Source organism: Streptomyces sp. AC555_RSS877 (assembly GCF_019049245.1).
Classification (GTDB): Bacteria; Actinomycetota; Actinomycetes; order Streptomycetales; family Streptomycetaceae; genus Streptomyces.
Genome location: NZ_JAGMUK010000022.1, coordinates 57655 through 112892, shown reverse-complemented (window position 1 = coordinate 112892; position 55238 = coordinate 57655). Strand labels below are relative to the sequence as shown.

Sequence of the window (55238 nt, the reverse complement as noted above, 5' to 3'; positions counted from 1 at the left end):
GTGTCCACCGCCGCGACCCTCCGGCCGGGACGGCTGATACGTGCCGCACGGGCGTCGAAGACGTGGGCGCCGGCCGCGCCGTCGGTGACCACGACGAGGAGCGCCTGAGTTCCAGCCACTGGGCGGCGATCCGCTCGATCGTGGTATCCGGGCAGAGCCACTCGACGCCCTCGCTGCTGGCCTTGACGACGTGGGCGACGCCGCTCCTTCCAGCGTGCCCCGGGCCGGTCCGCTGGGCGAGTCGGCCCGGGGGCGGCAGGGAGAGCCGCCGGACCAGTCCCTGAGGCTCCGCTCGCCGAGACGAGGGCCGTACAGGGCCCGACCGCCGCCGCCGAGCTGCCCGAGCTCGGTCATCAGCGCAACGCCGGTCTGGATCTCGTCCGCTGTCCAGCAGGTGAATCCTTGATCATCGGTAGTCGGCTGCGCGCTACGCCCGACGTCCTTTCGCACGCCAGGCGCCTGGGGGGTGTCGGATTCAGGAGGGCCCGGGCGGCGCGGGCCTGCTGCGGTTGGCAGTGGAAGAACGGTGCCGCCGCTGTGCAGTGGCCGATGTCGAGAGCCGGCCGGCGGATGGCCTCCTCGTACAGAGCGAGAGTGCGGCGCAGGTCGGTGTTCTCCTTCCGTGGCCGGCTCAGGTTGGCTTCCGTACGTACGTCGGATCCGGAGGGTTCCGTCGGCGTCGCAGGCCGGGCCGGCGCCGGGATGCGGGGCCGGAAGCGCACGTCGACCAGGGCGGCGTAGTGCCGCGGCTGGCACTTGCCGCACCATCGTGCCGCCAGCCCCGTCCCGCCACGGCGACCACACCGAAGCCCGCGCGCTGACGGATGGGATCGGCCCTGACGACGTCCTGCCCACAGGTAGAAGTCGTTGACCGTGGACACCTCCCGGCCCCAACTCGCCTCTTCCGAACGAGGGCCACGCTCATCACGACGCCGCCGCCACTCGAACGCCGCTCGGTGGTCCATGGACGCATCACGCCGGTCCCGCCTGCGTCGCGTGAACCACAGGAAGGCCACGTATGTGCGCAGGTCCCGGGCATGAGCGTGTCGGCGAACGTTCAGACTGTCGCGCGCAGCAGATCGGGACTCGGCGCGGCGAGGTTGTCCTCGGCGAGGGCGTGCGGGGGCACTGGCAGGTGCGGTCATCGTGCTGACGTCCTTCGGGCTTCGACACCTCGAAGATCAGCCGATGGCCGTTCATCTATGCGGGCACCGACCCGATGCCGGAGCAAACCCCGGATCAGGTCGAACCCGTACACCACTTCCCTGGATGCAATCCAAGGCACGCGGGGCACGGGGCTCCGCAGACTGCCGCGGCCGCCGGCAGCCCTCGGATTCAGGGTCGGAGCAGAGGGCGCCGTTGGACAAATCCCCTGTCCGTCATGAGCGTCGAGACACGCGAGCCGTCGATGTTGTTCCGCCCGACGCGGCGAGCGTCTCTCGCCCCTGCCGTCGCGTCGTCGTGCCCCGCGTGATCATGCCAGGAGGATGCCGTGTGGCCGGCCTGATCTCAGTTGCTGTCGGGCGTCATCGAGACCACGACCTTGCCGGCCTTGGTGCGACCTTGCTCGACGTACGCCATCGCCTCGAGCGTCCGATCGAACGGGAAGGTGCTGTCGATGACCGGGCGGAGCTTCCCGCTGTCGTAGAGGGCGCCGAGCTCGCGCAACTGGTAGCCATTGGCCTGCATGAAGAAGAACTGGTAGCGAACGCCCAGGGCCTTCGCCCGCTTGCGGATCTTGCGGCTGAGCACGTTCATGACCAGCCCCATGAAGGAGGGGGCGCCGAGCTGCCTGGCGAACCCGGCGTCCGGCGGGCCCACGACGCTGACAGCCAGGCCGCCGGGCTTCAGCACGGTCAGCGACTTCTCCAGGTTCGCCCCGCCCACGGCGTCCAGCACCAGGTCGTAGCCGGACAGCTCCTTGGAGAAGTCCTCCTTGGTGTAGTCGACGACGACGTCGGCACCGAGGCTTCGGACCAGTTTCTCGGAATCAGTGCTCGCGGTCGTCGCCACGGTGGCACCGAGGTGTTTGGCGAGCTGGATGACCGTCGATCCGAGACCGCCGGCACCGGCGTGGACGAGCACCTTCTGACCCGGCTTCACATGGGCCTGGTCTACGAGGATCTGCCAGGCGGCCAGGGCCACCAGCGGCACCGCGGCCGCCTCCTGCGGGGTGAGCGACGCCGGCTTGGGCGCGACGTCGTCCATGTCGATCGCGATGTACTCCGCGAAGCCTCCGATCCGCAGGTCGCGCGGACGGGCGTAGACCTCGTCGCCGACCTCGAGGCCGCGCACGGCGGAACCGACCCGCGTCACGACGCCGGCCACGTCATGACCGAGTACGAACGGAGGCTTGTACTTCAACAGCTGCTTGAACTCCCCGTTACGGACCATCTTGTCCAGCGGGTTGATGCTCGCGGCGCTCACCCTGACCAGAACATCGCGGTCACCGACGCTGGGCTCGGGTACCTCGGCGGCGCGCACGCCGTCCTTGCCGTACTTCTCGACGACGAATGCCTTCATGCCGGCCGCCTTTCCACGTGATCTTCTCGGTCGCCTGCGTGTGGTCATGACGCTACTCGCTGAGTATAGAAAAGTAAACTCACGTCGGGTTAGAATCACCCCATGGATGCGAGGATCGAAGCTCTTCAGGACGCCGGCATGGATACCCGACTCGACCGGGACATGTCGAACTGCTCGATCGCCCGGACCCTTGAGGTCGTGGGTGAGAAGTGGACGATCCTCATCCTGCGCGAGGTCTGGTACGGCTCGTCCCGCTTCAGCGACTTCGAACGCGTCCTCGGCTGTCCCCGGAACCTTCTCGCGGCACGGCTTCGGATGCTTGTCGAGGAAGGGATCCTGGCCACCGAGACCTACAAGGAACCGGGCTCGCGGAGCCGGCCGAAGTACGTGATCACACCGAAGGGCGTGGATCTGGTCCCGGCCGTGATGGGGCTCCTGCAGTGGGGCGACCGCTACCGCGCCGACCCGGAGGGCCCGGCCGTACTGACGCGACACCGAGGATGCGGTGCGCACGTCGATGCCCAGATCCGCTGCGAACGCGGCCACGCCGTGCAGGCGGAGGACATCGAGAGTGTCCCCGGCCCCGCATTTCGTCTGAGGCCCGCGGAGTGAGCTGAGTGCGGTGGCGGCAGGAGTCCGGGTGGGCTCAGTCCGCCGGGGTGCGCTCACTCCGTCTGGCTCGGGCCTGGTGGAGGCGGACTTTGGTGCGGTTGCCGCAGCGGGACATCGAGCACCAGCGGCGGTTGTGGGCGGGGGAGCGGTCCAGGAAGCGCAGGGCGCATGTGTCCGCGCCGCACACGGGATCCGGGATGCCCGGTGCGAGCAGTCCGGCCCGCTGAAGCCAGAGGGTGAGATCGCCCGGGTTCCGGAGCGTCTCCCCCGGCGTGGGTCGCCACCGGTGGCGGAGGGTGTTGGTGAAGTCCAGACAGACCCGCCCGCCGTCCCAGATCCACGTGTCGTCCGTTGCCACGCCTTCATTCTGCACGTTAGGTTTAACCCCCTAAGAACTCCTAACAAAAAGTCGCAACTTGCCTTGGAATGGTGGCGTCTGATGGGTTGTTAGCCTGCACATGAGAAGGGGTGAAGAGCCGCCGTGGATCGTGGCGGATGAGCTGTGGGCGCGGATCGAGCCGTTGCTGCCGGTTGTGCCGCGTCGCACACATCACCCGGGGCGCAAGCGTCTGGACGACCGGAAGGTGCTGTCGGGCATCCTGTTCGTGCTGTACACGGGTATTCCGTGGGAGTTCTTGCCCCAGGAGCTGGGCTTCGGCTCCGGCATGACCTGCTGGCGGCGCCTGCGCGACTGGAACGACGCGGGAGTCTGGCAGCGTCTGCACGAGTCGCTCCTGGCCGAGCTGAACGCCGCCGGCGCGCTGGACTGGTCGAGGGCGGTGATCGACGGCTCGCACGTCAGGGCGCTCAAAGGAGGCCCAAAACAGGACCGAGCCCGGTCGACCGTGCCCGAACAGGCTCCAAGCACCATCTGATCACCGAAGGGCACGGCATCCCGCTGGCGGTATCGCTGACCGGCGGGAACCGCAACGACGTCACCCAGCTCATCCCCCTGATCCAGGCCGTCCCGCCCGTACGTGGCCGACGCGGGCGGCCCCGACAACGACCGGTCGCGCTCTACGCCGACCGCGGCTACGACCACGACAAGTACCGCAAGCAGGTGCGGGCCCTGGGAATCACCCCGGTCATCGCGCGGCGCGGCGTCGAGCACGGTTCCGGACTGGGTGTGCACCGCTGGGTGGTCGAGCAGAGCTTTGCACTGCTGCACTGGTTCCGCCGACTGCGCATCCGCTGGGAGATCCGCGACGACATCCACGAAGCTTTCCTCAGCCTGGCCTGCGGCATCATCTGCTGGCGCCGACTGGTCAACCTCTCACTTTGTTAGGAGTTCTAAGAGGGTTAGTTCGTGCCGGGGAGGCGCAGCCATGGGACAGCCCACCGCGACCACGGGCGTGACGCAGGTGGACGGGGTTCGCCTGCACTACCTCCGAGCGGGATCCGGTCCTCTGCTCGTCCTGCTCCACGGCTGGCCGCAGACCTCCGACTGCTGGCAGCCGGTGCTGGCGGATCTTGCCGCCGACCACACCGTTGTGGCACCCGACCTGCGTGGCTACGGCCTGAGCGACAAGCCCTCGACCGGATACGACAAGCGGCGGATGGCCGCCGACATGGCGGGCCTCGTCGAAGCACTCGGCTTCGAGACGACCGCCGTCGTGGGTCACGACCGGGGCGCCCGCGTGGGGCACCGCTGGGCGCTGGACCGCCCCGACCAGGTGGAACGGCTGGCTGTGCTCGACATCGTGCCGACCCGGGAGATGTTCCGCCGACTGGACGCCTCGCTCGCCTCCGGGTACTGGCACTGGCTGTTCCAGATGCAGCCCGACCTTCCCGAGCGGCTCGTGGGGCACGACATACGCGGGTATCTCGAGTACTTCTTCGAGCGGTGGACCTATAACCGCCACGGGCTGACACCCGAAGCGGTCGACGGATATGTCCGAGCCTTCTCCCGCCCGGGTGCCATGCGCGCGAGTTTCGACGACTACCGCGCCATGGAGCAGGACGTCGCCCTCGACGACATCGACGCCGCCGAGGACCGCCGCCTCACCATGCCGGTACTGGCGCTCTGGGGTTCCGCAGGGCTGCCCTCCCGCCTGCCGACGCTGGAGATCTGGCGCGCCTACGCGGACGACGTCACCGGAGCAGAAATCCCGGAGTGCGGCCACTTCATCCCCGAAGAGCAACCGGAGGCGCTGCTGGGCCATTTGCGGTCGTTCCTGGCCGTCGAGGCGAGTCGGTGACCCTGCCACCGTGACGAGAGCGGCGCCCCTGCGGGTCCACAGTCTCACTGGCCGGCCGGGGCAAGTCGTCCGAGCAGCCTCCCGGACCGAGGGGCGGCCCAGTTGCTTCCGGTTGGGCCGCCCCTCAGTCAGATCCTGGCCGAGACCGGGACACCCGCCGAAGCGTCCCCGCGGCCGCGCTGTCGGATAGGCGCTGCCTGGGCATCCAGGCTCGGCGCGTGGTGAATCTCAGGAAACCGCGACGTGGGCAGCGCGCAAGGAGGCTTTGTCGATCTTCCCGACCGCGTTCTTCGCTATGGCCTCCACCACGAAGAAGTCGGTCGGACGCTTGAAGCCGGTGAGGCTGCGCGCACAGAGCTCCCGCAGCGCCGTCAGATCGACGGCCACGCCTGGTCGCGGCTGTATGTAGGCCACGACCACCTCTCCCCACTTCTCGTCGGGTACGCCGATCACGGCGGCTTCGAGCACCGACGGGTCGCCTGTGAGGACGTCCTCGATCTCCTTGGGGTAGATGTTCTCCCCACCACGGATGATCATGTCCTTCGAGCGCCCGACCAGGGTCAGATAGCCCTCGGCGTCGAGGTGACCCACATCGCCCGTGTGCAACCAGCCGTCGACGATGACTCTGGCCGTTTCCTCGGGGCGGCCGAGATAGCCACGCATGACGTTGGGGCCCTTCACGAGGACCTCACCGTCCGTGCCCGGCCCCACCTCGGTACCTTCGGCGTCGACGATCCGAATCTCCTGGCCGGGGAAGGGAAGTCCCACGGTGCCGGCACGTCGCGGGCCCGCGACGGGGTTGACGGTGGACCCGCAGGTTCCTTCGGACAAGCCGTACCCCTCGACAAGAGGGAACCCGTACCGGGCTTCGAACCGGTTCAGCAGCTCGGCGGAGGCAGGTGCGGCGCCACAGACTCCGAACCTCAGCGACGATGTGTCGGGCCGCACGTCGTCCGGGAGCGCAGCGAGCATGCTGTAGATCGTCGGCACGGCGCTGAAGAAGGTGGGGCGCTCCTGCTCGACGAGGTCGAAGAAGCTGTGCGGGTCGAACCGGCGGCCCGCGATGACGACGCTCGCCCCCGCGAGAAGAGGCGTGAGAATGCTGACCACGATGCCGTTGACGTGGAAGAGCGGCAGGATCAGCAGGCACCGGTCGGCGGGCCCGATGTCCAGGGACAGGCGGCCCATCTCCGTCATGGCGTCGATGTTGGCGTGGTCCAGCATCACGCCCTTGGGCGTCCCGGTGGTGCCGCTGGTGTATATGAGAAGAGCCAGCACGGACGAGTCCACATGCGGTGTGTGATCCGAACTCGCCCCTTCCGTGTGCAGTGCGCCGACGGCGAGTACGGCAGTACCGTCCGTGACGGGCGCCTCGCGGTCTTCGACCACCAGCAGACGCGCACCGGAGTCCTTGACCTGCCGGTCCACCTCGACGTCGGTCATGCTCGGGTTGACCGGCGTGATGGTAGCGCCGATCCGCCAGGCGGCGAACAACAGCAGCACGAACTCGATGCGGTTCGTCAGCTTGAGGGCCACCACATCGCCGTGACCGATGCCGAGGTCCTGGAGCTGACGCGCTGCCGCACGGACGCGGTCCAGCAACTGAGCGTTGGTGAGTGACTGGCGCCCGTCCGAGACCGCTGCCCCATCGGGGTCGAGAGCGGCGCGACGGTCGGGCAGTGAAGCGAAGTTCATGGCGGGCGTACCTGTCTCGGTGTTGTGCGATCCGGTCAAGGAGTCGATACCGGCGCGGGGTGCAACTGCCGGGTGAGGAACTCGATCTGGTCGCGAACCAGGGCCTCGAAGGTCTCGCCGGTGTAGAAGTCGAAGTGGCCGGCGTCGTACCTCTTGATCTCTCCCCGGGGTGCGGTGCGCGCGTACCGGAGGGTCTGGGCGGGAGGTGTGACGGAGTCGGTGTTGCTGACGCAGAAGAGGATCGGCATGGCGACCTTCTTCGCGGCACGCCCAGGCCGGTAGGTAGCGATGGTCGGAATGACCCGTGCCGCCACCTCGTTGCGGAATGTCGTGCCGGGCGGCTGGAGCGCCTGGTAGCCGGGCAGGGCGTCAGGGGCGTTCATGAGGGCCGGCGAACCGGGGGCGGAGGCGATGGGAACCATCGCGGGTGCCTTGCCGCGCACTCTGGCCGCCATGTCCCGAGCGAGCACGGGGGTCATTTTGAGCGAGGCGACCGGGCCGAGCGCGAGCGCGGAGGCGAGACCATCGGTGAACGGGCACTGGGACACGGCCGCGCGCAGTTCGGGATGCCGAGAGGCGACGGTGATGGCGTGGCCTCCGCCGAAGGAGCTGCCCCACACCGCGATGCGGGAGCGGTCGACGTCAGGGCGGGCCTTGACGTAGGCGATGGCGGCGTCCCAGTCGGCGAGCTGACGCTTGATCGACAGGAGCTGGCGCGGGTGGCCGCCGCTGTCGCCGAAGTGCCGGTAGGTGAAGGCCACGGCGGCGATGCCGGCCTGAGCGAAACGCTCGGCGAAGGCGTCCAGGCGCATCTCGCGGGTGGCGCCGAGGCCGTGCCCGAGGATGACGACGGGCGGGGAGGTGACGCCGGTCGGGAGGTAGAGCCATCCGGCACAGGTGCTGTCGCCGGAGGGGAAGGTGATGTCGTGGCGGGTGAAGGAGTGCGCAGTGGTCATCGTCTGCTCACCGCCGCGTCGTCTTCGTCGAGCGGTGCCCGGGCACGCTGCCCGAGGCGAGCGCCTGGGCGTAGGTGTCCGGGTTGTAGAGCGGGAGCTCGCCGGTGACGTCCGTCGTCTTCATGTAGTCGAGCATCAGTTCCTGGCCGTCCTTCGACATGACTCGGGTGAAGAACTCGGCGCGTTCGACGTGGAGTCCGTCCTCCAGGGGCATCGAGCCGCCGAGGTATATCGACCTCTTGGCGGCCGCGACCGACCCCTTCGACCGCCGGCCGAAGTGCTCTGCGAGCTCGACCGCCTGCGCGACGACCTTGTCCTGGGGTACGACCTTGTCGACCGCCCCGTTGGCGAGCGCTTCCGCGGGCGTGAACGGCTTGCCTTCGAGGATCGCGGCCAGGGACCGGTGGGTGCCGATCAGGCGGGTCAGCCGCTGGGTGCCGCCTCCGCCCGGGATGATGCCGAGGAGGATTTCGGGCTGGCCGATGAAGAAGTCCCCGTCGGCCATGACCCGCAGATCGCAGGCCCAGGCGAACTCGGCGCCGAGGCCGAGAGCCGAACCGTTGAGCGCGGCGACGAAGAGGACACCGCTGGCGTTCATCCGGAGGAAGGTCGTGTGCAGACGCTCCAGCTGGAGGGCACCCCGCATCGGGGTCCTGCGCATGAGTGCCCCGAGGACCCGGGACCGGTCCACGTGCTTCGCCATGCGTACGACGGCGGCGGCACCGCGTCGGCCGACCGTCGGGCTCGCGGCGCCCTCTTCCTGCAGCCACCGGACCGCGGCATGGCTGACGAACCGCTCGGGGTGTGCCCCGGTGAAGACGACGGCACGGATGCTCGGATCGCGGTCGACCCGGGTCACCAGCTTGTCCAGCTGATGGGCGATGTCGAGGCCGAACAACTGGTGCGGGCCGCCGTCGACCCGGACGACAAGGACGGCTCCGCGGTCCTCGATCTCCAGATGACCCTTGTCTTTGTATGGCATGGATTCTGCTCCCGTGCTGGGTTCATGGGGGAGTGCAAAGCGAGTGAGGGAGGGGCTGCCGGCGCCAGGAATCTGGGACAGTGCGTGAAAGCCCGTCCGGGGAGGCGCGCCCGTGTCCGAAACGGCACGTCGCTCGAGATGTGTACTATTGCCGTGACGAGTTACATAACCAAGTTATTTCAAGAGTGTCAATGGTGGAGGCGCGAGAGGCATGGCAGGGCGGCCGAGGCTCGATGACGCACCGGAGCGGCTTGTGCGAGCCGCTGTCGGCCTGCTGGCCGAACAGGGGCCGTCGGCCATCAAGGCGCGTACGGTGGCGTCCGCGAGCGGGCTGTCGACGATGGTCGTCTACGGCCACTTCGGTGGGATCCCCGAACTGATGCGCGCCGTCGCCGACCACGGCTTCAGGGAGCTCGGCGCGGCGTTCGCCCAGGTGCCGGTGACGGATGATCCGATCGCGGATCTCTTCGCCATGGCTTTGACCTGCCGCCGAGTGGCCCACGAGAACCCTCACCTGTACGACCTGATGTTCGGCCTGCCCACTCGTGCGACGTACCGGCCGCTGTCGGACGCGGACCTTCGCTTGAGCGGACATTCGCCGGCCTTCCGGGATGCCCACGTCCATATCACCGCGGCATGTCGACGGCTCGTGGACTCGGGCAGGGCCGAGCGGCAGGAACCTGAAGTCATAGCCGCCCAGTTGTGGAGTCTGGTCCACGGGTACGTCACCCTTGAGCTGGCCGAGCACTTCGGCGAGTTCGAGGATCCCGTGGTGCAGGTGATGCGGCCGATGGGCGTGAACTTCTCTGTCGGTCTGGGCGACAAGCGGGAACGGGCCGAAGCCTTGCACGAGGCGGGCGCGCGCCTTTACGACTCGATCGTTCAAGGTCGGTGAAAGTCGGTAGGGCAGGACGCTGTCCCGCGCGGGACCACCCATGTGCGGCTAGGGCGACTTGGTCTCCGCGGCAGAGGCACCGGTGCCCGGCGTGAGCTGGTCATGCCTCCCCAGCGCCGCGACCTCCCGTTCGAGGGACGGAACGGCACGGGCCGCGAAGCGCCTCGCCCATGGCCAGGCCAGTGGCGAATTCAGCGCCGCCTTGGCCCAGTTGGCCACGAGGACGGCGCGCGGGACGTACACACGGCTGCGCCGGCGCACGAGCCCGTCGACGATCGCGGCCGCCGCCCGGTCGGCACTCGTGGTGACATTGCCCGGGTAGGGAAGCCGGTTGCGCAGGCCCTGGAACGAGGGAAGGTCCGCCTCGGCGCCCCGGACGAGATCCGTGTCGATCCAGGAGGGGTGCACCAGGCCGACCGTGATGCCGAGATGCGCCACCTCCTGGCGATAGGTCAGGGCGAGCAGCTCGGCCGCGGCCTTGCTGGCGCCGTAGGAGGCCATCGCCGCCAGCGGCATGAAGGACAGCGCGGAGGCCACAACCAGCACGTGTCCCCGGCTGCGCTCCAGATGGGGCGTCACGTACTTGAGGGTCCGGAAGACACCGTTCAGATTGATGTCCAGGACCCGCTCGAACGACGCCTCGTCCGTCTGTCGCACGGTCCCGTACGCCACGACGCCGGCATTGGCGACGACGAGATCGATGCCGCCCATGACCCCCGCAGCCTCGTCGATCGCTGACCGCAGGACGGTGCCGTCGCGCACATCGGCCTCACGCCAGGAAGCGGCGGGGCCCAGCTCGCGGGCGAGGTCACGGAGCCGATCGGGTTCCAGTCCGATCAAGGTCACCTGAGCGCCTCGGGCGATGGCCAGGCGGGCCACCTTCTCGCCGATGCCGCGCGCCGCTCCGGTGACAACCAGCTTTCTGCCCAGCAAGTCACGTTTCATGACGGCAACATAACTTCGTTATTTAATGAGCGCAAGATGTCGCGTGTATGAACTGTCGTCGCTCCACCTGCTGGGTCTCACGACTGGACGAACCTATGCTGACGGTCATGAGGCGGACATCCTTTGCGCACTGGCCCTGTTCGATCGCGCGCACCATGGACTTGCTCGGGGACTGGTGGACGCCGTTGGTGCTGCGTGAGGCGTTCTACGGGATCCGACGGTTCGACGCGTTCCAGGTGTCACTGGGGATCGCGCGCAACACATTGACGGACCGGTTGCGCCGGTTGGTGGATGAGGGGCTGCTGGAGAAACGGCCGTACCAGACGGAGCCAGTTCGGTACGACTACGTGCTCACGGAGAAGGGGCGCGACTTCTACGGTGTGCTGCTGGTGATGAACCGGTGGGGGGACCGCTGGCTGTCCGGTGAAGAGGGCCCGCCGGTAGTCATGCATCACGACGTCTGCGGACAGGAAGCCCATACCGAGGTGGTGTGTTCTTCCTGCGGGGAGCAGATGACCGCGGAGAACACCAGTCCTCGGATGGGCCCCGGCTATCCGCCACATCTGGCCGAACGGCCGGATGTCCGAGAGCGTTTCGCCGGCTGACTTCGCGGCTCTGCCGGGGCGGCGTTTCCCTTGACATGTGAGTCTATCTACGCAACTTTACTGGTCACGTCTGGTCATGGAAGTTCTCGGATCGGCATGGAGGCTGCAGGAACATGGATTGGACAGGCGCGCGCTATGCGGACAAGCCGACGGTGGAGGTTCGCACCTGGATCGCTGCTCCGCCCGAACAGGTGTGGCCGCTCGTGTCCGACATCGAGCTGATGCCGCGTATGAGCTCCGAGCTGCAGCATGTCGAATGGCTGGATGGCAGGACCGCCCCTGCTCTGGGAGCCCGGTTCATCGGCAGGAGCAAGCACGAGGCACTCGGGGAGTGGACCACCGCCTCCCACATCGTCGAGTACGAGCCGCCGAGGCTGCTTGCCTGGAGCGTCGAGAACCCGCAGGACCCAACCGCGATCTGGCGGTTCACGTTGGAGCCGCAGGGCGGTGGCACTCTGCTGAGCGAATGGATGCAGATGGGGCCGGCCCCTTCGGGCCTCTCCTTCGCCATCGATCGCATGCCGGAGAAGGAGCAGAAGATCGTCTTCGTGCGCATGCGGGAGTTCGAGGCCAACATGACCATCACCCTCGAAGAGATCAAGAAGCTGGCCGAGAGGGCCCGGCCCGCGGGCGAGGCGAGGCTCTGATGCGTACCTCCACCACGATCGAAGCTTCCGGGGGCGACTGGCGGGAGATCGTCGCCTATGTCACCGAGGCGGAGAAGCTCGGTCTCGACATCTGCTGGGTGGCGGAGGCGTGGGGCTCCGAGGCTCCCTCGCCGTTGGGCTACCTCGCGGCGAAGACCGAGCGCATGCTCCTCGGATCCGGAATCATCCAACTCGGCACCCGCACGCCGATGGCCATCGCCCGGGCCGCGATCACACTGTCGCAGATCTCCCAGGGGCGCTTCCTTCTCGGACTGGGCCCCTCCGGGCCGCAGGTGATCGAGGGGCTGCACGGCGTGCCCTTCGCCCGGCCGCTGGTGCGGATGCGGGAGACCGTCGAGATCGTGCGGGAGGCCGCCGCGGGCGGCAAAGTCTCCTACTCGGGACAGGAGTTCCGGATTCCACTGCCGGGCGCGGAGGCGAAACCCATGCGTCTGTCGATGCGTGCCGAGCATGACATTCCGGTCTACCTCGCCACCCTCTCGCCGAAGATGCTGCACCTGACCGGTGAGATCGCCGATGGGTGGCTGGGCACCAGTTTCGTGCCCGAGGGCGCCAAGGAGGCGTACTTCGACCACCTGGACCAGGGCCTGGCCACCGCCGGTCGCGCCCGTGCCGACCTCGACATCTGCCAAGGTGCCGAGGTCGCCTTCGCGGACGACGAGGACGCGCTGAGCGCGATGGTGGCCGGACGCAAGAAGGAACTGGCCTTCAGCCTCGGCGGCATGGGTTCCGCGACCACGAACTTCTACAACAATGCCTACAGCCGCCAGGGTTGGGCCGAGGTGGCGGCCGAAGTCCGGACACGTTGGCAGGCCGGGGACCGGGACGGCGCGGCCGGCTTGGTCACCGACGAAATGGTGCTGGCGACCACTCTGATCGGAACCGAGGCCATGGTGCGTCAGCGGCTGCGTGTGTGGCGCGACGCCGGTGTGGACACCGTACGTTTTTATCCGGCCGGAGAGACCCTCGACGCTCGGCTCACCACTCTCGGTCGGGCCATCGACCTGGTCCGTGACATTGAGGACGAGGCGGCACGGTAGCGGCACGGCCGGGTGCAGTCGAGGAGTGCTGTTGCACGCGTTGCTCGACGTCAACCGTGCGCGCTGACGCCGTCCGCCGCCAGGCCCGACACCAGCAGGGTGATCGTGTGGAACGTCCTGGCCAGGGCGTCCTCCCGGTCCGCCGCGGCGGCGATGATCTGGTTGCCCTCGCACAGGACGGCCAACAGCAGCCGGGCGACGGTGGCGACCGGAACGTTCGGTTCCACGTCACCGCGCTCGGCCAGGACGGTCAATAGCCGTTCGATCGGCGGCTGGGCCACCGTGTCGTTGATGTGCCGGTACTGCGCCACCAGCACCGAGGGCGCCTGGGCCATCAGCTCTCGATGCAGGGGATCGTCGATGGTCCGCCGCAAGAAGGCGTGCGTGAGGTTCGACACGGCGGTCCAGGCAGGCTCGCCCGGTGTCGCACGGATCGCCTCGGACGCCGCGTCGGCGAGCGCTCCGACCCGCTGGAGCAGCTCCGTGTAGAGCTCGGCGAACATCGCCTTCTTGTCCGGGAAGTGGTGGTAGAAGGTGCCCTTGCTCACGTGCGCCGCCGCGGTGATGGCCTCGACCGACGTGTCCGCGAACCCGTTGTCGACGAAGAGTTTGCGCGCGGCCGCCACCAGGTCCGCCCGGGTCTGCTCCGCATACAGCTGTCGTCGGTTTGGCCCTCTCATGTTGACCATCGTATATTCAATGACCTGAAGTCAGTGAATGACTCGTGGTCGGTCAGTGGTCGTCGTGACAGTGCCCTCCGGAAGGCAGACGTAGCCGTGGAAAAGCGCAGAATTTTGTTGCTGGGTGCGACGGGGTACACGGGGCGGCGAGTTCTCAGGGAACTGCTCGCACGAGGTGAGAAGCCGACCTTGGTCGGGCGAAGCCGAACGAAGATGCTGACCCTGGCCGACCGCTTCGAGGCGGAACTGCCGGTGGCGGAAGTGGACGTCACCTCTTCCGCCCACCTCACGCGCCTTCTGGGCCCCAGCGATGTGGTCGTCTCCACGGTCGGGCCGTTCATGCAACTGGGCATGGCCACGGTCACGGCTGCCGCGCGGGCGGGAGCGCGCTACTTCGACTCCACGGGGGAGGGCCCCTTCGCCCGCCGGGTCCTCCTGGAGCTGGACTCCGTCGCGGCCGCCCGGGGAGCGACTCTCGTGCCCGCGTTCGGCTACGACTACGTGCCCGGCAATCTCGCCGGCGCCCTGGCCCTGGAACAGGCGGGCGAGCGCGCATGCCATGTCGAGATCGGCTACTTCATCACCCGTTCGGGGCGCGGGAGTGAGCTGCGTTACCGGACCACCCTGCGCGACTCCTGGGACCTGACCACGGGTGGCACGCGCCAGACGCTGGTCGCCGCGGTGGCCGAGGACGGGTTCGCCTACCGCTCTCCACGCCCTGGAGCCTCTTCCCGACTGGTCGACGAGCGGGCCGCCAAGCGTGTCCTCACCTTCCGCTACGCCGGTGTGCGACGCCCGGCCATGACCGTCCCGGGCACGGAGCATCTCGGCCTGCCTGAGGTCTTCCCTCAGTTGGAGAGCGTCGAGGTGGGGATGGGCTGGCTCGGGCGGTGGACGCGTCCGGTGCAGATCGCCGCCATGCTCCAGGCGCCCTTGCTGAGGTCGGCGAAGGTGCGGGCTGCTCTGACGCGGTGGTCCGGGCGGCTCCCGGGAGCACATCGTGAACCGGACACCGACGGCCGTTCCCTGGTGATCGCGGTTGCCCGCGACGGCCAGGGTCGTCCCCTGGCCGCGACGGCCCTCACCGGACCCGATCCCTACGAGATGACGGGCTCCCTCCTGGCGTGGGGCGCAGTCCGTGCGGCGGCGCCGGATGCCGTCCTCAAGCCCGGTGTGCACGGTCCGGTCGCGGCCTTCGGGCTCGACACCCTCAGGCTCGGTGCCGCCGAGGCGGGAGTACACGAAGTCGACGGGGCGTTGGCCCGTCGGTGATCGCTGCGTGGGTATGGATCACGGCACCGGGGCGTTGAACCAGCGACTGAGTTGATGAACAGGTTGTGCGATCGGGAGCGAGTCGGCCACTGACGTGGAGTCGACCGTCCCAGTGGAAAGGAAAGGTCCATGGACGAGCAGAGTGAGCACTTCGACGTCGTCGTACTCGGCGCGGGCCCCGGCGGATACGTAGCCGCCATCCGGGCCGCCCAACTGGGCAAGCGCGTAGCGGTCGTCGAGGAGAAGTACTGGGGCGGCGTCTGCCTGAACGTGGGCTGCATCCCCACCAAGGCCCTGCTGCGCAACGCCGAACTTGCACACATCTTCACGCGCGAGGCGAAGACCTTCGGCATCAAGGTCGACGGACAGGTCTCCTTCGACTACGGGGAGGCCTTCCGCCGCAGCCGGAAGGTCGCGGACGGCCGGGTCAAGGGCGTCCACTACCTGATGAAGAAGAACACGATCACCGAAATCAGCGGACGCGGCACGTTCCTCGACCCGCACACACTCCAGGTGGCCGACTACGACGGCAACACCCGCACCATCGGCTTCGAGAACTGCATCATCGCTGCCGGGGCGACCCCCAAGCTGCTGCCCGGCACCAAGCGCAGCGCGCGCGTAGTGACGTACGAGGAGCAGATCCTGGCCGAGGACCTGCCGCAGTCGATCGTGATCGCCGGCGGCGGGGCCATCGGCGTCGAGTTCGCCTATGTGCTGCACAACTACGGCGTCAAGGTCACCGTCGTCGAGTTCCTGGACCGGATCGCCCCGCTGGAGGACGCCGAGGTCTCCGCCGAACTGGCCAAGCAGTACCGGAAGTTGGGCATCGACGTGCTCACCTCGACCCGCGTCGAGTCGATCGACGAGTCCGGCCCGCAGGTGCGGGTCACCGTCACCGGCAAGGACGGCACCCAGCAGGTGCTGGAGGCCGACAAGGTCCTGCAGGCGATCGGCTTCGCCCCGAACGTCACCGGCTACGGCCTGGAGAACACCGGCGTGCGCGTCACCGAGCGCGGCGCGATCGACGTCGACGGCCGCTGCCGCACCTCCGTCCCGCACATCTACGCCATCGGTGACGTCACCGCGAAGCTGATGCTGGCGCACGCCGCTGAGGCGATGGGTGTGGTCGCCGCCGAGACGATCGCGGACGCGGAGACCATGGAGCTGGACTATGTGATGATCCCGCGGTCCACGTTCTGCCAGCCGCAGATCGCCAGCTTCGGCTACACCGAGGCACAGGCGAGGGAGAAGGGATACGACGTCCAGGTCGCCAAGTTCCCGTTCACCGCGAACGCCAAGGCCCACGGCCTGGGCGACGCGAGCGGCTTCGTGAAGCTGATCAGCGACGCCAAGTACGGCGAACTCCTCGGCGGACACCTCATCGGCCCCGACGTCACCGAACTCCTTCCCGAGCTGACCCTGGCCCAGCAGTGGGACCTCACCGTCCATGAGGTCGCCCGCAACGTCCACGCCCACCCCACCCTGGGCGAGGCGGTCAAGGAAGCCGTCCACGGCCTCGCGGGCCACATGATCAACATGTAGCAGGGCGCTGCCCCCTCGAAACGAACAGGTCGATGCCGGCGAGCGCGTTGTCATACACGTTGCGGTGACGCAGCTCCGCGCCCTTGGGGTGGCCGGTGGTGCCGGACGTGTAGGGGACCACCGCTGTGTCGTCTTCGTCGCGTTCGACCGTCCGGAACGTCACGGGCTGCTCGGCTACGACCGAGGTGTAGGACTCCGGCGTCTCGTCCCCGGACTACGGCGCGCCGCCGCTCTCGATCAGGAAGAACTCGGTGCAGTCCGCGCTCTCGCGGAATCCCTTCCAGGCGGCCTTCCCGATCGGCAGCTCCGGGGTGCCCTCGAAGGCGAAGTACGCCCTTCGCGTCGGAGTCGGTGAGGTGGTAGGCGACCTCGCGGCCCTGCAACAGCACGTTCAGCGGCACGATCGCGGCGCCGGCCTTGAGGATGCCGAAGTAGATGCTGGAGAATCGGGGCAGGACAGCGCGACCTTGTCCCCGGGCTGGATCCCGCGCGAGACGAGCAGGTTCGCCCCCCGGTTGGCCGCGGCGTCGAGGGCCTCGTACGTGATGCGGTCGTCGCCGAAGACGATCGCGGTGCGTTCCGGGGAGCGGGACGCGGAATCCGTCCGCAGTCGTGACGCGTTGCGGCTCAAGCTGTGCATCGTCGTTCTTCGGGGTTTTCGGGCGGGTGGTCAGGGTCCAGTGGTGGGGGTCTGGACGAAGGCCGGAGGCGGCACGAAGCCGTCAACTTCCCGGCCCAGCAGGGCGGCGAACTCGATGGTGGTGAGATCGCCTCCGGTCGGGCCCATGGCCTGCAGACCGATGGGCAGTCCGCTCCTGCCTCGGCGCACCGGGATGGTCGTCGCCGGCCCCCCGGAGACGTTGGCGACGGCGCTCCACTTGACCTGGTCCCAGTAAGGGCGTCGCACACCTTCGACTTCGAATGGCCGCCCGAACCAGTCGATCAGCTTGTTGTGGTGGGCGGGGGCGGCCGTCGGGGTGACCGGCATGAGCACGATGTCGAAGCCCTGGAAGAACTCGAACCATCGCTGCCGGATCTCATTGCGCACCATGTGGGCCTGCAGCCAGTGATAGTGGGACTGGAAGGTTCCGAGCAGGGCGGGACCGGCGTCACCCCGCGGGTGCTGGACGAACCGGGCCAGCACTGCGGCGCTGGAGGCAGGAGCGAGGCCGGTGCGGTCGCCCGCGCCGAAGAGCAGGGGCTGGAAGGCCTTCTCGTGATTCGTCGCGATGTCGACAGGGAGGCCGGCGGGCTGCACCGTGATCTTCGCGCCGGCCGTCCGCAGCACAGCGACCGCGTCGTCAACGGCAGCCGCGACGTCGCTGTCGACCGGACACGAGGGATCCTCGCTCCAGACGGCGACCCGGAAGTCGGCGAGCTTGGTCGCGCGCGGCGGTGCGAGTGTGTAGCTGAAACCGCCGTCGTAGTCGGCGGGCCCGACCGTTGCCCGCAGGATCGGGACGAGGTCACGGGCGTCGCGGACCTGCGCGCCGCCGCAGCCCATGTCGGCCTCGGTCCATCGTCCCGGGCCCGGGCCGTAGGGCACATGCCCGATGAGGGGTATGGACCGCCAGGTCGACTTGTGCCCGTACAGGCCGTTGAAGTGGGACGGGATCCTGGTCGATCCGCCGATCTCCGAGCCGAAGTCGAACGCCGTGAGGCCCGCGGCGGTGGCGACGGCGCCGCCCCCGGCGGATCCGCCCGAGGTACGGGTCGTGTCCCACGGGTTCGATGAAGGACCGAACACCGGGTTGTCGGCCTGGACGTCCTGGTTGCCCGGAGGCATGTTGCTCTTCCCCATGATCACGGCACCGGCCGAACGCAGCCGCTTGACCGCCTCGGCGTCGTGGTCGGGCACGTAGTCCTTGAGGTCTGTTCGCCCGCAGACGGTGCGCATCCCGGCTGTCTCGAAGCTGTCCTTGACCGTGATCGGCACACCGTGCAGAGGACCGAGGTCTCGCCCGGCTGCCCGCGCGGCGTCCGCTTCCCCGGCCTCGCGACGGGCCCGCTCGGGGTCAAGGGTCACTACCGCGTTCAACGCGGTGTTATGGGTGGCGATCCGCTCAAGATAGAGCTCGACGAGTTCCCGGCTCGAGATCTCACCCGCGGCCAGCGCGCGTGACTGCTCCACTGCGGGCTGGAAGGGGACGTCACTCACGGCGTGCCTCATCTCTGACTCTGACGCATCATCAAATGTGAGTCATAACATTACATTCGACAGACCATAGGCTCGGGATGACGTGCAAGGCAATGGCCCTGCGCATTGAACGGAGGATCCTGTGGCGTCAGGGAGGAGCTACGCGCGCAGGCGGCGCGGTACGGCACTCTGCGGCCCGGTTGCCCGGTTGCCCGGTTGCCCGGTTGCCCGGTTGCCCGGTTGCCCGGGACTCGAGGATCTCGTTCGCGGCTATCTGTCGCCCGAGCACCGGGACCAGCGCGGCGTCGGATGTCCCTCCGCCGCCCTGCTCGACTAGATCGGCCGCTGCGCGGACGCGCAAGCAGGCCTGGGGCGCGGCAGCTGTCCCGCGCCGCCTTCGAGTCGAAGCTCGCCGATGAGGTCCTCAAGAAGGGCATCGAGAACGCCCTCGCGTTCATCTAGTGAGCTGTGTGGGATCAGGCCGGATCGACGAATATGTCGAGCGCGAGATCACCTTCGAAGTCGGCAGGGCTGTAGACGGACAGGTCGGTGACGCCCTCGTCCAACAGGACCTCGTCGTCGATGAACAGGTTGGCGGTGCACTTCCGCGCATCACGCGTGAGGATGGCGTACGCGGCGTCAGCCATGATCCGCGGACTACGGGCTTGTCCGGCGCCGCCGACCACGTTGCGCACGGCGGCTGTGTCGATCAGGGTCCTCGGCCACAACGAGTTGGCGGCGATACCGTCGGCGGCGAGCTCCTCGGCGAGCCCGATGGTGCACAGACTCATGCCGTACTTCGACAGCGTGTAACCGAGGTGCTTCCCCACCCAGTGCGGCGCGAGGTTCAACGGCGGGGAGAGCGTGAGGATGTGCGGGTTGCCCGCCTTGCGCAGGTGCGGGATAGCGGCCTTGCTCAGCAGGAACGTGCCACGCGTGTTGATGTCCTGCATCAGGTCGTACCGCTTCATCTCCAGCTGCTCCGACGACGACAGGTCGATCGCGCTGGCGTTGTTCACCACGATGTCGATGCCACCGAAGGCGCTGACCGCCGCGTCGACAGCGGTGCGCACATCGTCCTCGTCGCGGACGTCACCGACGACGGCCAGCCCCTTGCCGCCCGCGCGCTCAATCTCGTCAACGGCGGTGTGGACCGTGCCTTCGAGCTTCGGATGCGGCACGGCGGTCTTGGCGAGCATCACCACGTTCGCACCGTCGCGGGCCGCGCGCAGAGCGATGGCGAGTCCGATGCCGCGGCTGCCTCCCGACATCAGGATGGTCTTGTCGGCCAGCGTCTGTGTCATGGTCGAACCTCCAAAATAGATTGCCGAGCTAATCGTACGCGATGCTAATGGTATCTTCCGCGTATGACTTCCACTCCCACACGCCAGATCGACCGGCTCTACCACGAGCTCCTGGCCCCCAAAGAGACACAGTCCGTTCGCGCTGCCGTGCGCCGGATCGCAGAGCACGAAGTGGCTCCGCACGCCGTGGCGATCGCGGGCGGCGACGAGCGCACGGACGGCTTCCCCCGGCAGGTGTTTGACGGGCTTGCGTCGGCGGGGGTCTTCCGGATCCCCTTCCCCAGCGAGGTCGGCGGCGACGGTCTGACCCACCCGGCGAGCGCCACCGCCGCGGCGATCGAGGAACTGGCCTACTACTCCAGCAGCGTCGCGGCCGTCTTCGATGTGCACTGCATCCTGGCGGGCAACGCCCTGCGGCAGGGCACCGAGGAGCAGCAGCAGCGATGGCTGCGAAAGGTCGCGGAGGGCTCAGTGGTCGGCGCGTTCGCCACCACCGAGCCGGATGCCTCAAGTGACCTGTCCCCGCAGGCGGTTCAGACCGAGGCGATACGCACCGAGGCCGGCTGGGTGCTGAACGGCCACAAGCGGTGGATCTCCAACTCGCCCGTCGCCGGGTTCGTGGTGGTTCTCGCCCGCACCGGCATCCGGCTGAGCATGTTCATCGTCGACACGGCGCTTCCCGGAGTGGAGGTCGGCCTTCCCGACCGCAAGATGGGCAACCGCGGCCAGCTCACCGCGGACGTCCGCTTCACGGATGTGCACCTGACCGACGACGATCTCCTCGGTGGCGCCGAGGGACACGGACTGCGCCATGCACTGTCCAGTCTGACCTACGGCCGGATCGGCATCGCGGCTGCCGGGGTCGGCATGGCGCAGGCCGCCTTCGACCACACCGTGGCCCACCTGTCGACGCGACACGCCTTCGGCAAGCCGGTGGCCGCCAACCAGCACTGGCAGTTCCTGCTCGCCGAACGGGCCACCGAGATCGAGAACGCCCGCACCCTCTATACCAAGGCCGCCCTGCGCCTGGACGCGGGCAACCCGTCCCCGGAGCCCGAGGCCGCGATGGCGAAGTACTACGCCACCAAGCTGTCGGTGGACATGGCGCGCGACGCCGTCCAGGCCTTCGGAGGCCTCGGCTTCGCGCGCGAACTGGGTGCCGACGGCAGCCCCGGCCCCGTCGAGGCGATCTACCGGGACAGCAAGATCGGCGAGATCTATGAGGGCACCAACGAGATCCAGAAGTGGGTCATAGCCCGGCAGATCTTCGGTCGGGCCATCGTCGGCTGAGCACCCAGGACGCACCGGCCGTAAGCCGGCGGAAGGTGGGGAATCCCGCCCGCCTGTAGCGGTCATGGTGCCTCGGGCCTTCTCGTACGATGGACAGGACCATACGTACGACTAACCATGGGCGGGATAAACGATGTCCGAGGCTCCGCTGGTTCCGGGGACAGTGGCCGAACACACCATCTGCCTGCTGGTCAAACTCGGGCAGGTGGCGTTCAGGATCGCCGAGGACGGCATTGGCGGGACCGGCCTGCGGGTGCGGCATTACAGCGTCCTGCAGGCTTTGGCGGACAACGGTGCGATGCCGCAACTGGCACTTGGCTCGTTCCTGCGCATCGACCCCGCGACGATGGTGACGAGTCTCGACGACCTGGAGCGCGCCGGATACGCGGAGCGGACACGAGATCCGCAGGATCGTCGCCGCTACGCCGTGGACATCACCACCGAAGGGCGCAAGGTCCTGGCCCGCCTCAACCACACACTCGTAGATCTCGACGGCGAAATCCTCGCAGACCTGGGCGCCACGGAACGACAGTCGCTTCACGTCCTGCTGGACAGTCTCGCGGGAAGTCCCGCTCTGACCTCCCTGTTCGACACCGTCCGGGAGCAGAACGGTGTGAAACGGGCTTAACGGCTCTAGGGGATCGCCCTGGGGTATAGCGCTATGCCCCGGTTCTAGCGAAGTCGGCTTGCCGGGCCGTATGCCCTCCGGCGGTTCTCGGCGGCCTCATTGTGGTGGGCAGGGGACGCCCTGTTCGTAGGCCATGCGTCAATTGGGTCGAGCATGGGGCAACACCCGAGTCGCTGACCGTGATCGAGGTGCTCGTTCCCGGCAGGTTTCGTCACCGCGTTCGCCGAGCGGTTTGTGTGGTGGTGCTTGGAGGGTTGGGCGACCGGGCTCCACCAAAAGTGCGCCGGTAGGCAGACTGAGTCTGGAGGGGTACGCGCTCGTCCCCGTCGGGGGGGGGCGTCGTCTACAGCGGCGTGCACCTCTCGCTCGGGTAATCCGAGGGTGGTGGCCGCGACGCGTGGCGAAGGTCTTTCCGCCAAGTGAAGGCGCTCGGAGTGGAGTTCGTGGTGGCCAGCCGCCAAGTCCCGGCTCGCCCGGACGACGTGGCCCGCATCGGCCGCACGAGGCGCTACCTCGACGCCGTGGACCGGCAACTGGAGAGCTCCACCACAACGATGGAGTTCTTCGAGGGGATGACGAGTCTCCACTCCGAGTGCATCAACCCGGGCGTGCTGTGGTCGGGAGCCCTCACGCTTTTGTCCGGCGACTGGGTTCAGCAGCGCTGATACCCCAGTCCCTCACCTGCTCGGCCAACCGTTCCTGCCCAGGAGGTCGAAGACACGCGTTGTCCCTCTGCTTCGCCAACGATCGACACGATGGGGCTGTGACGAATGGGTGCGATTTGCCACGGACCGCCAGACGGCACTGAAGGGCTTCCGCTCCGCTGGAGGGGGGCGAACGTCACCTTCCCGCAAGCGGCGTTCTCGCAACCCAGATGGCGAAGCGGATGGTCATTTCGGCTCGGTAGTCGGGGGTTTCGGTCGACGGCTCCGGACCTGTGGTGGTTGTGCGTGCACGTACGCGGTCGCTTGCTCCTGCGCCGTGTACGGCTGCGGGACACCGAGCGGGTGGTGTCACAGCCGCTACGTCAGACGGCTCGGCGATGCGTCTCTGGGCGGCCGTCCGGTGCTGATAGGAACGGAGCTTGTCCGTGACGACCACCCGCGGCACCGTACGGGTCCTTTTCACCAGACGACGGAAAAATCGCCTGGCCGCGGTCTTGACCCGCCGGTTCCGCACCAGGATGAACCGACACGCCCGCCAAGTGCGGTAACAGGTACGGCAGTTCAACAAAGCACACCCAAAGACTGCCCGTTACGCGGACCGGCCGACCACGGCACCAAGATGATCTCCACCTACGAAGATCTTGCCAGCGCCACATCGATGTGTACGCCGACAACTCTCCCTCTCGCGAGATCTTGTCGCCTCATCGGACACCTCCGATCCGCAGGAGGCGGGTCAGGCCTCGACCCGCTGCACGGTGATCTCGTACTGGTCCACGGCGCCCTCCCACTTGGCCACCAGCGGGCTGTCCTCCTCCCTGGACTTGCGCCGAGAGAGGGCGAGGTCGTCGGAGTGGGGGTCACAGAACGCACGCAGGTGCGTTCGGATCCCAGCGTGTTCCACGGCCGTGATCGCTGCCTCCGCCGTCGCGGCTGTGTCCTCGCGCGGGACGAGGCTGTCGGGGCCCTCGCCTATGCCGGTGGCAACCCGGAGGGCGTCGAGGAGGGTGCCGTCCGACGCGATCCTGGCGTCCGTCAGTCGCCAGGTCTTCGCGAGCAGGTCCGGTGAGGTGAGGTCGACCCCGTGGCGTGCCGTCAGGCGCGCCAGATCGGCGCCCCTGACTTGAGGCCAGTGGTCGGAACCTGCCAGTTGGACAGCCGCCAGGCCTTCCTTGAAAGCGGCCGGGAAATCCACCGCGTCGGTGTAGATCTCGAACAGCGACCGACTCGCGTCGAATCGAAGATCCGGGTAGCCCGCCTCGTCGAGCAGCAGCAGGTTCTCATTGGTTACCGTCTCCCGGCCGGTGAGAGCGGCCGACTCCAGCCAAACGGGATTCCTGTCGGACCCGGTCTCGTGAAGCCAGTTGCCGCTGTAGTAGGCGGCGTATTGCGCGTCGGAATCGAAGTCCGAGAGGGGCTGGTTCAACAGGACGCCGAAGGCCTGCGTCAGTGACGACCCCCAGTCGTCACCAGTGGCGGGGTGGGGAGGTTGGACATCACGTTCACGACTTTCATGGCTTGGGGCCGTGACGACGGTGAACGGGGTCCACGGCACGGAGCGGCGACGGGCCAGCACCGCCACCTCCCAGCCGAACCCCACCACCAGTCGGCCATCCGCAGTAACAGCCACCGCGCCCACCCCCGCGGGAAACACCAACTCCGGCCCGACCGGCCGACCGGTGGCCAGGTCCCACACCCGCACCGTCTCATCGGAGCTGCCGGTGACGGCGACTGGTCGGCCATCCACCACCCCCGTCGCCACCGCCCACACCGGATAGGTGTGGCCGGTGAGAGGCACTCCGACCGGCCGGCCGGTGGCCAGGTCCCACACCCGCACCGTCTTGTCCAACCCGCCGGTGACGGCGACTGGCCGGCCGTCCACCACCGCCGTCGCCACCACGCGCACCGACTCGGTGTGGCCCGTGAGTGGCTCACCGACCGGCCGGCCGGTAGTCAGGTCCCACACCCGCACCATCTCATCGCCGTCGGCGGCAACGACGACAGGCCGGCCCTCCACCACCGCCGTCGCCGCTGCCCACACCCCACCGGTGTGGCCGGTGGGGGGCTCACCGACGGGTCGGCCGGAGACCAGATCCCACACCCGCACCGTCTTGTTGTCGTGTTCGACCACAACGACAGGCCGACCCTCCACCACTGCCGTCGCCGCAACGTGCACTGACCCCGTGTGGTCATGGAGGAGCTCGCCGACGGGTCGGCCGGTGGCCAGGTCCCACACCCGCACCGTCCCGTCCCGGCTGCCGGTGACGGCGACAGACCGGCCCTCCACCACCCCTGTCGCCACTCCGCCGTTGGTGAACGGCTCGCCGACGGGTCGGCCGGTGGCCAGGTCCCACACCCGCACCGTCTTGTCCCGGCCGGCGGTGACAACGACTGGCCGACCCGCCGCCACCCCCGTCGCCACCGCACTCACCGTGTCCGCGTGGCCGGGGAGCGTGTGCTGGAAGCGGGCGTGGATCGTGCTGCTGGTAGCCCACTCCACTGTCCACCGTGCGTCGGGTGTACCCTCCACCGGCACGGAGGTGATCCGCGCGGCCAGCTCCCGGTCCCCGAACCGGGCAGCGTTCAATGCCAGCAACTGCCGCCGCACACCCGCCGTCGCGTACCCATCCGGATGGGCCGACTCCCGGTACACCGCCCCCGCCAACCGCGCGGCAGGCCCCACGGCCGCATCCACCAGGCCCAGCACCTCACCCGGGTCGGCATTCACCAGAAACCCCGGATCCACCAATCGCCCGTCTACAGCCCCGGCCCCATCAACGTTCAAATCATCCGACATACCCGCATCCAACCAGTCCCCACCGACACACCACCCCCGACCCGACACCCCCCACCAAACGATTGCGTAGCCGATTACGTAGAACTATCGGTACCCCTCTTCGCATTGGCGGACGTCCTCGCCACCCGCCGACGACATCGGTTCGCGCCTGCGACCTACCTGACTGAACCGTTCCGGGTTCGATAGAGACTCGATCATTTGAGAGGATCGAGTCATGGCACGTCCTTCTCCTTATCCCCTTGAGCTGCGCAAACGAGCGGTTCGCATGGTCGCCGAGGTGCGTCCGGAGTACGACACCGAGTGGTCGGCGATGAAGGCGGTCGCTGCGAAGCTGGGCATCGGGACGACCGAGACGCTGCGCAAGTGGGTCCGCCAGGACCAGATCGATGCCGGGGCCCGGCCGGGGACGACGACCGAGGAGTCCGCGCAGGTCAAGGCGATGAAGAAGGAGATCGCCGAACTCAAGCGGGCCAACGAGATCTTGAAGGCCGCGGCAAGTTTCTTCGCGGCCGAGCTCGACCGGCCACAGGCACGCTCGTGAACTTCATCGACGAGCACCGGGACCGCTTCGGCGGCGTCGAGCCGATCTGCCACGTGCTCACCCAACACGGCTGCAGCATCGCCCCCTCCACCTACTGTGCGGCCAAGAAGCGCCAGGCCGCCCCCTCGGCCCGGTCCTTGCGGGACGCCGAACTCAAGGAACTCATCACCGAGGTCTACGACGCCAACTTCCGTGTCTACGGGGCGAGGAAGGTCTGGCACGAGCTGAACCGCCGCGGACATCGGGTGGCCCGGTGCACCGTCGAACGCCTGATGGGCGAGCTCGGCATCGCCGGCGCCGTCCGCGGCAAGAAGGTGATCACTACGGTGCCGGATGCGAGCGTGCAGCGGGCACCGGACCTGGTCGACTGAAACTTTGTAGCACCGGCCCCGAACCGCTGTTGGGTGGCCGACTTCACTCACGTCAAGACCTGGTCCGGCATCGTCTGCATCGCCTTCGTCGTGGACACCTTCTCTCGCCGGATCGTCGGCTGGTCCGCCGCCACGTCGAAGGAGACCCGGCTCGTCCTGGACGCTCTGGACATGGCCCTATGGCAACGCGACCGCGATCAACACCCCTATACGCGGGGCGAGTTGATACATCACTCGGATGCCGGGTCGCAGTACACGTCGTTCGCGCCGGCCGAACACCTGGACCGGGCCGGGATCGCGGCCTCGATCGGCACGGTCGGCGACGCCTACGACAATGCCGGATCGTAGGCAGGATGCCGCCTTTCCGCGCGTCGAGCCGGGCGGGCCCGCTGGGCCCGCCCGGCCGTACCACTCAAAGACTCACAAAGCGCCCACTCGGATTCCAGGAGACGAGATCATCGGCACTGTCGGCCGGTGTTGATGCACCGGACCATTTGGTTCATCAGGGCCTCGTCGAAGACGTTGATGAAGTCGCCGTGGTCGGTGATCGGCTTGTGCATCTGCTCCGGGAAGCCGTCCACCGCGTAGAACGGGCTGGACTCTCCGTTGTCGTTGAGGCTGGGGGCGTCCACGTCGTACACGAGGCGCTGGACCAGCTGCGGGATGGCCTTGAAGCCGGCCGGGCAGGCGCCGGTCCTCGGGTCGGCGAACGCGACGTGCGCGCGGTGGTTGGCACTGTCGATGCTCCGGCCGTCCCAGCAGCTCTGGAACTTCGACGTACGGACCAGCTTGCTGCCTTCGGGGCAGATCGGGTACTTGTCCGTCAGCTGCCGGTTCTCGAAGCCGGTGCAGCTCCAGGCCGCGTTGGCGTTCGCGGTGCCATTGGTGAATGCCTTGGCGTCGCCGGTGATGATCCGCAGGAACTTGGGCATCGCCACGACCTTGCCGCGCGGGCTGCCGACGAAGTCCAGGGTGACCTGTGACGCGGTCAGGATCCGTCCGGTGTTGCCCTCGGCACCGCCGCCGAGTTGCTTGGCGTCGAACTCCTGGGTGCCGTCCTGCAGACGGAGAACGGGCCAGTAGTACGTGGACTTGTCGCCCTGGTTGCGGCAACTTGTCGCGGCGGCGGCGAACTCCTCGTTGGTGGTGAACGCATCGTTGTCCTGGTTGCCGACGTAGTCGTGCGTATGGTGCGCGCCGTTGTCCACGCCGGGGGCCACGATGATGTTGTCGGAGTTGTACAGCTTGTTCGCGTTGACGCCGCACCGAGTTGTGAAGGCGCCCTTGGAAGCGCCGCGCGACGTGCGGGGGTTCTGCACGTTCGGTTGGACGGTGGTGATGTCCACGAAGTCGGCGGCCACCGGACCATTGCCGCCCTGGCCTCCGTTGCCGTTCTGGCCGGCGCCCTGACCCTGACCTTGCCCCTGGTTGCCGCCTTGCCCCTGGCCGTTGCCTTGCTGGTTGCCGGAGGCGCGCAGGGAACAGGGGGCGAGGGAGTCGAGGCCCTGCGGCCTGGGGCCCGACCTGCCGATGGCGATACCGATCCGGTCGATGGTCGCGAGCCTCCTGTCCTTGAGCGGTCCCATGATCGCGTTGTTGGCGAAGTTGCTGTCCTGCTGGATGGCCCTGACCGAACTCTGCAGCCGCTGGTACGCCTCGGACACCTGCTGGTCGAGGAGCGCGAGTTCCCTGTCGACCTGCGCTCTGGCCTGGTCGGGGACCGAGGTCAGCTTTGCCCCGACATCCGGGCAGCTGATCGTGGCGGCTCCGGCCGCCAGGACTTGATTCGCCTCCTGGGATGCGCGCTTGGTTGAGTTGCCTGTGCCGCTCTCATGGGCGGAGGCGTACACGTTGACCACTATCAGCCCTCCCGCCCCCAGAGCCAGTCCTGCCGCCGCGGCGATGGCTTTATGCGTTGTCCTCGATCGCTTGCGCATGTTGCGTCGCATGGGTTCCTCTGAGGGCTTCGGAGCAAGTGGGTTCGTGCGAACCTCGGATCACTGCTCGGGCATCCGATGCCAGGCGTGACGAGGCCCGTCCATGGTTACGGGTGGGATCAGCGTGAGGGCGGGAATCCGGCGTCGTGTCATGCCTCCGTAAGAACTGTGCGCGCCGGGGATTTCTGTGGGCGCTGCGGTCCCGGGCAGGTGTGGCTGACCGTTGTGTCGTCCGGACCCGGCCATGGCTGTGCCCGTTGTGAGGGTGACCGTTCGCTTCGCCTGGGGACGGTCGCTCGTACCGTTCCCAGGGCGCCTCCGTCCTCGCACCGAGGCCGACGTGGCCCGCTCGGTGGTCATGCGCCGGACGCAGCCGCTCGGCGGCCGGCGGGGTCCGCCGGTGCGTCGGTCGTCGCCCGGGTGGCTGGCCTGCCTGTTCGTTTGGCCGCTGCGCCTGGCTTTTTCCCTGACGTACCCGGCTCCGGTCCTCCTGGCGCACCACCGTCGCGCCGCCTGAACCAGGGCTCGACTCGGCTGGGGTTCGGCACGGCCGCCTTCCACTTCACCCGCCTCACGCCTCAAGATGGCGACGGGAGCTGGTCACCAGCCGGTCAGCAGCAGGTGGTTGGAGGAGCAGCGCGAGGACCGCCTGGGCGGTGAGCCAGGCGCGGGGCCGGGGCAGGAACGCGCCGACCGCGAGCAGCCACAGGGCGAAGGGCAGCCAGATCCGTTCGGTCTCCGCCTTGCTCATCCCGGACAGGTCGGCCACGAGGAGTGCGAGGAACGCGGAGAGCACGAGCAGGACCAGGCGGGGCTCGGGGGCGAGCCGGGACAGGTCCCGAACGGGCAGGAGCCGTTCCCGCTCGCGCAGGAGCACGGTGGTGGCCCGCCGCAGCCCCGCCACTGTGGCGGGGCCGACCACCAGCACCGTGCAGGCGAGGTTCGCCCACACCCAGTAGCCGTACGGCCTGAAGCCACCCGCTCCTTGGTAGTAGCGCTCGACGAGCAGGTGGTAGGCCTCCCACCAGTTGAATCCCGTGAGCGTGAAGAGCAGTGGTATGACGGCGACGCCGGCAAGCAGGAAGGGCAGTACTCGGATCCGTTTCCGTCCGAGCAGCAGCACCCCCGCCCCGATCACCGCGAACAGCGTGAGCGCGTACGAGAGGTAGCAGGTCAGGCCGAACAGCAGCCCCGTCCCGAACGACGCCGCCCACGACCGGCGCTTCGTCCGTGCCGTCACCGCGAGGGCCAGCAGGGCCACGGACCATGCGGCGACGGCGGCGAAGTAGCCGTCGGCCGACGTGCCCATCCACACGGCGGCGGGCGCGAGGACGAGGAACGGCGCGGTCCGGCGGGCGGGGGTTTCGTCGGCCAGGGCCCGTACGGTGACGAGGACGGCCGCCGCCGCGGTCGCGCCGACGGTGATGCACCCCATGCCGGCCCACCCGCCGCCGCCCAGGCCGATGCGGTCGAGGAGGACGAAGGTGAGGGTGGGCCCCGGGGATGTCCGGCGACGTGCGGGGGCCACTGGCCCGGTGTGCCGTCCAGGATGTGGTGGGTGAAGTCCCGCAGGGTGGCGGAGATGTCGTCGAAGCGGTCGATGACCTGGAGGCATTCGTACCGGGTGGTCAGGCGGCGGCGATGCCGCGGTGCCAGCCGTCGACGAGGGCGAGGGAGAAGGTCCAGGCGGTGGCCGTGGCCCAGGAGGCGATCGGCAGGCGGCGCCAGGGCAGGCGTGCGGCGAGGGTGGGACCGTACGCCACGACGGCCACCGCGACGGTGAGGGCGGCCGGGGTGCCGGGGCCGATGTGGGGCAGCCAGTTGGCGTACAGGGGTGGCCAGCCGACGTGGAGGACGTCCTTCGACCGTTTGATGGCGACGCCGATCAGAGCGGCCGTCACCACGAGCAGGGCGGCGGCCACGACGGTGTACAGGTCGCGGCGGAGATCACGGTTCACGCGGGGAACGTTAGGCCGGGCGGCGGCTGCCGTGCCCGTGTCGGGCGCGGACGTCAGCGTTTCGTCATAGGTCGTCGGTGCTGTCGGTAGGCCTTCCAGCGCGGTTCGGTGAGCGGCCCCCGGTTCACCTCGTTGTTCGGTGTCGTGTCGCTGGCAGGCACCACTGTGCGATGGGTGACCTGGCTGCTTCGTACCCGCCCACAACCCGCAGCTCACGCCGGTGAGGGACAGACTCCCCGACCCCGATGGGCAGACCAATGGGGCCTCCACGGGAGCCTCAGCCGGCCGGTCTGCCCGTCCGCCGGGACGAAGGCCGTCCCACCGGCCTCACGCACTCGCTGTCGGGCAGCCGACGGGTTGGCGTCGTCTCGTCGGACGGGCTCTCGTCCGCCTGCGCGGGACATCACATGGCGGCGATGCCCTCCATGCCGGACTCGTCGAACATGGGCAGGCCCTCGACGGTGGTGACCTTGGTGAGGGATCCGTTCTTCTCGACGCGGAAGCCGTCGACCGTGCCGGAGAGGGCGTTCTGGACGTAGACGAACTTCTCGTCCTCGGTCACCGCCAGGTCGATCACACCCTGCGATTTCGCGGAGGGCGGCGTGGCGACGCCGACGTCGTTGGTGAGGGCCAGCCTTCCCTGCTTGTCCATGCGGTACCCGGTGACGGTGGAGTTGCCGGTGTTGCCGCCGTAGAAGTAGTTGCCCGCGCGCTCAAGCCAGCACAGGACCTCCTGGCCGTTGGGGAGCGGCCTCTGCAGGACCTTCAGCTTGCCGTTGTGCTTGACCCGGTAGGTGGTGACCGTGGACTTCTCGGCCTCGGCGATCAGCATCCGGCCGCCGGACGTGTCGAAGCTGATCGCGAACGGCACGTTTCCGGCGGACTTGTTGACGACGGGTTCGGCGACGGCCGGCAGGCCGTTCCTCTTCAGGGGGAAGACCTCGACGGTGTTGTTTCCCTTGGTCGTGACCACCAGGTTGCGGCCGTCCGGGGTGATCTCCACCTCGCCGGGCGAGGTGTCGAAGCGCGGTACGTCCTCGTTGGGCAGGCCGAGGGAGCGGTGGGACCCTCGCATCGGCACGAGCCCCTTCCTGGTGATCCGGAAGCCCTGGATGCTGCCCTCGCCGCCCGCGTTCATGACATACGCGATCTTGCCGCGCACCGCGATGGAGGCCGGGAACTCACCGCCGCTGTCGCTGACCTGACGACTCAGCAACTTCGTTCCCTGAGCACGGAAGGAGGTCACCGTGCCGCTGCCCGCGTTGACCGCCAGCAGCATCCCGGAGGCGTCGTCGTAGACGAGGGAGCCCTGGGAGGCGAGCGAGTCAGTGGGGGCGTCTACCTGGTCGCCGCCCTTGCCGCCGGTCGCATAGCTGCCCGCGGGTTTCAGCTTGCCCTGGCCGTCCCGTGCGAAGACGTGGATGGTGTTGCCGTCCAGCTCGTTGCCCTGCACGAAGACGGCACGATCGGCACCTGAACCGGACGACCCGTACTGGCTCGCCGAGGCCAGGGACACGGCCACGGTGGCCGCCGTGACGGTGGCGAGGACGCCTCCGCCGATCATGATCCGCCGCGTCCGGGGCTTCGCTCGGTGATCGCGGCGCGACCCGTCTCGTCGGCTTCCACGGTGCTCACCCTGCTCGCTGTGGATGTTCAAGTCCCGCTCCTTCGCTCCTCGTGGCCCATGACAGTCAGCGTTCGTGTCTGTGGACGGGACAAGCGTGGCCGGTGGGGGTGGTGAGGTGAGAGGAAACGGGCCTCGCGTCAGACTCTCGTAAGCACTGGCGGCGGGGGAGCGGGACCGCTGAGGCGTCGACTACCGGTGGGGCGAGGTCGCAGGTACCGTCCGGACTGCGGCACAGCACGGACACCCACAGGACCGGTCCGCACCGGTGACCATGGCGAGCGGCCGGTGCGGCAGCCGGAGGTGTCCTTGTTCCGTAAGGCGTCCGAACGTTCCGCAACGGCCCGGCGGCGGATGGGATGAAGACATGAAATTGCGTGTCTCTCCGCCGGAGTTCAAGGGCAGGTTGCATGACGCCCGCACGGCGACCTCGATCGGCCGCCTGCTGGGCCTGGCGTTCGCCGTCTGCTTCGCCACCGGGCTGGTCAGCCACTTCATGCAACATCCGCCGGGCTGGCTCGCCGACAGCATCCCGAGTCGCCCGTCGTGGGGGTACCGGATCACCCAGGGTCTGCATGTCGCTTCCGGCATCGCGGCAATTCCGCTGCTGCTCGCCAAGCTGTGGACGGTGTACCCACGGCTGTTCGAGTGGCCGCCGCTGCGGTCGCTCCGGCACGTTCTGGAGCGTCTGTCGATCGCGGTGCTGGTGGCCGGAGCCGTCTTCGAGCTGGCGACCGGACTGTTGAACACGGTCAAGTGGTACCCGTGGCCGTTCTCGTTCGTGCCGGTGCACTACGCGGTGGCGTGGTTGGTGACCGGGGCGCTGGTGCTGCACATCGCGGTCAAGGCCCCCGAGATCCGGGCGCATTGGAGCCGACGGTCGTCCGGGACGCTCGCCCTGCCGACCCAGGACGCACCCGATCGGCGCTCGCTGCTGGCCGCCGTGGGCGCGGCCGTCGGGGCCGTCACCCTCACCACGGTGGGCCAGTCCTTCACCCCGCTGAAGGACTTCATCCTGTTCGCGCCCCGCCACCCGGACCACGGCCCACAGGGACTGCCCGTCAACCGGACAGCCGCCGCGGCCGGGGTCGGTCGGATCGCCAACGAGGAGTACCGCCTGGTGGTGGCAGGCCCACAGCCGTACACCCTGGCGCTGGACGAGCTGCGCGCTCTGCCGCAGCACGAGGTGGAGCTGCCCATCGCGTGTGTGGAGGGCTGGAGCAAGTCCGCGCACTGGACGGGTGTGCGGGTCGCGGACCTGCTGGAGCGGGCGGGCGCACGGCCGCAAGCGCGGGTACGGGTGGTGTCGTTGCAACTGCGCGGCGGCTATCGGGTGTCGGAGATGGGCCATGAGCACGCCCGTGACCCGCTGACCCTGCTCGCCCTGCGTCTGAACGGAGCGGAACTCCACCCCGACCACGGCTACCCGGTGAGGCTCATCGCCCCGAACCGGCCCGGTGTGTTGCAGACCAAGTGGGTGGGCCGACTGGAGGTGCTGTCATGAAGGCGACGCGTGTCCTTGCCGGCCTGGTGGGCGTGGCGCTCATGGGTGTCGGCGGATCCCTGCTGATGGACGTCCGTGACCTGACGGGCGTTCTGGTGTGGTTGGGCGGGGCGGTCGTCCTGCACGACGCGGTGATCGCGCCGCTGGTGCTGCTGGCCGGAGTGGTGCTGGTGCGCGGCGGGGCGCGGGGGCCGGTTCGCGGGGCGCTGGTGGTCGCGGGCGCGCTGACGGTGGTGGCGTCGCCGGTGCTGTTGCGTCCGGGACGAACGGCCAACTCCTCGGTGCTGCCGCTGGATTATCCACGCAACTGGCTGATCGCGCTGGTGGCGGTGACCGCGGTGACAGGGTTCGTCCTGGCCGCGAAAGGCTACGCTCACCGCCGGCGGCCACCGTCCTAGGCAAAGGGTGAGCATTCGGGGCCGCCGTCGCCCGGGTGCCGTTCACGGCCAGTAGCTGGTCCCCCTGCCGTGGCGCGAGGTGAGGGGGCCAGGGGCGGAATGGTGTCCTGTTTCTCGGGGGTAAGCACGACTGCCTCACCGGGTTTGCCGGATCTGAATCGAGTTGTCCCTATCCGATGAGAGAAACGGTGGCGTGATGCTGACGTACGAGGAGGCGCTGCGCCTGCTCGCCGACAGGCCAGAGACGACCAGGGCCTATCGAGTACCGGCGGATCTCTTGGAGAGGCTCCCGCTCGATCCGGCGCCTCGAGGTGTCCGCAGCGGCCATCAAGGGGCCGTTGAAAATGGTCGACACGTAGGGTGCCTACCGTGGACGCGTCATTACGTTTCTGGATTCGTCAAGAAGGCGGTTGACGGCGGGCAGCACGATCCGGTGCAGCTCCGTGAGGTTCTCACCGGTCATAACGGCGCCCGGATCACGCCTCTGAACAGTTCGTTCCTCGCTCTGAGCGGTCATGGACTGGGCCCTACGGAGCACTGTCCGTGAGCGACCACAAGATTGCACGAACTGCCCGTTACTGACAGTCGTCAGTTCTCATGTTGATCCGAGTTCCGGGTCGTTGATCTCTGCGTGGGTGAACTGGTGGGGGATGCATGGCAGTTGTCGCCGTCGGCGCAGGAGGCCCTTCGTCTGCGGGCGGTGGCCGCGTTGGTGGCGGGCCGGACTCGCGAGGATGTCGCGGCGGTGTTCCAGGTCTCGCTCAAGACGGTGGACAACTGGTGGGCGAAGTGGCTGGACGGCGGACGCGAAGCGCTTGTAGCCCAGCCGCGTGGGCGCCGGGTCGGCGAACATCAGGTTCTCGATGCGGTCGAGCAGCGGGCGATCCGGCAGGCCGTACTGGATCACCGGCCCTGTGACCTGGGGCTGGCGGGGCAGCTGTGGACCCGTGCCGGTGTGGGGGACCTGATCGCGTAGCTGTACCGGGTGCGGCTGAGAGCCGCACCTGGGGCGCCAAGGGGTGCACCGCCATCGTGCGCCGCTCGGGCAGGAGCTTGGGACGAGAACCGATACCCTTCACGCAGAAATTGCCTTCCGCCTGGACCGACAGACCCCTCGACAAGGTTCATCGTCCCAGCTCAGAAGGCGCTTTCCGTATCCGGCCTCACCTCAACCGAAACGGCGAGGTCAGTCGCCGAGGACCCGCTCCCACTGCAGCGCGTCCCGCCAGCCCCCGTCGAGAAAGATCGAGGAGTGCGCGACGCCGTACGGGCTGAACCCGTTGCGGCGCAGCACCCGCTGCGACGGCAGATTCTCCAGATTGGTGGACGCCTCGGCGCGGTGCAACCCGAGTTCGTCCGTCATGACCCGGAGTACAAGCCCGACGGCGTGCCCGGCGTGCCCTTGATTCTGGGCGACCGTGGCGATCCAGTATCCGACGGAGCCGCGGCGCAGGTGCGGCTGCGGCAGGATGCCTCCGACGGTGACCTGCCCGATCACCTGGTCGTCAGCGAGCACTACGCCCGGCCAGACCGAGCCCGCCCGGTATCCGGCCAGCAGCCTGTCGATCCGCTCAGCCTGGCCCTCCGGGGTGAAGAAGCTGGCCGGCTGGTCCGGTTCCCACGGCCGGAAAGCCTCCAAGTCCCGCACCCGATGCGCGGCGATCGAGCCAGCGTCGGTGGGCTCTATCAGACGGATCCTGGTGCTGCTGCGCATGGGCTGATCCTTGGCGCGGTGCGTCGCATGAGACGGCCAGCCTATGCAAGGGTCCCAGCGTCGCCGCACCCTACGCCCGCCGGAGAATCGAGTCGATCGCGCAGCTCGTGTTCTCGATACCCTGCACGCAGGAAGTGCCTTCCGCTTGGACCGACAGAACCCCTCGACAAGGTTCATCGTCCCAGCTCAGAAGGCACTTTCGCATTCCCTCCCCGCTTCCGGCCTCATCACAACCGAAACGGCGAGGCTAGACACCGGACGGCCGTCACCGCGTCACCCGCGCGTGGTGATCACACGTACTCCCCGTGAAGCATGTCGGCCTCCTCGACCTCCTTGACCCGAAGTCGCCGCAGCCGCCGGGGCGCCCACCAGTTCGCCCGCCCCGCGAGCCGCATGGTCACCGGAAGCAGCACGACCCGGATGAGGGTGGCGTCGACCAGGATCGTCAGGGCGGTCCCGATGCCGAGTTCCTTGAGGAAGACGACGCCGGAGGTGGCGTACGACAGGAAGGACAGGGCGAGGATCCCGGCCGCCGCGGTGATCAGCGGGGCGCTGCGCCGGATGCCCTCGGCGACGGCCCGTACGGTCTCGCCGGTCCGCTCGTGCTCCTCCTTGATGCGGGCCAGCAGGAAGACCTCGTAGTCCATGGAGAGGCCGTAGGCCACGCAGAACATCAGCACGGGAATGCTCGGCTCGATCGCCCCTGTGGGTGTGAAGCCGAGCGGACCGGACAGGTGACCGTCCTGGAAGACCCACACCAGGCAGCCGAACATCACGGACAGGCTGAGCAGGTTCAGCACGGTCGCCTTGGCGGGCAGCAGCACACTGCCGGTCATCAGGAAGAGGATCACGTACGTCGCCCCGAGCACGAGACCGACCGCGAGCGGCAGCCGGTCCAGGAGCGTGGCGCGGAAGTCGGTGGTCTCGCCCGGGTAGCCGCCGACGAGGGCGGGGGCCGGGGCCGGGGTGTCCCGGATGCGGTCGGCGAACGCGGGGACGTCGTCGTACAGGGCCTGTTGTGTCGGTACGACGGCTACGCGCGCGTGGCCGTCCGGCGCGGTCAGCCGGTCCTGGCCGGGGGCCCCGGTGCGGCGGCCGTCTCGGTAGGTACCCTCGGGCGCGTCGACCTGGAACACGCCCGGCAGCCGGGATAGGTCGACGGCGTACGCGCGCGTGTCGGCCTCTCGCGTGAGGACGACCTGGACGGTGTCTGTGGGCTCGGCGGCGAAGTCCCGGTGCACGGTCTCGGCGACGGCACGCGAGGAGGTGCCGGCAGGCAGGGTGCGCTCGTCGGGCAGGCCGAAGCGCAGGCCGAGCAGGGGCGAGGCGGCCACGAGGAGCACCGTCAGGACGCCGGCGCCGGCGAGAAGCGGGCGGCGCATGGCCCGCAGCGCGGTGCGGTGCCAGAAGCCGGAGGCGGGCGCGGCGGTGCGTTCGACCCGGTGGCCCCAGCGGACCAGGGCGGCCGGCAGCGGCAGGACGGCACCGGCGACCGCGGTGAACACGACGAGGACACCGGCGTAGGCGAAGGAGCTGAGGAAGAAGAACGGGAACACCAGCAGGGCGCACAGCGACGCGGCGACGGTGACCCCGCTGAAGACGACCGTGCGCCCGGCCGCGGCGGTGGCCCGCACGACGGCCTCCGGCTGGGCGTGCCCGCCGGCGCGTTCCTCGCGGTAGCGGCTGATGACGAACAGGCTGTAGTCGACGCCCAGTCCGAGGCCCAGCACCAGGGCGAGGTTCGCAGCGAACGTCGAGACCTCCGTGAACTGCGCGACGGCCCGCAGTCCGGCGAGGGTGCCGAGGACAGAGAGCACGCCGACGCCGACGGTGAGCAGGGCGGCCGTGGTGCGCCGGTAGACGAGGACGAGGAGCAGCAGCACGACTGGCAGCGCGAAGACCTCCGCGCGCAGGAAGTCGGCGCGGGCCTCCTCGCCGACCTGCCGGGAGATCTCCTCCTGACCGCCCACACGGACATCGAGTCGATCGGTGGTGCGGGTCAACCGAGGTGAGAGATCGGCGAGTTGCGCGCGGGTCGTGGTGGCGTCGCCTTCCAGGCGGGCGAGGACGAGGGCGCGGTGTCCGTCCTCGGCGCGCAGGGCCGGGCTGCGGGCGTCCCAGTAGGAGGTGACGTCCGTGACGTTCGGCAACCGCTCGACCTCCGCGGCCAGTTCGCGGGCGGCGCGCTCGGTGGCCGGGCTGTCCACGTCGTTGTCGCGGGCCGTGACGAGCAGGGCGAGATTCGGGTTGCCGGTGCGGAAGTCCTCGCGCAGGACGTCGGCGGCGCGCACCGACTCCGTGCCGGGGGAGTTCCAGCGCGCGAGGTCGAGGTCCTGCTGGGCGCCCGCGCCGTACGCGCCAAGGCCCAGGAGGACGAGCAGCGTGCCGAGCAGGACGGCACGACTGTGCCGCACGGCCAGTCGGCCAAGCCGGGTGAGCATGAGGGCGGCCCTTCTCCAGGGGATCGGTGTGCCGCCCCACCGTCCCCTCCGTGGCTGGAATCCTCGCTGGAAGATCCACTGGAATCCGGTGTCCGGGCTAGTCTCACCCCATGGGGGCAACGGAGAACGCGGAGACGACGACCCGCCTGCGCTGCGAACTGCTGGGCCCGCTGCGGGTGTTGCGCGAGGGCACGGAGATCCCGCTGGGCCCGCCGAAACAACGGGCGGTCCTGGCCGTGCTGTTGCTCCAGGAGGGACGGCCGATCTCGTACGACGCTCTCGTCGAGTCCGTGTGGCGCGGCGACCCGCCGGTGCATGTGCGCAACCTCGTGCAGAAGTACGTCTCCGGGCTGCGCCGCGCACTGGGCGACGGGGCGGAGCTGGCCTGGACCGGGGCGGGATACCGGCTCACCGGCGTCCGGCCCGACGATCTGCGCGAGCGGCGCCTGCTGGTGGACGAGGCGCTCGCGGCGCGGGACGCCGGAGATCTGGAGCGGGCGGACAAACTCGCAGGGCGTGCCGAGGAGTTGTGGCGCGGAGACTTCGCCGAGGGTCTGCAAGCCCCCTCGCTCGCGGCGGAGCGGCTGCGCTGGACGGAGAAGCGGCTCACGGTCCTGGAGGCCCGTCTCGCCGGGGCGATCGAAGGCGGCCGCTCCTTCGAGTACGTCCACGAACTCGTCCGGCTCGTCGCGGTGCACCCTCTGCGCGAACGCCTCGTCGAACTTCTGATGCTGGCCCTGTGCCGCACCGGCCGCCCGACGGACGCGCTCACCGCCTACGAGGCCGCACGCCGCTGCCTGGCCGAGGCCCTCGGCGCGGACCCAGGACCGGCACTGCGGTCCCTGCACGCACGGATCCTGCGCCAGGACCCGGCGTTGCTGCCGATGCCGGTGGGCTGAAGCACGTAGCAGAAGGGCCGTGAACAGGCAGCCTGAGCTGGGTCGTTGGCGTCGGTGGTCATACGGCGAGGACGCGGTTGTGCATGCGGGCGACGGCCTGGACGGCGAGGATCCTCTAGTTCTTCATCCGGCCGATGACGCGCTCGACGCGGGCACGGACCTTGCAGTACGCAGCGCTGTCCTCCTCCCCGCTCCTGAACAGCCGACATCCGAGGCGTTGCGGTGCGGGACCGCATCCAAGGCAGGGCCTCCTGGTAGCTCGGGGGTGCGATCCCATTCCGAGTGGTTCCCGGAGGCCCTGTTGTCGTTGTTGTACGTGCCCGGGCACGTTGACTTCAACTCGCCCGCCCGAGTGTGCGATTGTCTCGCGCACGTGTACGGCAGTGCGGCAGATCATCCCGATCGGGTGCGCCGGTATCCGTCGGACATGACGGACGCGGAGCGGGCGCCGTGTGGCCGTTGTTGCCGGTGCCGGCCTGGCTTCAGGGGCGGGGTGGACGGCCTGCGCCAGCCCTCCGGCGTCGCCAACAGGACGATCCCCTTCGGAATGCCCCAGACGGGCCGCTTCTTCTTCGCCTTCTTGCGTCTCACCATGCCGCTATCCAAGGTCATGACCGCTGGAACCAGGGCTGCACGAACGCCTGGAGGGTGTGGGAGGAGATCGTGCCGCTCGGCTATCAGGGCAGTTACCAGCGGGTTCGCACCTATTTCCGAGAGAAGCGGCTCTCGCCACGCCCCGTCACGGCTCGGCCACCCTCACCCCGGGTCGTCGCCGGATGGATCCTCCGTCAGCCGGAGAGCCTCACCGAGACGGAGCATCTTCGGCTCAAGGCCGTTCTGGTCCATTGCCCTGAACTGGACGCCCTCACCGGCCACGTCCGTTCCTTCGGTCAGATGCTCACCGAGCGCCAGGGCGAACGGCTGTCGCAGTGGCTTGATGCCGTTCGGCGAGACAACCTCCCCGGCCTCCACACGCTCGCCGCAGGCATCGACCGCGACCGGGACGCCGTCATCGCCGGCCTCACCCTGCCCTGGAGCTCCGGCGGGGTCGAAGGACACGTCAACCGGATCAAGATGCTCAAACGTCAGATGTTCGGCCGAGCCGGCTTCGGTCTCCTCCGCAAGCGTGTCCTGCTCTACACGTAGGGCAACGCTTGCGTGCCTGGCGCGGCTGCTGGCAGACGAGACGAGCCTCAGGTCGCTATGTGTCGGGTGAGCTCGCGTGACTTCTGCCGCAGTGCGGCTGTCCACTCCTTAGCATGGGGATCCGAAGCCGTCTTGAGATAGCGGCTCTCGGCGCGCTCGGCCGCCTGCCAGTTCACCTCGATGTTCGCTTTCTCAGCCAAGGCCAGCACCGTGGCAACGAACCCTTCGGACAGGGTGGCCATGATGGCGTGCCTGGTTTTGCTATGCCAGGCGAGCAGGGCGTCGACGAACGCCGCGAATGCGATGGGGTCGATCTGACACTCGTCAGCTTCCATGGGGCCGATGCCGGATGGCAGACCCACTTCAGCTTGATAGAGGGCGACCTGCCTCATGAACAGCCGGGACGCCCCGTTGGACGGGTTCCACAGGGTCTGGTCGCCCAATTCGTAGTACTGGCTCACGTAGCCTCTCTCTGCTGGTCATAGGAGGTCGACGCTACGGTCAGTCAGCCCTCCACGGAAAGTGAGCCAGAACCCAATCTCGTGAACAAAGCCATTGCTCAGCATGCCGGGGGTGAAACTGGCCGGTCGGCCGTCCTCACGGCCGATCGCCCAGTGAGCGGAAGCGTTTGGGAAACCAGGAAGGCGAAGGCCCGTCCTGCGGGTGCTGCGTAACCTCTCGGGCGCTCAGCGGCAGAGCGAATCGAGCTCGGGCCGCCTTCGTTGCCCCTCGGGCGTGAAAATGAAGGCTTCATCGAAGGGCGCGTCTCCGAAGCGGACAGCAAGCAGAACAGGTTCCTCAAGCTCGGGCCATGCGGACTCGAGGGCCGGGGTGCTGCCATTCCACAGATGGAAGAACACCATGGGCTCATCGGGGTCCTCGCCCAGGTAGCCGAGCGTCTTGCTGTACAGCGGGCTGGTCCCTCCGAACAGGATGGACGGGGGGCCGAATTCGGAGATGACATCTGCCCACGAGCGGTCCGCCTGCGCCCACGGGCGCACCCTGGCCCGCAGAGCGTGATGCTCGCCAGCTGGCAGAAGGTGATCGGGCCTGAGCCAGCCGCGGCGGTGCGCGAACTCGGCGTAGACCGAGGCGACACAATGCTGGTCGTAGCCTCCCGGCATCAACTCCTGGAACAGGCCTGCCACACCGGTGCTGGTCCAGGCCCCTCGGCTCGCCCAGGCGCGCTGCTCTTCAGCCAATGCCTCGGGCTGGCATTCCACGAACAGGAGGTGATCCATCAGCATCCGCAGAGCCGCGTCATGTTGCGAGAACATGCCGGGACGGCGCAGGGCAGAGTTCAACTGGTCGATGAGATAGGCGTGTATCTCATCGACACTCGCAAGTGATCTAGTGGAGGACACCTCCAAAGTGTGCCCCACGCCCGCGCACTCGGTGCCGCAGCAGCAGGCAGAGGTTAAAACTCAAGCTGACCACAGTCGGGTGGCGAGGCGGCGACACCACCCGATCGGCGCAGTGTGGCTACCGGGCAACAGGGCACTGGGAGGTGCAGCGCCCGCGTGTTCTTGCTGCTGCGCCCGGGCTGCGAAGGGAGTGTGCCGGCTATCCCAGAGTCGGCTGCGGCACACGTCCTTTGTCCGCTCGGTACGAACTGTCGTAGCCGTGGCGGACCACGACCAAAGACTTCAGGCGCTACGCGATCGGTGCCCAGACGTCTTCTTCGCAGCGGACTTCTTAGCCGGTTTCTTCGCCGCCTTCGCCGAGGTCTTCTTCGGCATCTCGCGGACGTCTGCACCCTCACCCCGCGAGGCCTTGGCCTTGTTCACGGACTCCGTCAGAGCGGCCATCAGGTCGAGGACCTTGCCCGGCTTCTCAGGCTCCGGCGCTTCTGGAAGGGGCTTTTCCTCCCGCTTCGCTTCGATGATCTTCGCCATGGCTTCGGTGTAGGTGTCCTCGAAATCCGGGCCCTGCAGGTCCTCGCGGCTCATCGACTCCATCAGAGCAAGCGCGCCTTCGATCTCCTCCTCGGAGACCTCCGTCGGTGGCGGCAGCAGTTCAGCGGGGTCACGGATCTCGTCCGGCCAGCGCATCGCGTGTAGGACGATCACGTCGTCGCGCACCCGCAGCAAACCCAGCCGCTCCCGCCCGCTCCACGCGTACTTCGCCACGGCCACCTTCGACGACCGCCCCAACGCCTGCACCAACAGCTTGTACGGCTTCGCCGCCACCTGCCCGCCCGGCGCCAGGTAGTAGCCCTCACCGATCTGGATCGGGTCGATGCTGTCCAACGGCACGAACGCCTCAATCTCGATGGCCTTCGCCGTCGGCAACGGCAGCTCCCGCAGCTCCGCATCCGAGATCGGCACGACTTGGTCCTTGGCGTACTCGTAGCCCTTGCCGATCTCCGACTGAGCGACCTCCCGGTCCTCCAGCTCGCGCACCTTCCGCACCCGCACCCGCCCCATGTCCTCCAGGTGGTACTGGTGGAAGCTGATGCTGTGATCCTCGGTGGCGGACTGGACGTTAACGGGAACGGTCACGAGACCGAACGAGATAGCGCCTGACCATATGGTTCGGGGCACGGCAGACCTCCGCGACAGCCCCGAGCGCTTTCAGACTATGAGCCCTGCCAGTCCGCCGCATCCGGACGGAGCCAAGCTATCCACAGGCCGGCGCGCGCTCGGCTACCGCGCCATACGGTGCTGCCCACGATCACAAGGACGGGGGTGTGCGATGGCGCAGGATGTGAGATTGGCGCTCACGGTGGAAGACGACCTACGCTCGCTCCTCACCCAGCTCGCCGACGGACATCTGGACGCCAAGCCCGTCTCCCTGGCCGTCAACAATGTCCGCAACCACGGCCCGCAGCTCTTGGACGAGATCGCCGTGTGAGTCCGTCCCTTCCTGCGGCGGTGCAGCGGAGCGACGGAACCGGCATCGACGTCTGAGAATCCCGGTCGGCGCAGCGGCGTGTATCTCATCGGACCCGGATCCGCCGTGGACGGCACGTCATACGTCATCAGTTGGGCCCTCTCCATACTCGAACTCCCGGGCTGGCTCGCGGAACGGCTCACCGTTCTCCCGGCGTGCACGGGCGCGAAGCACGTGCTCAACACTGCGGTTGGATCTCCCCACCCATGACGGCCGGTATGGGCCTGTCGCGGATATTGCGTACACCTCACCTGCGTAAAACGCGGGTCGCCCGGGGTGGCCTGCGGTCGCGGTAGATGGAACAGGGCGCCACCGTTGTCGGTGCCGGATGGCACCATCCGGCCATGAGTAGCGAATCTTTCAACTGGCAGGAGTTCCTGGGGCGGTGGCAGGAGGAGTGGGTTCCGCGCGCGGACGCAGACGAGGACGAGGACGGCGAGCAGACCCTCGTCCGCCCGGGCAGACCCGGGGCGGACGAGGCGGCGATCGCCGCGGCCGAGGAGCGGCTGGGGCGGCGGCTGCCGCCTTCGTACCGGCAGTTCCTGGCCGTGAGTGACGGGTGGCATGTGGACCAGACCGCCGGGGTCTACCAGCTCGGCGGCGCCGCGGAAATCGGCTGGTTCCAGGATCCGTACGACATGACCCCGCTGTACGAGGAGAACCTGGGCGACAACCCGCGCGAGGAGGACGTCCTGCTGGCCGGGATGTGGCAACGGGCGCTACGGCTGGAGACGGACTCCGACATGTCGTACGCCCTGCTCGACCCGGGTGACAGTGACCAGGACGGTGAGTGGGCGCTCTATGTCTACAAGGGCTGGAGCGGTGACTGCCGGACCGTTACCCGTCGTTCCGCGCGTACATGGAGGCCATGTACCGCAACTTCCACTCCGACCGGGTGGGACGGCCCGACTTCGTGAACGCGACCACGCGCGCCCAGGATGCCCATGTGGAGGAGGCCCGTCTACTGGTCCTGCGCGGACGGTATGAGGAGGCCCTGCCCCTGCTCGATGAGGCGCTGTCCTTCGGACGGCCACGGAGCGCCGTCCTCCTGAACCAGCTCCAGCATCTGCTGGCTCCGTGCAGTTCCCGGGATTACGGCAACCTGGTGGCCGACCCGCGCTACCTGCCCGAGATTCTGCCCGTGCATGCCATGGCGCCGGCACGCGTCGAATGGCGGCTGGGCGGGGACGATCACTGGTTCGGGATGATGTCCGCCCGCGGGGTCACCCGGAAGACCGCCGAGGCCGTACTGAGCGCGATGCGGGACGGCACCCATCGCTACGCGCCTGCCGGTCCATGGGGAAGGGCCGTCGCCGAGGCCCGGGAGTCGGCCCGCTGGGGGGCGGCCGACGCCGCGTGGCGGGTGCTGCGGGACGCGCTCCCGCTGTGGGAGGCGCCGGGGCCCTTGCTGATCGCCCCGATCGGCCTGCTCGCCGATCCGGTCCTGGGCCCGCTGATCACGCCGGAGCGTGGGCGGGAAATCCTCGCGACACCGCGGGCCGGGGAGACGGGACCCGCTCCCGAGCCGGTGCCCGATCTCGACCCGCCGGGCCTCGCCTGGCTGACTGAGCCCGCGGCTAACGGCCAGCCGCTCGACGGATACCGCTGTGTTTGGGTCGAGGGGATCGACCCCGCCCGCCTGCCCGCCCTGATCGGCGAGGAAGGCGCCGAACTGAGCGCACCCGCGGATTTGCGCATGGTGTCCTGGCGGGCACCCAAGCCCCACGAGCAGGAGGGCGTGGAACTCTGGGAGGACCGAGCCGTGGTCGCCGTCGGCCGCACCGCCGAAGCGTGGGCCTTCGCCTTCGACGGCTACTCCCAGCGCCACCTGACCAAGCTGTTCCTGTCCCTCGCTCCGGCCGCCTCCTCGTCCGGCCGCGCGGTGGTGGTGTGGCGCGAGCCGAGGAGCTCGTCTCCGGGTGACCACCCGGCCGCCTTCCACCTTTCGGTGGCCGAACACAGCGAGGTGCTCTACGCGTTCACCGTGCGGGGTACGGAGATCCAGCGCTCCGGCGCAATACCCGAGGCGCTGGACCCCGCACGGCTGTTTCGCCCGCAGGACACCGAACTGGACAACGAGCGGCGTGCGCTGGAGGCCCTGCACACCGAGCTCGGGCTCTCGCTTCCCCGCTTCGCGCTGACCCAAGGCAGGCTCCGCACCTTCACCACCCGGTCCTGGACCCGGGCGCCACGCGAGGGCGAGGGCTTCGCCTACGCCAGGATCGTGCGGCACCGGTCCTGAACGCGGGCGGGCCCGCACCCCCGCGGAAGGCGGAAACAGCGGGTTCGAGGGACCTGGAGGGTGCTCGGGCGAGAACCCGCTGGGGTGTGGTGGTCCTGGCGGGGGCACCGCGCGGGTTCACGTCCGCCATCTGGGACGAGAGGGGCGAAGGCCGGGACCCGGCCTCGGCGTTGTAACCCATCCCAACGCCCCTCCAGGTCGGAGGCGCATGGCGCGTGGGGTCGTCTCGGGTGGTTCGGACCGCGGGGAGCCCTGTCAGCCTCGCTCCCACAGCGGCAACCGGAACATGGCGTAGGTGAACTTGCCGCTGATGCGCCCTGCGGTGTCGAAGTGGAACACGTCCACGCCGTGCCACTGCATGCGGCCGCCGTAGCGCGCACGGGCGAACAGGCGCAGTGGCAACGGCACATGACGGCCGGACTCTCCGCTCATGTCGAGCCGGCAGGCCCAGCGGATCGTGGCGAGCCGGTTCGGCTCGTCGACGATCTTGTCGTACACGGCGAAGTGCATGGCGCCGTAGCGCCCGGCGAAGTGCGGCTCGAACTCTTTGCGGATCGCCGCGATGCCACGTCGCTCCGGGAGGTGGCCGGGCAGGTACACGGCGTCGTCGGCGAAGAAGGACATGACCTTGTCGAGATCGGGGCTCGGCTCGTTGAAGGCGGCAACGAAGTCGTCAATGGTCTGACTGAGGTTGGTCGAGGTGGCGGAGATGGTCTTTCACTCCCGGAGCGCGATGGGGTTGTCGGATGCCGGGACATTAACAGAACACCCGTATCTTAACAAGAGATGGGTGTTCTGTTAGATCTGGACTAGGATGAACGGTCATGTCAGCGCCATTCCAACGGGCTCGACGCCCTGATCAGAAGGACCAGCGCCGTGAGGCCATCCTCACCGCCGCTCGGGAGCTCGCCGAGCGTTCCGGCGTGGCCAGGGTCAGCCTGCAGGACATCGCCACCGCGGTCGGACTCGCCAAGTCCAACGTGTTGCGCTACTTCGGCACGCGTGAGGAGATCTACCTACATCTGCTGATGAGCGCGGGTTCTGAGTGGGCGAGCGTGGTCAGTGCCCGGTTGCAGGAAGTGAGTGGGACCGAGGCAACAGCCGGCGTTCTCGCGGATGCCTTCGTGGACCGGCCGCTCTACTGTGATTTGACCACGCACGCGGAGACGATGCTCGAGCACAATGTGTCCGTGGAGGTGCTGGAGGTCTTCAAGAGGTGGGCCATCGACACCTACTGGGCGATCGGCCAGCGCATCTCCGCCGCCTGCCCGGAACTGACCCCCGCCGATGGCGCCGCACTCGTGATGACAGCCAGCGCTTTCGTCGCGAAGCTGTTTCCCATCACCCGTCCGCCTGAGGCGCTGCGTGAACTGTACGCGCGCGAGCCGGAGATCGCGGGGGCGTTCCCGCCGTTCCGCCCCACACTGAAACGCATGGTGGCGGCCACTGCAGCCGGCCTGCCTCTGGTGCGACAGTAGACGACTGAAGGGTGTCAGCAGGCGGGGGTTGAGATCCGGTTGCGGCTGTGAGGTCCGCGAGCCGGGACCGGGCCGACCGCGACGGCAGCTGGCGCAAGAGGGTCCTGCCCCTACTTCGAACAGGGCCCAGCACGCCAACCTGATGGGTGAGAGCCTGGAAGTTGGGACGGCAGTGTGGTGAAGCATCGAGTAGACGTGAAGTTTCCCCAAGGCCGGGTAGTTAGCGTTTTCGCAGGTCACGCAAGGGAATCGTCATCTGGCTGACAGCTGTGCAGCGGCCCGTGCGGACTCTCTTGATCATTCCTCTCTCGGTCCAGCGAGCGAGTTGTCGGTAGGGGGCGACGAGCGTGACGTCGCCGAGCAGTTCGGCGATCTCCCTTGAGGGTCACAGCCGTTCGGGCTCTGCCTGCAGGATGGCCAGGACACGGACCATGCGGCTGCTCGTCTTGCCGGGGCCGGCGTACTCCGGGACGGTCGTCGTGGGCAACGAGGGCTGCGGTGCTGGGGGTGGCAGGACAGTGATCGTCGTCGAGATCACATCCCGGCTGCCGTCGGGGCGGTCGTCCAGTTTCCTTTCCGCGTAACGGGAGATGGGTGACTTCACCTTGCGGGTACTGACGCGGGATCGCCGTGCCGGCGAGAGTGCCGGCGGGACTCGGCGGCCGATCTCGCCGATGCCCTGCTTGAAGACTCCTTCCGCACATACCAGCAGGTCGCGGGCGGCTTGGAGAGCGATGGTGAAGCCGCAGCGGTCGGGATCGGTGCCCGGCTGGGACTCCGCGGCCTGGACCATGGTGCGGCGCAGAAGCTGGTAGAGGGTGAGCAGGGCCCACATCTCCTGCTCGATGCCGACCGGGTCGTGTGAGCGCAAGACGCGTCCCTGCAGGATGGTGGTGGCGCAAGGCGTAATAGGCGCTCTCGTGCTCCCCCCGGGCCTGGGCCGCTGCGAGTTCCTTCTTGATCCGCTCACAGCGGGCCCCGTTGACGTCGTTCCAGACGGACCGCATCTGCCGAAGCATCCGTAACCGGTCCTCACGGCCGAGGCGGAGCAGGTCCTGCGCCGCTTCACCCGCGGCGGCCCCAAGCACCCCACCTACCAGGCCCTCGAAGAACTGGGGCGCGCAGTTCGTACGGTCTTCGCCTGCGACTACCTCGCCAGTCCCGGCCTGCGCCGGGAGATCCACGGCGGCCTCCAGGTCGTGGAGAACTGGAACAGTGCGAACACCGTGCTCCACTACGGCAAGGACGGCGCCCTGACCGGCCCGGACAAGGAGCACGCCGAGACGTCGATGCTCGCCCTGCACCTGCTCCAGTCCGCGCTCGTGCACGTCAACACCCTCTTGGTGCAGCAGGTCCTGGCCGAAGCGGCTTGGTCGAAGAAGCTGAGCGACGAGGACCGGCGCGGACTGACCGCGCTGTTCTGGTCCAACGTCAATCCGTACGGCACCTTCCGCCTGGACATGAGCAAGCGCCTCGACCTGGGGCCGGCGGCTGCCGTGCCCCGCTCCCGCACAGTGGCGGACACCGCCGAGCGATCGAGTACGAAGACGCGATGAGCTGTCGCGGGACCGCCGGCGGCCCGCCTGGGCCGGAATATCGGAGCGTGCGGCAAGCGTCCACGGACGCGCTCACGCCCCTGGGAGCTACGGCGCTCTCAGGTCCGGCGGTCCGCTACGGGAGGGGGCGCTCCGTCATCTGCTCGATCGCGGTTGCCTGGGACCAGACTGCTTGCCACTGGCCGTCTGCGTTCTCATAGGTGTCGGTGTGCCAGTAGCTCGCGCGGGGTACCCGGCGGTGCTTGAAGATCACCTCCAGCGTGGCCTGGTAGCGGATGACGGCGGCGTTCCCGTGAATGCGGACGTCGATGGGGCCGGGTTCCCATTCCATGTAGTCGATGTCTCCGGTTGCGATCGCCTGGAGGTATGCGTCTTTGGACAGCACATGGCCTACGGGGGTGACGAGCTGGAAGTCGGGTGCGTGCAGCTCGGAAGCGGTACGGATGTCGCCTGCGACGAGCGCTCGGAGCCTGGCCCGCTCGACGTCGCGGATCTGCTCGGCGATCGCACCACCGGCCGGGACGGTTGCTGTCTGCGTCATGGGGTTTCACTCCTGATGGGTTGAGAGGCCAGGCGCCGGGTTTGGAACCCGGATGACCAGCCAAATTGGACTCATTGACGCTGGGAGTCCATTGCGTCATGGTTACAGCATGACAGACGACCGAACGGGACACATCCTCGATGCCGCGCTGACCGCCTTCTGTCAGTACGGCTACGGCAAGACCACCATGCAGGACGTGGCCCGTGCCGCTGGGATGTCCCGTGCTGCTCTGTACCTGCATTTCCCCAGCAAGGAAGATCTCTTCCGGGCAGGGTCCCGGCGGGCGCACTCCCGGGCACTCGACGAGGTAGATGCAGCTCTCGCCCAGCAGGGCGACGTGCTGTCCCGAGTCGATGCCGCGATGGCCGCCTACTTCGGAGGACTGTTGGCGCAGATCTCGTCGAGCGTGCACGGCGGGGAAGTCCTTGATGCGAGTCTCGACGTCGCCGGGGACATCGTCAGCGAGGCCCATGCGGCTCTGGTCGTCCGGCTCGCCGGCGCGCTGCAGACCGCGGCGGCAACGGGAGAAGTGCAGTTCTCGACCTCCGGCGCGACCGCCGAGGACATCGCGCTTCTCCTCCTCGCGGTCGCGGACGGGCTGAAGAAGACGAGTGCGGACCCGCAGTTGCGGCTGCAGCGGAAGGCGTTGTTCCTGCGCTTGGTGCACGCGGGAATCGCACCCCTGCGCCAGCCACCTGCAGAAGGCAACGCCCCGAGATGAAGTCCCTGCACTGCCTGCATCCGTAACCGAGACCCCAGGAGCCCGCCATGGCGACCCAGTGTGACCCGACCGTCTCCGCCGGGTGGGCGAGATGATTGCGAGGACGACGACGGGCCGGGTCCGGGGGCTCGTTACTGGTGGCATCGCGGCGTTCAAGGGAGTGCCCTACGCAGCAGCTCCTGAGGGGATGCTGCGCTTGCGTCCCCCGGCGCCGGCCGCGCCGTGGGGTGGGGTCCGCGACTGTGTCGGGTTCGGCGCGGCTCCGCCGCAACTGGCACCGGCACCCACCGCTCCGCCAGCGTGGCGGCCCGGCGTCGGGCTGGACTGCCTGACGCTGAACGTATGGAGCCCGGACATCGGCGGGGCGGGCCTGCCGGTCATGGTGTGGATCTATGGCGGCCTGTGGAAGCACGGTTCCTCGAGCATGCCGCAGTACGACGCCGCCGCCCTGGCCGGCTCCGGGACCGTGGTGGTGACCTTCAACTACCGTGTCGGTTTCGAGGGCTTCGGGCACCTGCCCGGGGTCGCGGACAACCGAGGGCTGCGCGATCAGATCGCCGCCCTGGAGTGGGTACAGGACAACATCGCCGCGTTCGGCGGCGACCCCGCTAACGTGACCGTCTTCGGCCAGTCCGCCGGTGCCGCCTCCACCGCCCTGCTCATGGCCGCGCCCGCCGCGCGCGGCCTGTTCCGTCGCGCGATCACCCAGAGCATCCCCTCCGGGATCCGCACCGGGGCCGAGGCCGAGGCCGTCACCGAGACGATCGCGGCAGCCCTCGGCGTCGCGCCGTCCTGGGACGCGTTCGCCGCACTGCCGCCCGAGACGATCCTCGCCGTCCAGGACGCGCCGCTGCGCGACCGGCAGGGGTTCACCGCGTTCGCCCCCGTCATCGACGGCGACCTTGTGACCGGACCACCCTGGACGGCGCTCCGGACCGGCGCAGGCCGGGACGTGGACCTGGTCTGCGGGTTCACCCACGAGGAATACAGGGGCCAGGGACCGCAGCCCCCGCCCGGAGTCGACCTGGCGATCGTCGCCGAAGCGGTCGGGCTGGAAAAGGAGTCAGCTGCCGCCTACCGGCAGAGCCACCCCGGCGTCAGTGACGCCGACCTGTTCACAGTGATGCTGTCCGACGCGCTCGTCCGTATGCCCACCACCTGGGTCGCCGAGGCCCATGCCCGCGCGGGCGGACGGACCTGGCTCTACGACTTCACCTGGCGCGGCCCTACCCTGGGCGCCGCCCACGGCATCGACATCCCGTTCGTCTTCGGCAACTCCACGACCCGCCCGGCCGCCGGGTTCCTCGGCTCCCCGCCGCCCCCCGACTTCGCCGGCCTGTCAGAGCGCATCCGTACGGCCTGGACGTCCTTCGCCGCCACTGGCGACCCCGGCTGGCCGCGCTTCGCACCCGAACACCCCAGCCCCACCACCCGGATTTGGGACACACTCCCCACCGACGCCCCCTACCCACTCGAAGACTCCCGGCGTATCTGGGAGCACATCGCATCCAGGTAGCCGTTCGTGCCGCTTGCGCAGCGGAGTCGGCGGGGCCTGACAGGGCACTGTGAATGTTGACGGATTCGAGATCGGCCAGGGACGGGCAAAGGTGGGACTGTTACGTTTTGTTACTCACCGTCCCTGTTCCACATATTTCTTAAAGTGCTCCAGATCGTTGCCGACCACGCGTTCGACCGTGTTCGCCTGGGCGAAGCCTCTCGGGCCGCCGAAGGTGTCCCTTACGGCATCCGGGTCGTACTCGAGCCGTGCCTGGACCCGGGTGTGGTTCCTGTCGATCGGGAGCAGGGAGAAGGAGCCCGTCAGCTCGGGGGTGCCTCTGGTGTGCCACTCCAGCACGCGATTCTCCGCGTGGTCGTGGTAGTCGGCATCGAGTTCGCGGGTGTGGTCGCCGGCCTCGATGGAAAGATGCGCGCGGCCCTTCGCGTCCGCACGCGCGTCGCGTACTCCGTCCACAAAGCGTGAGTAGTTCTCCACGTGGTGCAGGCTGTCCCATGCCTTGTCGATCGGGACTCCGACGTCGACATGCTTCTCGAGGGTGCTCATGGCCCACCTCCATGTTCGGTTCACGTCGTATGGCCTTGCTCTTTCCAGTGTGCGCCTGCAAGCCCTAGGCGTGTTATGAAAGTGCTGGTCACAGCCACTCGTTGATGGCTGCGACCAGCACGGTCGCTTCTTAGCGGACGGCGAGTCTGTCGTACCGGGTGGCGATCGCCCGGTGTTCGGGGCACGGCAGACCTCCGCGACAGCCCCGAGCGCTTTCAGACTATGAGCCCTGCCAATCCGCCGCATCCGGACGGAGCCACGTTATCCACAGGCCGGCGCGCGCTCGGCTACCGCGCCATACGGTGCTGCCCACGATCACAAGGACGGGGGTGCGCGATGGCGCAGGATGTGGGATTGGCGCTCACGGTGGAAGACGTGCTCGATGGGCTTTCCGAAGACGGACGCCAGGAGGTCATGGAGACGATCGCGGCCGCCCTGGCCCGTCCGGAGTCAGCTCCCGGACCGGACGGGGACGCAGGAAGCCTGTGATCGCCTCGGGGGAGTCGGCGATGATCGTGCGTCGGCCGGGCGGGGTGAGCGTGCAGGCCATAGCGGCGAGCATCCGGTTGTTCGCGCACCCCGCCGCGCTGCGCAGTCCGAAGTACGCGAGCGCGCGCAACTGGACCAGCTCCACAAGGCCCCGGGCGTCACGCTTCCAGTACGGCAGAACTGTCCGACTCGATCATCTGCACGCGGGGTGTGATGCCTCAAGCAGACGACGCAGCCGCTCGAAGAGGTCGGCGTCATGATCAGCCGGGAGGTCGAAACGCAGATGAAGGATGCAACGACCGCTCATGAGATCACCCTGCGCTTCCCTGGTTACGGTGGCCTAGCCGTTTCAGGTCCGCCGAGCGGGCGCCGGCGGGCTGGAGGTCGGCGTACGGGTGGAGCCGGGCTCCGGCGGTGCCTTCGGCGAGCGTGCGCTGCGGTGCGGTCGGCTGGGCCGGGGTGGGGGAGGGAGCGGTGCGGCCGAGCAGGTCGAGTGCGGCCTGGGGGCCGTGGTCGCGGCGCGCCTGGGCCACGGCGTCCAGGTCCCAGACCATATCGCCGACCACCGTGCGGCGCGGGCCGCGCGCGCGGTGACGGTGCCGCGCACCAGGAGCAGGCCGCAGTGGAACACGGTGTGTGCGACCTGCTCGTGGGAGTCCTCGAAGAGCGCGATGTCGACCAGACCGGAGCCGTCTTCCAGCGTTACGAAGATGACCCGCTTCCCGGACGGGATGGGTGGGGTCTGGGTGGAGGCGCGCACCCCGGCAACGAGGACCTTCTGGCCGGGGACCATGCCGCGCAGGTGTGCGGCATCCGTAGCGCCGAGCTCAGTGAGCAGCCTGAAGTGGTGCTCCATCAGGTGGTGGGTGACGTCGATCTGGAGTGCCTCCAGTTCTGCGCCGAGATTTGTCCCGGCTGGTCATCTCGGGCAGGCCGCTAGGCTCGGCGCTCACCAGCTCGCCGCCCAGCGGCAGTTGTCCGCCAGTGGCGGAGCGGGCGCGGAACTGCCGGTGCAGTTCAGTAGCCTGCAGCAGCAGATCCCGTCGCGTGAGGTCGCCGGCGAGCGGGCCGAGTGCGCCGATGCGGATCAGGCGCTGGGCAAGGGGCAGGGAGGGCCGGGCGCGCTGCCACAGGTCCTGCAAGGTCGGTATAGGGCTGGCCGGCCACGAGGCGGGTGGTCTCGGCTTCGCTGATGCCCTTGACGGTGGAGAAGGCGAGCCGCACGCCCCAGCCCTGCTCGGTCTGCTCGACGCTGTGTGCCGCGCGGGAGTGGTCGACGTCGACGGGCAGGATGGGCACGCCGTGGCGGCGGGCATCGGCCACCAGCACCCTTCGCGGCCACATCCCGGGGTCGTGCTCCAGGAGCCCGGCGTACAAAAACGCCGGGAACCGCGCTTTCAGGACCGCGGACTGCAGAGCGGGAACCGCGAAAGCAACAGCGTGCGCCCGGCAGAATCCGTACGCGCCGAAGGACGAGACGATCTCCCACACCTCGTCCAGCACCCTCTGGCTGTAGCCGCGTTCTGCGGCCGCGAGGCGAAACCAGGCTTACGAGTTCTTCGCCTGGCTGAGTGCCGAGACGTTCCTCAACACCAACGGCCAGTACCTGCGCTACGAGCCCAAGGAAGCCCTCGCGCTCGTTATGCGCGCCAAACACAAGGGCGCCCGCGTTCAGGAGATCGCCGCGCAGATGCGCGCCTGGTCCACCGGCTGAGGTCCGGCATGGCCTGCTGCAGCGGCCGGGCCGATTTCCACACCGCACTCGCCAAAGAGCCGTTCGACGCGCTGAAGGTGCCCGGCCTGACCGCGTCGGGGGAGTACACCGCCGGACAGCGCCTCGGTGAGGCCACCGGACACCGCACTGACCGCCGGCTGCCTGTCGCTGAGGCCTGCGCTTTGGAGAGGATTGGTTGGAGGCGATCGCGACGCTGTTGCGTTCTTCGCGCTCGGTCAGGACCTGGAAGAGGCCAAATCAAGCCGGGGAAGCTGGCTTGTCGGTGCTCGGACCTAGTATGCGGAGCATGACGCGGTATGCCGACAAGGATCTGCGCGGTGCGGAGTTCCGCGAGTGCGATCTGACCGGGCACGCCTGATCGGCGTCGTCATGCAGGATGCCGTGATCGACGGGCTCATCACCAACCTCGTGGTGAACGGTGTCGAGGTCACCGAGTACATCGAGGCAGAGCTCGACCGGCGTCATCGGGTGCGGGTGCTGATCCGCTCCGAGGACCCTGCCGATCTGCGCGAGGCATCGCGTCAGCTCCATGCCGGCTGGGCCGCCACGATCGAGCGAATCCGCCGTACGCCCGGCATCGAGCGCCGCAGCGTGAACGACGAGTGGTCGGCGGTGCAGACGATGCGCCACCTGGTCTTCGTCCACGACTCGTGGTTCCGCCGCTGCTGCCTGGGCTCGACGGAGCTGTTCACACCGATGGGCATCGGGACTACCGTCGAGCCCTACCGTGGAGCGCACGGGCTTGACCTCTCGCTCGATCCGGCCCTCGACGAGATCGTGAGCGTGCGTGACGCACAGGCCGCCGAGCTCGAGGCCTGGCTCGACGAGGTCACCGCTGTGCAGCTCGCAGCGCGAGCGCCGGTGCCCGACGACGATGTCTGGCCGCCGTACGCCCGGGGCCGCTTGGTGCGGCAGTGCCTCGGCACGGTGCTCAACGAGACCTTCGAGCACCACGGCTTCTGCGTCCGCGACCTCGACCTGATCGAGGCACAAGACGCTGAGTAGGGCCGGCTACGGACTCAGCATCTTGCGGATGCGGGCATCGCCGACCGTCTGCGCGGTGCCGAGCTGCTGGACGCGGTACTTCTCGAGCATCCGGCGGGCCTGACCTAGGTGCTGGCGGGGCGGGCGGCCGTCGGGAGCACGGCGAGCTGGTGGAGGTGCGCCGGCTCCTCGCGTACGGCCGCGAGTTCCACGGAGACCGCCCCTACAAGCTCGAACCTCTCGCCCAAGCCAGCGGACTGACCCCCTCCGGCATCCGCACCGCCTACAGCAGGAGTGAAATCGACACCGTCGCCAACTGCATCGGCCGTACGCCCGACAGCCGCCGGACGCGCCCGCCAGCTACACCGGAGGCCTCATGACCAATGAGCCCGGCGCCCTTTCACAGAGCTGCACCGGCCTGCCCTCGTGGCCTGCGCTGACCGCGGTCATCGAGGGCACCACCTATCCCGCCGCGCCTGGCCCCGCCCACACCCTTGCTTCAGCGCTCCACCTCGCCTGCTGCGCCGGATGCGGCGCCCCCTACACCCGCCCGTGGAGTCGCACCTCACCATCC

50 protein-coding genes and 8 pseudogenes are annotated in these 55238 nt (G+C 68.5%); 31 read left to right on the top strand and 27 right to left on the bottom strand.

Annotated elements, in window-relative coordinates:
• Positions 1 to 1509 precede the first annotated feature (1509 nt).
• Positions 1510 to 2523: an NADP-dependent oxidoreductase gene (locus KUM49_RS09905; RefSeq protein WP_217236358.1), complete on the bottom strand. Its 1014-nt coding sequence runs from the start codon at positions 2521 to 2523 to the stop codon at positions 1510 to 1512.
• A 138-nt stretch (positions 2524 to 2661) separates the two neighbouring features.
• Between KUM49_RS09905 and KUM49_RS09900 the strand changes: the two genes are divergently transcribed.
• A complete protein-coding gene (locus KUM49_RS09900) occupies positions 2662 to 3135 on the top strand; it encodes a helix-turn-helix domain-containing protein (RefSeq protein ID WP_031143657.1) in 474 nt (157 codons plus the stop codon).
• 34 nt (positions 3136 to 3169) lie between these two features.
• Here the strand turns inward: KUM49_RS09900 and KUM49_RS09895 are convergent, their stop codons facing one another.
• Positions 3170 to 3493 carry a CGNR zinc finger domain-containing protein gene (locus KUM49_RS09895; RefSeq protein ID WP_217236357.1) on the bottom strand — a complete coding sequence of 108 codons (324 nt, stop codon included), beginning with the start codon at positions 3491 to 3493 and terminating at the stop codon, positions 3170 to 3172.
• Between the two features lie 100 nt (positions 3494 to 3593).
• On the opposite strand from KUM49_RS09895, the gene KUM49_RS09890 reads away from it, so the two are divergent.
• Together KUM49_RS09890 and KUM49_RS09885 are read left to right on the top strand one after the other, a co-directional pair.
• A protein-coding gene (locus KUM49_RS09890; protein WP_217236356.1) for an IS5 family transposase occupies positions 3594 to 4420 on the top strand; the annotation gives its coding sequence in 2 pieces (ribosomal slippage) (positions 3594 to 3954 and positions 3954 to 4420; 828 coding nt in all).
• Positions 4421 to 4460: 40 nt separating this feature from the next.
• Positions 4461 to 5333 (top strand): alpha/beta fold hydrolase, encoded by an 873-nt coding sequence (locus tag KUM49_RS09885; RefSeq protein WP_217236355.1) that lies wholly within the window; start codon positions 4461 to 4463, stop codon positions 5331 to 5333.
• 228 nt (positions 5334 to 5561) lie between these two features.
• Here the strand turns inward: KUM49_RS09885 and KUM49_RS09880 are convergent, their stop codons facing one another.
• Genes KUM49_RS09880 through KUM49_RS09870 form a run of 3 tightly spaced genes read right to left on the bottom strand, consistent with a single transcriptional unit; the run spans position 5562 to position 8966 of the window.
• On the bottom strand, positions 5562 to 7028 hold the full coding sequence (locus KUM49_RS09880; protein WP_217236354.1) for a class I adenylate-forming enzyme family protein: 1467 nt from the start codon (positions 7026 to 7028) through the stop codon (positions 5562 to 5564).
• A 35-nt stretch (positions 7029 to 7063) separates the two neighbouring features.
• The gene (locus KUM49_RS09875) at positions 7064 to 7984 is read right to left on the bottom strand and encodes an alpha/beta hydrolase (RefSeq protein ID WP_217236353.1); all 921 of its coding nucleotides are present in this window, start codon (positions 7982 to 7984) and stop codon (positions 7064 to 7066) included.
• A gap of 7 nt (positions 7985 to 7991) precedes the next feature.
• Positions 7992 to 8966 carry an enoyl-CoA hydratase/isomerase family protein gene (locus tag KUM49_RS09870; protein ID WP_217236352.1) on the bottom strand — a complete coding sequence of 325 codons (975 nt, stop codon included), beginning with the start codon at positions 8964 to 8966 and terminating at the stop codon, positions 7992 to 7994.
• Between the two features lie 253 nt (positions 8967 to 9219).
• On the opposite strand from KUM49_RS09870, the gene KUM49_RS09865 reads away from it, so the two are divergent.
• A complete protein-coding gene (locus tag KUM49_RS09865) occupies positions 9220 to 9861 on the top strand; it encodes a WHG domain-containing protein (protein ID WP_308406589.1) in 642 nt (213 codons plus the stop codon).
• 48 nt (positions 9862 to 9909) lie between these two features.
• Here KUM49_RS09865 and KUM49_RS09860 read toward each other — a convergent pair whose 3' ends face one another.
• Positions 9910 to 10806: an SDR family oxidoreductase gene (locus KUM49_RS09860; RefSeq protein ID WP_217236350.1), complete on the bottom strand. Its 897-nt coding sequence runs from the start codon at positions 10804 to 10806 to the stop codon at positions 9910 to 9912.
• A 107-nt stretch (positions 10807 to 10913) separates the two neighbouring features.
• Here KUM49_RS09860 and KUM49_RS09855 point away from each other — a divergent pair, with 107 nt between their 5' ends.
• The 3 genes from KUM49_RS09855 to KUM49_RS09845 all read left to right on the top strand — a co-directional run bounded on the left by KUM49_RS09855 (position 10914) and on the right by KUM49_RS09845 (position 13119).
• Positions 10914 to 11411 carry a helix-turn-helix domain-containing protein gene (locus KUM49_RS09855; protein ID WP_217236349.1) on the top strand — a complete coding sequence of 166 codons (498 nt, stop codon included), beginning with the start codon at positions 10914 to 10916 and terminating at the stop codon, positions 11409 to 11411.
• A gap of 113 nt (positions 11412 to 11524) precedes the next feature.
• Complete coding sequence (locus KUM49_RS09850; protein WP_217236348.1) at positions 11525 to 12058, top strand: SRPBCC family protein; 534 nt, start codon at positions 11525 to 11527, stop codon at positions 12056 to 12058.
• A complete protein-coding gene (locus KUM49_RS09845) occupies positions 12058 to 13119 on the top strand; it encodes an LLM class flavin-dependent oxidoreductase (RefSeq protein ID WP_217236347.1) in 1062 nt (353 codons plus the stop codon). Before KUM49_RS09850 ends, KUM49_RS09845 begins: the two co-directional genes overlap by 1 nt.
• A gap of 50 nt (positions 13120 to 13169) precedes the next feature.
• On the opposite strand, the gene KUM49_RS09840 is transcribed toward KUM49_RS09845, so the two are convergent.
• On the bottom strand, positions 13170 to 13799 hold the full coding sequence (locus KUM49_RS09840) for a TetR/AcrR family transcriptional regulator (RefSeq protein WP_217236346.1): 630 nt from the start codon (positions 13797 to 13799) through the stop codon (positions 13170 to 13172).
• A 33-nt stretch (positions 13800 to 13832) separates the two neighbouring features.
• Between KUM49_RS09840 and KUM49_RS09835 the strand changes: the two genes are divergently transcribed.
• Complete coding sequence (locus KUM49_RS09835) at positions 13833 to 15071, top strand: saccharopine dehydrogenase NADP-binding domain-containing protein (RefSeq protein WP_308406588.1); 1239 nt, start codon at positions 13833 to 13835, stop codon at positions 15069 to 15071.
• Between the two features lie 129 nt (positions 15072 to 15200).
• Entirely contained in the window at positions 15201 to 16613 is a 1413-nt protein-coding gene (gene lpdA, locus KUM49_RS09830) for a dihydrolipoyl dehydrogenase (RefSeq protein WP_217236345.1), read from the top strand.
• On the opposite strand, the gene KUM49_RS48180 is transcribed toward lpdA, so the two are convergent.
• From KUM49_RS48180 to KUM49_RS09815, 3 genes are all read right to left on the bottom strand, one after another.
• Positions 16603 to 16776 (bottom strand): AMP-binding protein, encoded by a 174-nt coding sequence (locus KUM49_RS48180; RefSeq protein WP_199808890.1) that lies wholly within the window; start codon positions 16774 to 16776, stop codon positions 16603 to 16605. The two genes, lpdA and KUM49_RS48180, sit on opposite strands and share 11 nt — an antisense overlap.
• Positions 16777 to 17004: 228 nt before the next feature.
• Positions 17005 to 17244, bottom strand: coding sequence for an AMP-binding protein (locus KUM49_RS09820; RefSeq protein ID WP_217236344.1), 240 nt, complete (start codon positions 17242 to 17244; stop codon positions 17005 to 17007).
• Positions 17245 to 17283: 39 nt separating this feature from the next.
• Positions 17284 to 18771 carry an amidase gene (locus tag KUM49_RS09815; RefSeq protein ID WP_217236343.1) on the bottom strand — a complete coding sequence of 496 codons (1488 nt, stop codon included), beginning with the start codon at positions 18769 to 18771 and terminating at the stop codon, positions 17284 to 17286.
• A gap of 288 nt (positions 18772 to 19059) precedes the next feature.
• On the opposite strand from KUM49_RS09815, the gene KUM49_RS09810 reads away from it, so the two are divergent.
• Positions 19060 to 19212, top strand: a complete 153-nt coding sequence (locus KUM49_RS09810; RefSeq protein ID WP_374200142.1) for a hypothetical protein — start codon at positions 19060 to 19062, stop codon at positions 19210 to 19212.
• A gap of 14 nt (positions 19213 to 19226) precedes the next feature.
• Here the strand turns inward: KUM49_RS09810 and KUM49_RS09805 are convergent, their stop codons facing one another.
• Positions 19227 to 20054 (bottom strand): NAD(P)-dependent oxidoreductase, encoded by an 828-nt coding sequence (locus KUM49_RS09805; protein WP_031143689.1) that lies wholly within the window; start codon positions 20052 to 20054, stop codon positions 19227 to 19229.
• Positions 20055 to 20117: 63 nt separating this feature from the next.
• Between KUM49_RS09805 and KUM49_RS09800 the strand changes: the two genes are divergently transcribed.
• The 3 genes from KUM49_RS09800 to KUM49_RS09790 all read left to right on the top strand — a co-directional run bounded on the left by KUM49_RS09800 (position 20118) and on the right by KUM49_RS09790 (position 22637).
• Positions 20118 to 21344, top strand: a complete 1227-nt coding sequence (locus KUM49_RS09800; protein ID WP_217236342.1) for an acyl-CoA dehydrogenase family protein — start codon at positions 20118 to 20120, stop codon at positions 21342 to 21344.
• Between the two features lie 133 nt (positions 21345 to 21477).
• A complete protein-coding gene (locus KUM49_RS09795; protein WP_217236341.1) occupies positions 21478 to 21972 on the top strand; it encodes a MarR family winged helix-turn-helix transcriptional regulator in 495 nt (164 codons plus the stop codon).
• Positions 21973 to 22391: 419 nt separating this feature from the next.
• Positions 22392 to 22637 (top strand): hypothetical protein, encoded by a 246-nt coding sequence (locus tag KUM49_RS09790; RefSeq protein WP_217236340.1) that lies wholly within the window; start codon positions 22392 to 22394, stop codon positions 22635 to 22637.
• Positions 22638 to 23043: 406 nt separating this feature from the next.
• Here KUM49_RS09790 and KUM49_RS48175 read toward each other — a convergent pair.
• Both KUM49_RS48175 and KUM49_RS09785 read right to left on the bottom strand, forming a co-directional pair.
• Positions 23044 to 23157: pseudogene (locus KUM49_RS48175) on the bottom strand (DDE-type integrase/transposase/recombinase); the annotation flags it as partial.
• A 213-nt stretch (positions 23158 to 23370) separates the two neighbouring features.
• Positions 23371 to 25362, bottom strand: coding sequence for a WD40 repeat domain-containing protein (locus KUM49_RS09785; RefSeq protein WP_217236339.1), 1992 nt, complete (start codon positions 25360 to 25362; stop codon positions 23371 to 23373).
• 283 nt (positions 25363 to 25645) lie between these two features.
• Between KUM49_RS09785 and KUM49_RS09780 the strand changes: the two genes are divergently transcribed.
• The 3 genes and pseudogenes from KUM49_RS09780 to KUM49_RS09770 form a co-directional block, all read left to right on the top strand.
• Positions 25646 to 25972 (top strand): transposase, encoded by a 327-nt coding sequence (locus KUM49_RS09780; protein WP_217236338.1) that lies wholly within the window; start codon positions 25646 to 25648, stop codon positions 25970 to 25972.
• Positions 25969 to 26343: an IS3 family transposase gene (locus KUM49_RS50180; protein WP_217236337.1), complete on the top strand. Its 375-nt coding sequence runs from the start codon at positions 25969 to 25971 to the stop codon at positions 26341 to 26343. The genes KUM49_RS09780 and KUM49_RS50180 overlap by 4 nt, the downstream gene beginning before the upstream one ends.
• 24 nt (positions 26344 to 26367) lie before the next feature.
• Positions 26368 to 26691, top strand: a pseudogene (locus KUM49_RS09770) (DDE-type integrase/transposase/recombinase); the annotation flags it as partial.
• Positions 26692 to 26798: 107 nt separating this feature from the next.
• Here KUM49_RS09770 and KUM49_RS09765 read toward each other — a convergent pair.
• The 3 genes and pseudogenes from KUM49_RS09765 to KUM49_RS09755 form a co-directional block, all read right to left on the bottom strand.
• Positions 26799 to 28292: a DUF1996 domain-containing protein gene (locus KUM49_RS09765; protein ID WP_217236335.1), complete on the bottom strand. Its 1494-nt coding sequence runs from the start codon at positions 28290 to 28292 to the stop codon at positions 26799 to 26801.
• Between the two features lie 588 nt (positions 28293 to 28880).
• Positions 28881 to 30238 (bottom strand): annotated as a pseudogene (locus KUM49_RS09760) (hypothetical protein).
• 403 nt (positions 30239 to 30641) lie between these two features.
• Positions 30642 to 31802 (bottom strand): beta-propeller fold lactonase family protein, encoded by a 1161-nt coding sequence (locus KUM49_RS09755; protein WP_217236334.1) that lies wholly within the window; start codon positions 31800 to 31802, stop codon positions 30642 to 30644.
• Between the two features lie 427 nt (positions 31803 to 32229).
• On the opposite strand from KUM49_RS09755, the gene KUM49_RS09750 reads away from it, so the two are divergent.
• The 3 genes from KUM49_RS09750 to KUM49_RS09740 all read left to right on the top strand — a co-directional run bounded on the left by KUM49_RS09750 (position 32230) and on the right by KUM49_RS09740 (position 34740).
• On the top strand, positions 32230 to 33366 hold the full coding sequence (locus tag KUM49_RS09750) for a molybdopterin-dependent oxidoreductase (RefSeq protein WP_217236333.1): 1137 nt from the start codon (positions 32230 to 32232) through the stop codon (positions 33364 to 33366).
• Positions 33363 to 33764, top strand: a complete 402-nt coding sequence (locus tag KUM49_RS09745) for a hypothetical protein (protein WP_217236332.1) — start codon at positions 33363 to 33365, stop codon at positions 33762 to 33764. Before KUM49_RS09750 ends, KUM49_RS09745 begins: the two co-directional genes overlap by 4 nt.
• Before the next feature lie 631 nt (positions 33765 to 34395).
• The gene (locus KUM49_RS09740) at positions 34396 to 34740 is read left to right on the top strand and encodes a helix-turn-helix domain-containing protein (protein WP_217236331.1); all 345 of its coding nucleotides are present in this window, start codon (positions 34396 to 34398) and stop codon (positions 34738 to 34740) included.
• Between the two features lie 210 nt (positions 34741 to 34950).
• On the opposite strand, the gene KUM49_RS09735 is transcribed toward KUM49_RS09740, so the two are convergent.
• Positions 34951 to 35478, bottom strand: a complete 528-nt coding sequence (locus tag KUM49_RS09735) for a GNAT family N-acetyltransferase (protein WP_099933851.1) — start codon at positions 35476 to 35478, stop codon at positions 34951 to 34953.
• Between the two features lie 290 nt (positions 35479 to 35768).
• The gene (locus KUM49_RS09730; protein ID WP_217236330.1) at positions 35769 to 37919 is read right to left on the bottom strand and encodes an MMPL family transporter; all 2151 of its coding nucleotides are present in this window, start codon (positions 37917 to 37919) and stop codon (positions 35769 to 35771) included.
• A gap of 110 nt (positions 37920 to 38029) precedes the next feature.
• Here KUM49_RS09730 and KUM49_RS09725 point away from each other — a divergent pair, with 110 nt between their 5' ends.
• Positions 38030 to 38818, top strand: coding sequence for a BTAD domain-containing putative transcriptional regulator (locus tag KUM49_RS09725; RefSeq protein ID WP_217236329.1), 789 nt, complete (start codon positions 38030 to 38032; stop codon positions 38816 to 38818).
• 393 nt (positions 38819 to 39211) lie between these two features.
• On the opposite strand, the gene KUM49_RS09720 is transcribed toward KUM49_RS09725, so the two are convergent.
• Positions 39212 to 39412 (bottom strand): hypothetical protein, encoded by a 201-nt coding sequence (locus tag KUM49_RS09720; RefSeq protein ID WP_217236411.1) that lies wholly within the window; start codon positions 39410 to 39412, stop codon positions 39212 to 39214.
• Positions 39413 to 39430: 18 nt separating this feature from the next.
• Between KUM49_RS09720 and KUM49_RS50175 the strand changes: the two are divergent.
• Positions 39431 to 39964, top strand: a pseudogene (locus KUM49_RS50175) (transposase); the annotation flags it as partial.
• Between the two features lie 47 nt (positions 39965 to 40011).
• Here KUM49_RS50175 and KUM49_RS09710 read toward each other — a convergent pair.
• The 3 genes from KUM49_RS09710 to KUM49_RS09700 all read right to left on the bottom strand — a co-directional run bounded on the left by KUM49_RS09710 (position 40012) and on the right by KUM49_RS09700 (position 42507).
• Positions 40012 to 40425, bottom strand: a complete 414-nt coding sequence (locus KUM49_RS09710; RefSeq protein ID WP_308406586.1) for a DUF6086 family protein — start codon at positions 40423 to 40425, stop codon at positions 40012 to 40014.
• Between the two features lie 225 nt (positions 40426 to 40650).
• Positions 40651 to 41328 carry a hypothetical protein gene (locus KUM49_RS09705; protein WP_308406585.1) on the bottom strand — a complete coding sequence of 226 codons (678 nt, stop codon included), beginning with the start codon at positions 41326 to 41328 and terminating at the stop codon, positions 40651 to 40653.
• A 282-nt stretch (positions 41329 to 41610) separates the two neighbouring features.
• Positions 41611 to 42507 (bottom strand): Ku protein, encoded by an 897-nt coding sequence (locus KUM49_RS09700; protein ID WP_217236328.1) that lies wholly within the window; start codon positions 42505 to 42507, stop codon positions 41611 to 41613.
• A gap of 151 nt (positions 42508 to 42658) precedes the next feature.
• On the opposite strand from KUM49_RS09700, the gene KUM49_RS09695 reads away from it, so the two are divergent.
• The gene (locus tag KUM49_RS09695; RefSeq protein WP_217236327.1) at positions 42659 to 42817 is read left to right on the top strand and encodes a hypothetical protein; all 159 of its coding nucleotides are present in this window, start codon (positions 42659 to 42661) and stop codon (positions 42815 to 42817) included.
• Positions 42818 to 43200: 383 nt separating this feature from the next.
• A pseudogene (locus KUM49_RS09690) lies at positions 43201 to 45098 on the top strand (SMI1/KNR4 family protein).
• Between the two features lie 255 nt (positions 45099 to 45353).
• Here the strand turns inward: KUM49_RS09690 and KUM49_RS09685 are convergent.
• Positions 45354 to 45776: a nuclear transport factor 2 family protein gene (locus KUM49_RS09685; protein WP_308406592.1), complete on the bottom strand. Its 423-nt coding sequence runs from the start codon at positions 45774 to 45776 to the stop codon at positions 45354 to 45356.
• 146 nt (positions 45777 to 45922) lie between these two features.
• Here KUM49_RS09685 and KUM49_RS09680 point away from each other — a divergent pair, with 146 nt between their 5' ends.
• The gene (locus KUM49_RS09680) at positions 45923 to 46576 is read left to right on the top strand and encodes a TetR/AcrR family transcriptional regulator (RefSeq protein ID WP_217236326.1); all 654 of its coding nucleotides are present in this window, start codon (positions 45923 to 45925) and stop codon (positions 46574 to 46576) included.
• Positions 46577 to 46961: 385 nt separating this feature from the next.
• On the opposite strand, the gene KUM49_RS09675 is transcribed toward KUM49_RS09680, so the two are convergent.
• Positions 46962 to 47447 carry a hypothetical protein gene (locus KUM49_RS09675; RefSeq protein WP_217236325.1) on the bottom strand — a complete coding sequence of 162 codons (486 nt, stop codon included), beginning with the start codon at positions 47445 to 47447 and terminating at the stop codon, positions 46962 to 46964.
• A gap of 178 nt (positions 47448 to 47625) precedes the next feature.
• Between KUM49_RS09675 and KUM49_RS09670 the strand changes: the two are divergent.
• A pseudogene (locus tag KUM49_RS09670) lies at positions 47626 to 48132 on the top strand (Tn3 family transposase); the annotation flags it as partial.
• Between the two features lie 115 nt (positions 48133 to 48247).
• Here KUM49_RS09670 and KUM49_RS09665 read toward each other — a convergent pair.
• Positions 48248 to 48673, bottom strand: coding sequence for a nuclear transport factor 2 family protein (locus KUM49_RS09665; RefSeq protein WP_217236324.1), 426 nt, complete (start codon positions 48671 to 48673; stop codon positions 48248 to 48250).
• A 109-nt stretch (positions 48674 to 48782) separates the two neighbouring features.
• Between KUM49_RS09665 and KUM49_RS09660 the strand changes: the two genes are divergently transcribed.
• Both KUM49_RS09660 and KUM49_RS09655 read left to right on the top strand, forming a co-directional pair.
• Entirely contained in the window at positions 48783 to 49394 is a 612-nt protein-coding gene (locus KUM49_RS09660; RefSeq protein ID WP_217236323.1) for a TetR/AcrR family transcriptional regulator, read from the top strand.
• Positions 49395 to 49485: 91 nt separating this feature from the next.
• Positions 49486 to 50910 carry a carboxylesterase/lipase family protein gene (locus KUM49_RS09655; RefSeq protein WP_217236322.1) on the top strand — a complete coding sequence of 475 codons (1425 nt, stop codon included), beginning with the start codon at positions 49486 to 49488 and terminating at the stop codon, positions 50908 to 50910.
• A 114-nt stretch (positions 50911 to 51024) separates the two neighbouring features.
• Here the strand turns inward: KUM49_RS09655 and KUM49_RS09650 are convergent, their stop codons facing one another.
• The gene (locus KUM49_RS09650; RefSeq protein WP_217236321.1) at positions 51025 to 51456 is read right to left on the bottom strand and encodes an SRPBCC family protein; all 432 of its coding nucleotides are present in this window, start codon (positions 51454 to 51456) and stop codon (positions 51025 to 51027) included.
• Positions 51457 to 51792: 336 nt separating this feature from the next.
• Here KUM49_RS09650 and KUM49_RS09645 point away from each other — a divergent pair, with 336 nt between their 5' ends.
• Positions 51793 to 51945 (top strand): hypothetical protein, encoded by a 153-nt coding sequence (locus tag KUM49_RS09645; RefSeq protein ID WP_217236320.1) that lies wholly within the window; start codon positions 51793 to 51795, stop codon positions 51943 to 51945.
• A gap of 311 nt (positions 51946 to 52256) precedes the next feature.
• On the opposite strand, the pseudogene KUM49_RS09640 reads toward KUM49_RS09645, so the two are convergent.
• Positions 52257 to 53490: pseudogene (locus KUM49_RS09640) on the bottom strand (DNA polymerase III subunit alpha); the annotation flags it as partial.
• Positions 53491 to 54013: 523 nt separating this feature from the next.
• Between KUM49_RS09640 and KUM49_RS09635 the strand changes: the two are divergent.
• The 3 genes and pseudogenes from KUM49_RS09635 to KUM49_RS09625 all read left to right on the top strand — a co-directional run.
• Positions 54014 to 54685 (top strand): DinB family protein, encoded by a 672-nt coding sequence (locus tag KUM49_RS09635; RefSeq protein ID WP_308406584.1) that lies wholly within the window; start codon positions 54014 to 54016, stop codon positions 54683 to 54685.
• 149 nt (positions 54686 to 54834) lie between these two features.
• A complete protein-coding gene (locus KUM49_RS09630) occupies positions 54835 to 55044 on the top strand; it encodes a hypothetical protein (protein WP_217236319.1) in 210 nt (69 codons plus the stop codon).
• Positions 55041 to 55238 (top strand): annotated as a pseudogene (locus KUM49_RS09625) (hypothetical protein); the annotation flags it as partial. The gene KUM49_RS09630 and the pseudogene KUM49_RS09625, both read left to right, overlap by 4 nt.

What these genes read in the sequence shown, in the direction of transcription:
- KUM49_RS09755 (WP_217236334.1), bottom strand. Translation starts at nt 31,802, where the DNA reads ATGATCGGCGGAGGCGTCCTCGCCACCGTCACGGCGGCCACCGTGGCC.
- KUM49_RS09900 (WP_031143657.1), top strand. Translation starts at nt 2,662, where the DNA reads ATGGATACCCGACTCGACCGGGACATGTCGAACTGCTCGATCGCCCGG.
- KUM49_RS09695 (WP_217236327.1), top strand. Translation starts at nt 42,659, where the DNA reads ATGGCGCAGGATGTGAGATTGGCGCTCACGGTGGAAGACGACCTACGC.
- KUM49_RS09905 (WP_217236358.1), bottom strand. Translation starts at nt 2,523, where the DNA reads ATGAAGGCATTCGTCGTCGAGAAGTACGGCAAGGACGGCGTGCGCGCC.
- KUM49_RS09860 (WP_217236350.1), bottom strand. Translation starts at nt 10,806, where the DNA reads ATGAAACGTGACTTGCTGGGCAGAAAGCTGGTTGTCACCGGAGCGGCG.
- KUM49_RS09800 (WP_217236342.1), top strand. Translation starts at nt 20,118, where the DNA reads ATGACTTCCACTCCCACACGCCAGATCGACCGGCTCTACCACGAGCTC.
- KUM49_RS09650 (WP_217236321.1), bottom strand. Translation starts at nt 51,456, where the DNA reads ATGAGCACCCTCGAGAAGCATGTCGACGTCGGAGTCCCGATCGACAAG.
- KUM49_RS09725 (WP_217236329.1), top strand. Translation starts at nt 38,030, where the DNA reads ATGGGGGCAACGGAGAACGCGGAGACGACGACCCGCCTGCGCTGCGAA.
- KUM49_RS09880 (WP_217236354.1), bottom strand. Translation starts at nt 7,028, where the DNA reads ATGAACTTCGCTTCACTGCCCGACCGTCGCGCCGCTCTCGACCCCGAT.
- KUM49_RS09655 (WP_217236322.1), top strand. Translation starts at nt 49,486, where the DNA reads ATGATTGCGAGGACGACGACGGGCCGGGTCCGGGGGCTCGTTACTGGT.
- KUM49_RS09840 (WP_217236346.1), bottom strand. Translation starts at nt 13,799, where the DNA reads ATGAGAGGGCCAAACCGACGACAGCTGTATGCGGAGCAGACCCGGGCG.
- KUM49_RS09750 (WP_217236333.1), top strand. Translation starts at nt 32,230, where the DNA reads ATGAAATTGCGTGTCTCTCCGCCGGAGTTCAAGGGCAGGTTGCATGAC.
- KUM49_RS09875 (WP_217236353.1), bottom strand. Translation starts at nt 7,984, where the DNA reads ATGACCACTGCGCACTCCTTCACCCGCCACGACATCACCTTCCCCTCC.
- lpdA (WP_217236345.1), top strand. Translation starts at nt 15,201, where the DNA reads ATGGACGAGCAGAGTGAGCACTTCGACGTCGTCGTACTCGGCGCGGGC.
- KUM49_RS09795 (WP_217236341.1), top strand. Translation starts at nt 21,478, where the DNA reads ATGTCCGAGGCTCCGCTGGTTCCGGGGACAGTGGCCGAACACACCATC.
- KUM49_RS09645 (WP_217236320.1), top strand. Translation starts at nt 51,793, where the DNA reads ATGGCGCAGGATGTGGGATTGGCGCTCACGGTGGAAGACGTGCTCGAT.
- KUM49_RS09810 (WP_374200142.1), top strand. Translation starts at nt 19,060, where the DNA reads ATGTCCCTCCGCCGCCCTGCTCGACTAGATCGGCCGCTGCGCGGACGC.
- KUM49_RS09720 (WP_217236411.1), bottom strand. Translation starts at nt 39,412, where the DNA reads ATGGTGAGACGCAAGAAGGCGAAGAAGAAGCGGCCCGTCTGGGGCATT.
- KUM49_RS09680 (WP_217236326.1), top strand. Translation starts at nt 45,923, where the DNA reads ATGTCAGCGCCATTCCAACGGGCTCGACGCCCTGATCAGAAGGACCAG.
- KUM49_RS09665 (WP_217236324.1), bottom strand. Translation starts at nt 48,673, where the DNA reads ATGACGCAGACAGCAACCGTCCCGGCCGGTGGTGCGATCGCCGAGCAG.
- KUM49_RS09870 (WP_217236352.1), bottom strand. Translation starts at nt 8,966, where the DNA reads ATGCCATACAAAGACAAGGGTCATCTGGAGATCGAGGACCGCGGAGCC.
- KUM49_RS09845 (WP_217236347.1), top strand. Translation starts at nt 12,058, where the DNA reads ATGCGTACCTCCACCACGATCGAAGCTTCCGGGGGCGACTGGCGGGAG.
- KUM49_RS09660 (WP_217236323.1), top strand. Translation starts at nt 48,783, where the DNA reads ATGACAGACGACCGAACGGGACACATCCTCGATGCCGCGCTGACCGCC.
- KUM49_RS09735 (WP_099933851.1), bottom strand. Translation starts at nt 35,478, where the DNA reads ATGCGCAGCAGCACCAGGATCCGTCTGATAGAGCCCACCGACGCTGGC.
- KUM49_RS09855 (WP_217236349.1), top strand. Translation starts at nt 10,914, where the DNA reads ATGAGGCGGACATCCTTTGCGCACTGGCCCTGTTCGATCGCGCGCACC.
- KUM49_RS09885 (WP_217236355.1), top strand. Translation starts at nt 4,461, where the DNA reads ATGGGACAGCCCACCGCGACCACGGGCGTGACGCAGGTGGACGGGGTT.
- KUM49_RS09780 (WP_217236338.1), top strand. Translation starts at nt 25,646, where the DNA reads ATGGCACGTCCTTCTCCTTATCCCCTTGAGCTGCGCAAACGAGCGGTT.
- KUM49_RS09765 (WP_217236335.1), bottom strand. Translation starts at nt 28,292, where the DNA reads ATGCGACGCAACATGCGCAAGCGATCGAGGACAACGCATAAAGCCATC.
- KUM49_RS09850 (WP_217236348.1), top strand. Translation starts at nt 11,525, where the DNA reads ATGGATTGGACAGGCGCGCGCTATGCGGACAAGCCGACGGTGGAGGTT.
- KUM49_RS09730 (WP_217236330.1), bottom strand. Translation starts at nt 37,919, where the DNA reads ATGCTCACCCGGCTTGGCCGACTGGCCGTGCGGCACAGTCGTGCCGTC.
- KUM49_RS09745 (WP_217236332.1), top strand. Translation starts at nt 33,363, where the DNA reads ATGAAGGCGACGCGTGTCCTTGCCGGCCTGGTGGGCGTGGCGCTCATG.
- KUM49_RS09805 (WP_031143689.1), bottom strand. Translation starts at nt 20,054, where the DNA reads ATGACACAGACGCTGGCCGACAAGACCATCCTGATGTCGGGAGGCAGC.